The organism is Pelomonas sp. Root405 (assembly GCF_001425165.1).
GTDB lineage: Bacteria > Pseudomonadota > Gammaproteobacteria > Burkholderiales > Burkholderiaceae_C > Pelomonas.
This window is the reverse complement of record NZ_LMDU01000018.1, coordinates 168,135-213,758: the sequence shown is the minus strand read 5'-3', so window position 1 is coordinate 213,758 and position 45,624 is coordinate 168,135. Positions and strand designations below refer to the sequence as shown.

Annotated in this window: 40 protein-coding genes and 1 pseudogene (1 of these 41 cut by a window edge); 24 read left to right on the top strand and 17 right to left on the bottom strand. The window is 68.5% G+C overall.

Features of this window, described 5'->3' with window-relative positions:
- Positions 1-204, bottom strand: a pseudogene (locus ASC81_RS28055) (hypothetical protein); the annotation flags it as partial.
- 397 nt (positions 205-601) lie between these two features.
- The gene (locus tag ASC81_RS26345) at positions 602-2,788 is read right to left on the bottom strand and encodes a carboxy terminal-processing peptidase (RefSeq protein ID WP_056274485.1); all 2,187 of its coding nucleotides are present in this window, start codon (positions 2,786-2,788) and stop codon (positions 602-604) included.
- Between the two features lie 203 nt (positions 2,789-2,991).
- Between ASC81_RS26345 and ASC81_RS26340 the strand changes: the two genes are divergently transcribed.
- From ASC81_RS26340 to ASC81_RS26315, 6 genes are all read left to right on the top strand, one after another.
- Positions 2,992-3,906, top strand: coding sequence for a hypothetical protein (locus ASC81_RS26340; RefSeq protein WP_156392433.1), 915 nt, complete (start codon positions 2,992-2,994; stop codon positions 3,904-3,906).
- 66 nt (positions 3,907-3,972) lie between these two features.
- Positions 3,973-5,223, top strand: a complete 1,251-nt coding sequence (locus tag ASC81_RS26335) for a M20/M25/M40 family metallo-hydrolase (RefSeq protein WP_056274480.1) — start codon at positions 3,973-3,975, stop codon at positions 5,221-5,223.
- A 350-nt stretch (positions 5,224-5,573) separates the two neighbouring features.
- Positions 5,574-7,418 carry a thiamine pyrophosphate-binding protein gene (locus tag ASC81_RS26330; RefSeq protein ID WP_235533801.1) on the top strand — a complete coding sequence of 615 codons (1,845 nt, stop codon included), beginning with the start codon at positions 5,574-5,576 and terminating at the stop codon, positions 7,416-7,418.
- Between the two features lie 5 nt (positions 7,419-7,423).
- A complete protein-coding gene (locus ASC81_RS26325) occupies positions 7,424-8,188 on the top strand; it encodes an SDR family oxidoreductase (protein ID WP_056274504.1) in 765 nt (254 codons plus the stop codon).
- A complete protein-coding gene (locus ASC81_RS26320) occupies positions 8,188-8,976 on the top strand; it encodes a hypothetical protein (RefSeq protein WP_056274478.1) in 789 nt (262 codons plus the stop codon). Before ASC81_RS26325 ends, ASC81_RS26320 begins: the two co-directional genes overlap by 1 nt.
- Positions 8,973-9,782, top strand: a complete 810-nt coding sequence (locus ASC81_RS26315) for a hypothetical protein (RefSeq protein ID WP_056274475.1) — start codon at positions 8,973-8,975, stop codon at positions 9,780-9,782. The genes ASC81_RS26320 and ASC81_RS26315 overlap by 4 nt, the downstream gene beginning before the upstream one ends.
- Here the strand turns inward: ASC81_RS26315 and ASC81_RS26310 are convergent.
- Positions 9,779-11,887, bottom strand: coding sequence for a TonB-dependent siderophore receptor (locus ASC81_RS26310; RefSeq protein ID WP_056274471.1), 2,109 nt, complete (start codon positions 11,885-11,887; stop codon positions 9,779-9,781). The genes ASC81_RS26315 and ASC81_RS26310 overlap by 4 nt on opposite strands.
- Positions 11,888-12,219: 332 nt before the next feature.
- Here ASC81_RS26310 and ASC81_RS26305 point away from each other — a divergent pair, with 332 nt between their 5' ends.
- Positions 12,220-13,203 (top strand): ABC transporter substrate binding protein, encoded by a 984-nt coding sequence (locus ASC81_RS26305; protein WP_235533799.1) that lies wholly within the window; start codon positions 12,220-12,222, stop codon positions 13,201-13,203.
- 10 nt (positions 13,204-13,213) lie between these two features.
- Positions 13,214-14,878 carry an ATP-binding protein gene (locus ASC81_RS26300; protein ID WP_056274467.1) on the top strand — a complete coding sequence of 555 codons (1,665 nt, stop codon included), beginning with the start codon at positions 13,214-13,216 and terminating at the stop codon, positions 14,876-14,878.
- A 45-nt stretch (positions 14,879-14,923) separates the two neighbouring features.
- Here ASC81_RS26300 and ASC81_RS26295 read toward each other — a convergent pair whose 3' ends face one another.
- Together ASC81_RS26295 and ASC81_RS26290 are read right to left on the bottom strand one after the other, a co-directional pair.
- Positions 14,924-16,177, bottom strand: a complete 1,254-nt coding sequence (locus ASC81_RS26295; RefSeq protein ID WP_056274463.1) for a HAMP domain-containing sensor histidine kinase — start codon at positions 16,175-16,177, stop codon at positions 14,924-14,926.
- Positions 16,167-16,832 (bottom strand): response regulator, encoded by a 666-nt coding sequence (locus ASC81_RS26290; protein WP_056274460.1) that lies wholly within the window; start codon positions 16,830-16,832, stop codon positions 16,167-16,169. Before ASC81_RS26290 ends, ASC81_RS26295 begins: the two co-directional genes overlap by 11 nt.
- 98 nt (positions 16,833-16,930) lie before the next feature.
- Between ASC81_RS26290 and ASC81_RS26285 the strand changes: the two genes are divergently transcribed.
- Both ASC81_RS26285 and ASC81_RS26790 read left to right on the top strand, forming a co-directional pair.
- Complete coding sequence (locus ASC81_RS26285) at positions 16,931-18,574, top strand: phosphoethanolamine transferase (RefSeq protein ID WP_056274457.1); 1,644 nt, start codon at positions 16,931-16,933, stop codon at positions 18,572-18,574.
- Entirely contained in the window at positions 18,571-19,311 is a 741-nt protein-coding gene (locus tag ASC81_RS26790) for a phosphatase PAP2 family protein (RefSeq protein ID WP_082536844.1), read from the top strand. The genes ASC81_RS26285 and ASC81_RS26790 overlap by 4 nt, the downstream gene beginning before the upstream one ends.
- On the opposite strand, the gene ASC81_RS26280 is transcribed toward ASC81_RS26790, so the two are convergent.
- The 4 genes from ASC81_RS26280 to acnA all read right to left on the bottom strand — a co-directional run bounded on the left by ASC81_RS26280 (position 19,196) and on the right by acnA (position 25,332).
- Positions 19,196-21,598, bottom strand: a complete 2,403-nt coding sequence (locus ASC81_RS26280; protein WP_056274455.1) for an excinuclease ABC subunit UvrA — start codon at positions 21,596-21,598, stop codon at positions 19,196-19,198. The two genes, ASC81_RS26790 and ASC81_RS26280, sit on opposite strands and share 116 nt — an antisense overlap.
- Positions 21,599-21,730: 132 nt before the next feature.
- Entirely contained in the window at positions 21,731-22,141 is a 411-nt protein-coding gene (locus ASC81_RS26275; protein ID WP_056274452.1) for a VOC family protein, read from the bottom strand.
- A 39-nt stretch (positions 22,142-22,180) separates the two neighbouring features.
- Entirely contained in the window at positions 22,181-22,621 is a 441-nt protein-coding gene (locus ASC81_RS26270; protein ID WP_056274448.1) for a helix-turn-helix transcriptional regulator, read from the bottom strand.
- On the bottom strand, positions 22,618-25,332 hold the full coding sequence (gene acnA, locus ASC81_RS26265) for an aconitate hydratase AcnA (protein WP_056274445.1): 2,715 nt from the start codon (positions 25,330-25,332) through the stop codon (positions 22,618-22,620). Before acnA ends, ASC81_RS26270 begins: the two co-directional genes overlap by 4 nt.
- Before the next feature lie 76 nt (positions 25,333-25,408).
- On the opposite strand from acnA, the gene ASC81_RS26260 reads away from it, so the two are divergent.
- The 12 genes from ASC81_RS26260 (at position 25,409) to dut (ending at position 37,190) form a co-directional block, all read left to right on the top strand.
- Entirely contained in the window at positions 25,409-26,758 is a 1,350-nt protein-coding gene (locus ASC81_RS26260) for an MATE family efflux transporter (RefSeq protein ID WP_056274442.1), read from the top strand.
- An 88-nt stretch (positions 26,759-26,846) separates the two neighbouring features.
- On the top strand, positions 26,847-27,824 hold the full coding sequence (locus tag ASC81_RS26255; protein ID WP_056274440.1) for a BMP family protein: 978 nt from the start codon (positions 26,847-26,849) through the stop codon (positions 27,822-27,824).
- Between the two features lie 5 nt (positions 27,825-27,829).
- Positions 27,830-29,362: an ABC transporter ATP-binding protein gene (locus tag ASC81_RS26250; protein ID WP_056274438.1), complete on the top strand. Its 1,533-nt coding sequence runs from the start codon at positions 27,830-27,832 to the stop codon at positions 29,360-29,362.
- Positions 29,359-30,462, top strand: a complete 1,104-nt coding sequence (locus ASC81_RS26245; RefSeq protein WP_056274435.1) for an ABC transporter permease — start codon at positions 29,359-29,361, stop codon at positions 30,460-30,462. The genes ASC81_RS26250 and ASC81_RS26245 overlap by 4 nt, the downstream gene beginning before the upstream one ends.
- The gene (locus ASC81_RS26240; protein WP_056274432.1) at positions 30,462-31,427 is read left to right on the top strand and encodes an ABC transporter permease; all 966 of its coding nucleotides are present in this window, start codon (positions 30,462-30,464) and stop codon (positions 31,425-31,427) included. The genes ASC81_RS26245 and ASC81_RS26240 overlap by 1 nt, the downstream gene beginning before the upstream one ends.
- Positions 31,427-31,843, top strand: a complete 417-nt coding sequence (gene cdd, locus ASC81_RS26235; RefSeq protein ID WP_082536842.1) for a cytidine deaminase — start codon at positions 31,427-31,429, stop codon at positions 31,841-31,843. Before ASC81_RS26240 ends, cdd begins: the two co-directional genes overlap by 1 nt.
- An 8-nt stretch (positions 31,844-31,851) precedes the next feature.
- Complete coding sequence (locus ASC81_RS26230) at positions 31,852-32,688, top strand: purine-nucleoside phosphorylase (RefSeq protein WP_056274429.1); 837 nt, start codon at positions 31,852-31,854, stop codon at positions 32,686-32,688.
- A complete protein-coding gene (gene deoC, locus ASC81_RS26225; protein WP_056274425.1) occupies positions 32,685-33,449 on the top strand; it encodes a deoxyribose-phosphate aldolase in 765 nt (254 codons plus the stop codon). Before ASC81_RS26230 ends, deoC begins: the two co-directional genes overlap by 4 nt.
- Before the next feature lie 84 nt (positions 33,450-33,533).
- Entirely contained in the window at positions 33,534-34,844 is a 1,311-nt protein-coding gene (gene deoA / locus ASC81_RS26220; RefSeq protein WP_056274422.1) for a thymidine phosphorylase, read from the top strand.
- Entirely contained in the window at positions 34,844-35,539 is a 696-nt protein-coding gene (gene trmB / locus ASC81_RS26215) for a tRNA (guanosine(46)-N7)-methyltransferase TrmB (RefSeq protein ID WP_056274419.1), read from the top strand. Before deoA ends, trmB begins: the two co-directional genes overlap by 1 nt.
- Complete coding sequence (gene coaBC, locus ASC81_RS26210) at positions 35,539-36,741, top strand: bifunctional phosphopantothenoylcysteine decarboxylase/phosphopantothenate--cysteine ligase CoaBC (RefSeq protein ID WP_056274416.1); 1,203 nt, start codon at positions 35,539-35,541, stop codon at positions 36,739-36,741. Before trmB ends, coaBC begins: the two co-directional genes overlap by 1 nt.
- Positions 36,741-37,190, top strand: a complete 450-nt coding sequence (dut, locus tag ASC81_RS26205) for a dUTP diphosphatase (RefSeq protein ID WP_056274413.1) — start codon at positions 36,741-36,743, stop codon at positions 37,188-37,190. The genes coaBC and dut overlap by 1 nt, the downstream gene beginning before the upstream one ends.
- A 32-nt stretch (positions 37,191-37,222) precedes the next feature.
- Here the strand turns inward: dut and ASC81_RS26200 are convergent, their stop codons facing one another.
- Positions 37,223-37,744, bottom strand: a complete 522-nt coding sequence (locus ASC81_RS26200; protein ID WP_056274410.1) for a peptidylprolyl isomerase — start codon at positions 37,742-37,744, stop codon at positions 37,223-37,225.
- 40 nt (positions 37,745-37,784) lie between these two features.
- Between ASC81_RS26200 and ASC81_RS26195 the strand changes: the two genes are divergently transcribed.
- Complete coding sequence (locus ASC81_RS26195; RefSeq protein ID WP_056274500.1) at positions 37,785-38,900, top strand: cupin domain-containing protein; 1,116 nt, start codon at positions 37,785-37,787, stop codon at positions 38,898-38,900.
- A complete protein-coding gene (locus ASC81_RS26190; RefSeq protein WP_056274407.1) occupies positions 38,897-39,391 on the top strand; it encodes a hypothetical protein in 495 nt (164 codons plus the stop codon). Before ASC81_RS26195 ends, ASC81_RS26190 begins: the two co-directional genes overlap by 4 nt.
- 495 nt (positions 39,392-39,886) lie before the next feature.
- Here ASC81_RS26190 and ASC81_RS26185 read toward each other — a convergent pair whose 3' ends face one another.
- From ASC81_RS26185 to ASC81_RS26160, 7 genes are all read right to left on the bottom strand, one after another.
- Positions 39,887-40,666 (bottom strand): MBL fold metallo-hydrolase, encoded by a 780-nt coding sequence (locus tag ASC81_RS26185; RefSeq protein ID WP_056274405.1) that lies wholly within the window; start codon positions 40,664-40,666, stop codon positions 39,887-39,889.
- 17 nt (positions 40,667-40,683) lie between these two features.
- Complete coding sequence (bamC, locus tag ASC81_RS26180) at positions 40,684-41,862, bottom strand: outer membrane protein assembly factor BamC (RefSeq protein WP_056274402.1); 1,179 nt, start codon at positions 41,860-41,862, stop codon at positions 40,684-40,686.
- A 72-nt stretch (positions 41,863-41,934) separates the two neighbouring features.
- Positions 41,935-42,816: a 4-hydroxy-tetrahydrodipicolinate synthase gene (gene dapA, locus ASC81_RS26175; protein WP_056274399.1), complete on the bottom strand. Its 882-nt coding sequence runs from the start codon at positions 42,814-42,816 to the stop codon at positions 41,935-41,937.
- Between the two features lie 30 nt (positions 42,817-42,846).
- Positions 42,847-43,353 carry a bifunctional 2-polyprenyl-6-hydroxyphenol methylase/3-demethylubiquinol 3-O-methyltransferase UbiG gene (locus ASC81_RS26170; RefSeq protein ID WP_056274395.1) on the bottom strand — a complete coding sequence of 169 codons (507 nt, stop codon included), beginning with the start codon at positions 43,351-43,353 and terminating at the stop codon, positions 42,847-42,849.
- Positions 43,350-43,475 (bottom strand): hypothetical protein, encoded by a 126-nt coding sequence (locus ASC81_RS28125; protein ID WP_255354463.1) that lies wholly within the window; start codon positions 43,473-43,475, stop codon positions 43,350-43,352. The genes ASC81_RS26170 and ASC81_RS28125 overlap by 4 nt, the downstream gene beginning before the upstream one ends.
- Positions 43,472-44,686, bottom strand: coding sequence for an MFS transporter (locus tag ASC81_RS26165; protein WP_056274392.1), 1,215 nt, complete (start codon positions 44,684-44,686; stop codon positions 43,472-43,474). The genes ASC81_RS28125 and ASC81_RS26165 overlap by 4 nt, the downstream gene beginning before the upstream one ends.
- 13 nt (positions 44,687-44,699) lie before the next feature.
- Positions 44,700-45,624, bottom strand: partial view of an amidohydrolase family protein gene (locus ASC81_RS26160; RefSeq protein ID WP_156392431.1) — the 3' portion only. Its footprint extends 449 nt past the window's final position; the window shows 925 of its 1,374 coding nt (coding positions 450-1,374); its start codon lies off the right edge, out of view — the gene reads right to left on this strand; it ends in the stop codon at positions 44,700-44,702.

Sequence of the window (45,624 nt, the reverse complement as noted above, 5' to 3'; positions counted from 1 at the left end):
GAAACCACCGCGTTCTAAATCTACCCACCAACCCCAGTCCTCGTTATTGAACGACGGCACGTTGATGCCGGCGCCGGGTAAATGGGACTGGAGGTACAGGCAGAGGGCTTTGCCGTACATACGCTCGTTCGTAAGCTCTTGGTCCTCGCCCGACAGGATGGGAAACTTCTTCGTTTCGATAAGCAGGCAACTTTTCGGTATCACTGCTTGCCCTCCTCTATGGCCCAACTGTTAGTTAGTCCAGCACGCCATGCCGGGAAAGCGGCGTTCACTGGCACGACTTTGCCAGCCGCTCGAACCCGCCGCAACGGTGGAATTTCCGGGCCAGCNTTAGTTAGTCCAGCACGCCATGCCGGGAAAGCGGCGTTCACTGGCACGACTTTGCCAGCCGCTCGAACCCGCCGCAACGGTGGAATTTCCGGGCCAGCGCTGGCAAACGAGGCCTCCCGGGCTGCCATGCTCGTGGCCGCATAGCAGCCGTTCATGGATGACGGCTCCGGCCGAGACTTGACCTTCGGGGCGTCAGTCTGACGGGCAGCAGTCGCTGCGAAGCGCACGTCGACTTGTGAGCCCGCCGGATCACTCCCCTGCCCGCCCAGCGCTATTGCTCCGATGAACCCGGGAGTAGCAGGGCCTTGATCACCGTGGGGCGCGTCGACGAGGCGCTCGCCGCCACGTGCGACTTGCCGGCCTTCAACGCGACGCTGTCGGACACGATGTTGACGGCCTCATTCAGGATGGCGTCGTTGGCATCGTCGCGGGCTTTCTGGGCGGCGAGGTTGCGGGCGAGCTGGCGCTCGTTGAATTGCAGGCCGTCGTCCGCCAGGGTGCCGCCCGCGCCCGACGCGGCGCTCGCGGCGGCGCCCCCCAGCAGGGCGACCAGGCGCTTTTCCTGCGCGGCGCGCTCCTTGCGCCGCACGTCCTCGTTGAGCGAAATCACATTGTTCTTGCGCTGCGCCCGTGCCTTGGCCAGGTCCTCCACCAGGTCCTGGTAGTCGCGGTCTCGCTGCACGCGGCTCTCGTGCCAGGCCTTCAGGCGGGGCAGATGGGGTTTCAGGTCGCCGACGGGTTGGTGGTCGACCGCCGGGATGCGCGTCCCGGGCAGGGCGTTGCCGAAGCTCGACTCGCCGAACGGGCTGTCGTCGCCCACCGCGGGGACGCGGATGTCCGGCGTCACGCCATGCAGTTGCGTCGTCCCGCCATTCACGCGGAAGAACTGCGCGATGGTCAACTTCAGGTCGCCGAATGTCGGCTTGGCATTCCTGGCGATCTGGTCGAGCCGGGCGACCGTCTGGACCGTGCCTTTGCCGAAGCTGGGCTCGCCGATGACCAGGCCGCGGCCGTAGTCCTGGACCGCGGCCGCGAAGATCTCCGATGCCGATGCCGAGCCCCGGTTGATCAGCACCGCCAGCGGCCCCTGCCAGGCCACCGCGGTATCGGTATTGGTGGCGACAGAGACCTCGCCCTTGGCATTGCGGGTCTGCACCACGGGCACCTTGCCGAGAAACAGGCCCGTCAGCTCCACCGCCTCGCGCAGCGAGCCGCCGCCGTTGTTGCGCAGGTCGATCAGCACGCCTTCGACCTGCTGGGCCTTCAGGTCCTGCAACAGCCGGGCCACGTCGCGCGCGGCGCTGCGGTAGTCCTTGGTGCCGTTCTGCATGGCCGCGACGTCCTCGTAGAACGAGGGCAGGGTGATGACGCCGACCCGGCGCTTGCCGTCGCCGGTCGTCACCGAGTACACCTTGGCCTTGGCCGCGCTGTCCTGCATCTTGATGGTGTCGCGGACCAGGGCGATGGTCTTGACCGGCGCGTCGGGCCCGCCGTCCGCCGGCAGGATGTCAAGCCGCACCGTCGACGCCGCCTTGCCGCGGATCAGCGCCACCACGTCGTCCAGGCGCCAGCCGACCACATCCTCCATCGGGCCTGACGGTCCTTGGCCGACGCCGACGATGCGGTCGCCCACCTGGAGCTGGCCCGACACCATGGCCGGCCCGCCTGCCACCAGTTCGCGAATGGTGATGTGGCCGTCGTTTTCAGTCAGGACGGCGCCGATGCCCACCAGCGACAGGCGCATCGCGATGTCGAAGTTCTCGGCGGCGCGCGGCCCGAGGTAGTTGGTGTGCGGCTCGATCGCCGTGGTGTAGGCGTTCATGAACGCCTGGAAGGCATCCGCGCTGTTGATCTTGGCCAGCCGTTTGGCGTTGTTGTCGTAGCGCTTGTCCAGCAGCTTGCGGATGGCCGCGTCGTCCCGGCCGGCGAGCCTGAGGCGCAGCCAGTCGTTCTTGACGCGCTTGCGCCAGAGCTCCTGCGCCTCGGCCTCGCTCGCCGGCCAGGGCTGGTCCTTGCGGTCGATCATCAGCGTCTCGTTGCGCTCAAAGTCGAAGCCCTTGGCCAGAAGGCTGCGCGCGAAAGCCATGCGCTCGGCGGCGCGGCGTTCGTAGAGGTTGAAGATCGCGAACGGTGTGCGCAGGTCTTCGTTCAGGATGGCGTCGTCGAGCCGGGTGCGGTCAGCCGCCAGGCGGTCGATGTCGGACCGCAGGAAGTACAGCTTCTCGGGGTCGAGCAGCTTCAGGTACTGATCGAACACCTGGCTCGACAGCGCGTCGTCCAGCGGCATGGCCTTGTAGTGGTAGCGCGACAGCAGGTCCGCCGCCAGGCGGGCCGCCTTGGCGTCCTGCGCGCCGGGCTCGAGCAGCGGCGGATAAGCCAGCGCCGTATCAGCGGTGGCAAGCGGCATTGCGGCCGCAACGGCCAGCATCAACCCCAACAGCTTGTGTCTCACTCTCATTCCTTCACACGGTCCCGCACGCGGATTTGCACGTTTGGATGGTGCCATGTCTGGCGTGAATGCCCTGGGGCAGGTCCGGCGGGACCTCACGCGGCGGGCAATTGATGGCAATGGGAGCCGCGCGCCGTGGCCACCTGGGCCCGCAACCGCTGCAAAGCGGCAGCCCCGCTAGCATCGCCCGCAAACTCCCGGGAAGCGTTGCCATGCTGAAGGTCCGAGTCGCCCGCACCCTGTCTGTCGAGACCAACGCCGCGTTGGGCCACCTCAGCGCCGCCAGCGGCTTGGTTCAGCTGGGCCAGCGACTGTTTGTCGTTGCCGACGACGAGCACACGCTGGCCGCGTTTGATCTCGGGGGCGAGCACTCCGGCCGGCTGCACCGGCTCTTCGACGGCGAGCTGCCCGACGAGCCCAAGGCCCGCAAGGCCGCCAAGCCCGACCTGGAGGCGCTGGCGCACTTGCCGCCCTCGCCCCACTGCCCGCACGGCGCGCTGCTGGCCCTCGGTTCCGGGTCCCGGCCGCAACGCCAACGCGCTGCGCTGCTGGCGTTCAACGAGGCGGGTGACATCGACGGCGCCGTTCGCGTGATCGACCTCTCGCCGTTGTACGAGCCGCTGCAGGCCCGGCACGCGCAGCTGAACATCGAAGGCGCCTTCGTCGCTGCCGGCCGCTTCTGCCTGCTGCAGCGGGGCAACCAGGCCAGCCCGGTCAACGGGCTCATCGGTTACGACTGGCTGGCGATCCAGGCGTGGCTGGACGGCGCAGGGCGGGCGCCCGAGCCGGTGGCGAGCACGCCGATTGATCTGGGGGCCATCGAGGGCGTGCCGCTGTGCTTCACCGACGGCGCGGCGCTGCTGGACGGCAGCTGGGTGTTCTGCGCGGCGGCGGAGGCGACCGATGACAACTACGCGGACGGTCCCTGCCGGGGATCTGCCGTCGGTGTCGTGGCGGCCGACGGGCGCTTGCTTGGCGTATGGCCGCTGTCCCTGCGCTGCAAGGCCGAGGGCATCGCGGTGACCGAGGCGAACGGCGTGCTGCAGCTGCTGCTTGTGACGGACCCCGATGACCGCGACGAGCCCGCCTTGCTGCTGTCGGCGAGCCTGGCCGATCCGCGCGGTTGACCACGGTCGTCGAGCGCCGCCGCAGCGGGCCTAGGATGAGCCACACCCGACTCCCACTTGCTCACGATGCGCTCCAAACACGCTCTTGCTGCCGCCTTGCTGGCCACCACCTGCCTGAACGCCATGGCCCAGCTGGCGCCCGTCGACACGGCCGACCCTGTGGCGCCCCTCGTCAACCAGCTGGAACTCGACAAGTACAAGGCCACCATCAAGGGCCTGACGCAGTTCGGCGACCGGCGCCAGGGCACGGCGCGCAACCGGGCGGCGCTGGACTGGATCGAGGCGCAGCTGCAGAGCTATGGCTGCACGGCCACCGAGCGCCTGCGCTACGAATTTACTGAGCCGGCCAAGCGTGGTCCCGTGCAGCTGCAGCCGGTGCGTGCAGCCGGCCCGGCGGCGCAGGGCGGTGGCACGCTGTTTGGCAAGCGAGCGCCCATCGGCGTGAACAACGACCCGATGGCCCAACCGGACGAGAAGCTGCGGGCACTGAACTCGGAGCTGACGCCGCTGGGCACCGGCCCGCGTGAGAGCGTCTATTGCACCAAGGTCGGCGCAACCCGCCCCGACGAGATGGTCATCGTGTCGGCCCACATGGACGGCCTCGGTTTCGGCGAGGCGGCCAATGACGATGGCTCGGGCACGGCGCTGGTGATGGAGCTGGCGCGCGTCTTCAATGCGCCGGGCGTGACTACGGAGCGGTCCATCCGCTTCATCCTCTGGAACAACGAAGAGAGCGGCTTGAACGGTGCCCATGCCTATGTGGCCCAGCGCAAAGATTTGCAGGGCATCGAATCGCCCAAGGGCTCGGGTCGCTACCCCGAGCCCAGGTGGCTGGCCGTCATCCAGCACGACATGCTGCTGTTCGACCATGGCATGCCCATCCCGAAGCTCGACGCTGCAGGCAAGCCGGTGCTCGACGCGCGCGGCCAGCCGGTCTACACCGCGCCTTCGGCCCAGCGCGCCGAGGCGGACGTGAATGTGGAGTTCCAGGTCAACTCCAAGCAGGCGGATGCGTCCGCCAAGCTGGCCTGGGCCATGCGCGCGGCCAACGAGACCTATGCGACAGACTACCCTGTGGCCGTCGGCAACCGCATGACCAACACCGACTCGGTGCCCTTCATGGACCATGCGCCCGCCGTCTCGGTGCGCGAGAACGAGCGCGGCATGCAGATCGGCGCGGGCTGGAACCCCCATTGGCACCAGCCGACCGATCTGTACGACACGTACTCGGACAAGGACTTCCTGCTCGGCCTGAACGCGGCGCAGACCACACTCGCCGCTGTCGCGCGGCTGACCGGCGCAAGAGGCAAGCCCTAGGCAAGCCCTGACCCCGCGCCGTGCGGTACTAGTTCACGACTGGGCCCTGGCCGGCCCGTGTTTTCCCGCATTCGCGGGGATGTGGGTAAGTTTCACCTCGATACAGTTGCGTCCACTGCGCGGTGCTAACGGCTTCATGCGCAGACTAAAGATGACGCGGGGCTAGTCAGGTCCACCGCGCACACGCAGGGGGAGCAAGGCCGTTGGGACATTGCGTCCATTGGCCGTTCAAGGGTCCGCCTCGGTGGACTCATCCAGTTCCAGATGCCGTGCGGACCCGCCAGGTGCCTTTGCGCAAGCAATGGTTCCGCAGCCCGCTGCGGTGTCCTATTGCCTGCCGCTGCCGCACCGTGGAATCAAACACTGCTCTTGCCCCTTTCTATGCCGCCGCGCCCGACTCGGCGCACCAGCCCGCTGCCCGTGACGCCGCCGACATGCTGGTCGAGGCGCTTGAGGCCCTCGGCGTCGAGTACGTCTTCGGCGTGCCCGGCGGCGCCATCGAGCCGCTGTACAACGCGCTGGCCCGCAGCGGCCGGCGCGGCGGCCCGCAGGCCGTCGTCGCCCGCAACGAGCAGGGTGCCGCCTACATGGCTGACGGCTATGCCCGCGAGACCGGCAAGATCGGTGTGTGCATCGCCACCTCCGGGCCGGGCGCCACCAACCTGATCACCGGCGTGGCCTGCGCCTATGACAACAACGTGCCGATGCTGGTCATCACCGGCCAGCCCCCGATCAAGAACTTCGGCAAGGGCGCGCTGCAGGAGTCGAGCTGCACGGGCATCAACACGATGGCGATGTTCCGCCCGTGCACGCGCTACAACTCGCTGGTCTCGCATGCCGAGCAGCTGCCCATCAAGCTGTTCAACGCGCTGATGCATGCGCAGCGCGCGCCGAGCGGGCCGAGCCACCTGTCCATCCCGGTGGACATCCTGCGCCAGCCGCTGCCGCACGACCTGGAGACGCCCGACTTCTCCGGCCTGCTGCGCCGCGCACCGGCGCTGGTGGACCTGCCCGCCGTGCGCCAGCTGGCGCGCCTACTGTTCTCGGCTCGTGCGCCGGTCTGGCTGATCGGCGACGGCTGCGGCGAGGCCGCCAACGAGCTGATGCAGCTGGTGCAGCTGACCGACGGCCATTTCATCGCCACGCCGGACGGCAAGGGCTTCATCAACCCGCGCCACCCGCGCTTTCGCGGCGTGTTCGGCTTTGGCGGCCACGCCAGCGCGGCCGAGCTGCTGTCCAGCGAGCCCGACCTGGTCGTCGCGCTGGGCACGGGCTTCGGCGAGTTCAACAGCGGTGGCTGGTCCACCCACCTGCTGAACAGCCGCCTCGTGCATGTGGACGACAGCGACGAGAACCTGATGCGCTCGCCGACGGCGCGGCTGCATGTGCGCGGCCATATCAAGTCGGTGTGCGAGCAGCTGATCACCTTGCTGGCGCCGTCCAACAACGGGCAGGACGCCACCGTGCTGCCCTTCCTGCATCCACAGAAAGCACGCCAGGCCTACGAGGCCATGGTGGACAGCCCGACCGCCATCCACAGCGACAGCACGCCGGTCAAGCCGCAGCGCCTGCTGGCCACGCTTTCCGAGCGCTGCCCGCCGCAGACCCGCTTTGTCGCCGACGCCGGCAACAGCGCCGCCTGGGCTGTGCACTACCTCGCGCCGCATGACCAACGCAGCGGCCGCCTGCCCGGCGGGCCCTACCTGCCGGCGGGCCAGGAACGGCGCACGCGCCCGTCCAGCTGGCTGCGCGTGACGATGGACTTCGCGCCCATGGGCTGGGCCATCGGCTCGGCCGTGGGCATCGCGATGGCCAACCGCCGCTGCCCGGTCGTCTGCCTGACGGGCGACGGCAGCTATCTGATGAACGGCCAGGAGATCACCGTGGCCGCCGAGCTGGGCCTGCCGGTGCTCTATGTCGTGCTGAACGACGGCGCGCTGGGCATGGTCAAGCACGGCCAGCGCCTGGCGGGTGCGGAGCCCATCGGCTTCCAGCTGCCCAAGGTGGACTTCGCCATGATGGCCGCCGCCATGGGCATCCCGGGCCATGTGGTGCGCTCGCCGGCCGACCTCGACGCGCTGGACTTCAACGCCATCCTGTCGCGCGGCGGGCCGACGCTGCTGGATGTGCGCATCGACGGCGAGGAAGTGCCGCCGATGAATCTTCGAATGAAAACCCTTGGGACTGCGAAATGAGCGACATGACGAATACCGGATCACTGCTGGGCAAGACGGCCCTCATCACCGGTGGCAACAGCGGCATCGGCCTGGCCACGGCCAGGCTCTTCATGGCGCAGGGCGCCAGCGTGATGATCACCGGCCGCGATGAAGCGACGCTGGCTGCGGCGCGCGACAGCCTGGGCCACGACCTGCTGGCCGAGCGCAGCGACGCCGGCAAGCTGGACGACATCGACCGCCTGATGGCGCAGGTGAAGGCCAGGTTCGGCCACCTCGACCTGCTGGTGCTGAACGCCACCGGCGGCTCGCCGATGCCCATCGAGTTCATGAGCGAAGACCAGTTCGACGCGATGAACAACGTCGCCTTCAAGGGTGTGTTCTTCACCATCCAGCGCGCGCTGCCGCTGCTGCGCCCGGGGGCGTCCATCGTCGTGACGACGTCCATCGCCAACCAGGTCGGCGCGCCGGGCTTCTCGGCCTACGCGGCCTGCAAGGCGGCGGCGCGTTCGCTGGTGCGCAGCGCCAGCCTGGAGCTGGCGCCGCGCGGCATCCGCGTCAATGCGGTCAGCCCCGGCCCCATCGACACGCCCGGCTTCGGCCGTTGGGACAACGTGCCCCGCGAAGCCGTGGACGCCGCGCGCGCCGACCTGACGCAGCGCTCGCCCAGCCAGCGTTTCGGCACGGCCGAGGAAGTCGCCAACGCGGTGCTGTATCTGGCCTCGCCGGCTTCGTCCTATGTCGTCGGCGCCGAGCTGGTGGTGGACGGCGGCTTCAGCCAGTTGATGTGATGGCGCAGGTGCGCACGCGCATCTGGCGCGAAGAGGCGGAGCCCGCCGACCGCTTTGCCACGCGCACCGCGCACTGCCGCGGCTACGACGTGTACGGCGACATGCTGGGTCGCGCCCGCTGGGTCGACATGCTGTGGCTGTTGTTCCGCGAGGACGCGCCGACCGAGGCGCAGGCGCGCCTGCTGGAGGCGCTGGCGGTGGCGCTGGCCAACGCGGGCCCGCGTGATGCGGCCGTGCACGCGGCCATGTGCTCGGGGCTGGGCCGCTCGCCGGCCGCAGCGGCCTTGATGGCCGCGCTGGCCGTGGGCGCCGGCCGGCATGGCGGGGCGCAGGAGGTGGCTGCGGCGATGACGCTGTGGACCGACGCGCCGCTGGACGTTGCATCGCTGGCGACGCATTGGGTGTCGTCCGCGGCGCCCACGTCGGCCATCTGGCCCGACGCCGAGCACCCGCCGGGCTTCGAGCCCAACGGCGTCGTCACGGCCGGCATCGTTCGTGATGCCTTGCAGCGGCTGGCCGACATAGCCGACACCCCGCGCCTGCGCTGGCTGGCGGCGCATCACGCGGCCGTCGGGGCGGCCGTGGGCCTGCCGCTGGCGATGTCGGGTGTCGCTGCCGCAGCGTTGGCCGACCTCGGCTTCAGCCCGGAGCAGGGCGAGATGCTGCACCTGCTGCTGCGCCTACCGGGTGCGGCGGCGCATGCGCTGGAGCAGCGCGCCGGCAGCTACAAGGACTTCCCGTTCTTCGCGTTGGACCTGCAGGACGACCCGCTGAAGGAAGCGGCATGAACGAACAGAAGACCTCGCCGCTTGAAGAGCACGCCGGCCGCCTGCGCACCCGCATGGGTGGCGCCTTCGTGGGCCAGCGCGCCGTGTTCCGCGGCCATGACCTGCATGCCGATTTGGGCGACATGGACTGGCTGGCGCTGTATGTCTTCGGCATCACTGGCCAGCGCTATACGCCGGCGCAGCTGAAGGTGCTGCATGCGATCTGGGTCCACACCAGCTACCCGGACGCCCGCATCTGGAACAACCGCGTGGCCGCGCTGGCCGGCAGCGCCCGCAGCTCGGGCACGCTGGCCGTGGCGGCGGCGCTGGCGGTGTCCGAGGCCGAGATCTACGGCCGTGGCATCGACATCCGTGCCGCCAGCTTCATCCAGCGCGCGCAGCAGGTGATCGCGTCGGGGTCAGGCCTTGACGACTGCGTGCGCGAGGAATTGCAGCGCCACCGCGCCATCGCCGGCTACGGCCGGCCCATCGCGGCGGGCGACGAGCGCATTGGCCCGATGCTGCGTCTGGTGGAGCGGGAAGGGCTGGCCGGTGGCGCCCACGTGCAGGCGGCACTGGCCGTCGAGAAGCACCTGCAGGAAGGCCGCTGGCGGCTGCGCATGAACTACGCCGCGCTGACCGCCGCGCTGACGTCGGACATGGGCTTCACGCCGCGCCAGCATTACCAGTACGGCTTCCCGGCCTTCCTGGCCGGCATGCAGCCCTGCTACATCGAGGCGAGCGAGAAGCCCGCCGGCACGCTTTTGCCGCTGGCCTGCGACAACGTGACGTATGAGGGCGCCGCGCCCCGAGCCTGGGGCGCCTAGAAGCGGTAGACCAGCTGCACGTCGACCGCACGGCCCGCCATCGGCAGGTCGTACGGCACGCCGGTGCTCGCCAGGCTGGGCTCGCGCACGTCGGCGTTGAACAGGTTGCGTGCCGAGACAGCCAGGTCCCAGCCGGACTGGCGCAGCGCCGTGCGCAACGTCAGGTCGGCACTGGTGTAGTCGGGCACCGGCGGCCGGGCATCGCCTGCGGCGCGCATGCGGCCTGCCACGCGCTTGACCTGGCCGCTCAACGCCCAGCCCTTGTCGAAGTGCCAGTCGGCACGCACATAGGCCATCTGGTGCGGCGCGTAGCCGGCGTCGTGGTTGGTGCTTTCGTCGATGGCGCGCTGGTAGGCGTAGTGGCCCGCCAGGCGCAGGTTGCGCGCCACGTCCACCACCAGCTCCAGCTCAAAGCCGTGGCCGCGCTGCGTGCCCTGGTTCATGTACTCCGACGTGCCGCCGCCGACGCTTGCCGCGCGGATGATGTCCGTCATCGTGTAGCGGAAGGCGCTGGCCTGCAGCTGTGCTGCCTCGCCCAGCTGCCAGCTGACGGACGCCTCGGCCGTGCTGATTCGCTCCGGCTTCAGCAGCGGGTTGCCGCGGATGACGGGGTTGTTGATGCTGTATTCCTCCGAGAACGACGGTGCGCGGAACGCGCGGCCGATCAGCAGCTTGGCGGTCAGGTCCAGGCTGGCGTCCCACACCAGCGCCAGGCGCGGGTTGGTGGTGGCGCCGAAGTCGCTGTAGTGGTCGCGCCTCACGCCGGCGGTGAGCGTCCAGTCGGGCGCGACGCTCCATTCGTCCTGCACATAGGCATAGCTGACGCGGCGCCGCTGCGGCGTCGCGAAGGACTTGTCGACCGGGAACTCCTCCAGCTGCCCGCCCGGCAGCGGCATCGGCAGCCCCTTGGCGGGTCCGGAGTCGATGATGGTGAAGTTCTTGAACTCCTGCGTGCGGTACATGTCCAGGTCGTCATGGCCCACGCCGAGCCGCAGTTGGTGGCCGGCCCAGCCGGTGTAGGCCACCACGGCGGCCACCCGGCTCTGCCGTTCCCAGGTGTTGGGCGCACCGAACATGCCCTGCGGAAAGCTGCCGCCAAATGAGCCGGGCGGGAAGACCTGCAGGGGTTTCGTGAACTGGTTGCTGAACTGGAAGTAGCTGCCGCTGAGGTTGAGCAGCAGCTGGGGCGCCAGTTCCAGGTCCGACAGCGACACGCTGGCGTTCCAGCGCTGGTTGCGGCCCTTGCCGACCGGGTCGAGCGCGCCGCCGGCACCGGCGCCGGTGCCGACGTCGTCGCGCAGCGTGTAGCCGGCGCGCAGGCGCAGCTTGCCGTAGTTGCCCTCGACATGCGCGTCCACCGCGTCGTGCCCGGTGTTCACCGGCCCCGGCGCCAGGCTGGCCCGGGTGCCGAACAGGCCGTCCAGGCCGGTCTGTGCGTCGGCCTGCACCAGCTCCTTGAAGCCGTCGGTGCGGCCCGCGCGCAGATAGGCGGCCACGGCCAGCGCGCCGATCTCGCCGCCGTACTGCACCCAGGCGTCGCGGCTGGCGAACGAGCCGGCGCGCAGCCCCAGCTCCAGGCCGGCGGTGTCGGCCGGCCCCTTGGTGACGATGTTGATGACGCCGGCATAGGCGTCCGCGCCGTACAGCGCCGAGCCCGGACCGCGAATGACCTCGATGCGCGCGATGTTGGCCACCGGCATGCCGGCCCAGATCGTGCCCCGGTTGCCGATGAACATCGTCGTCATCGGCACGCCGTTGTAGAGCACCAGCGTCTGCGCGTTGAACTCGCTGTAGATGCCGCGGACGATGTAGAGCGGGTTGTAGCCCTGGTTGTTGCGGCCCACATGGATGCCGGGCACGGTGGCCAGCACCTGGTCCAGGTCGGTCGCGCCCATCATGGCGATGTCCTGCGCCGTGATGACGGTGGCCACCGCCGGCGCGCGGCGCAGCGACTGCGCGGCGCCGGTGGCGATGCTGACGGTGGTCTTGTCGCCGTAGACCTGCGCCAGTTCCTCTTCCTCGCTGGCCGGCTGCGCGAAGGCGGCCGGTGCCCCCGCCGCAAACCAGAGACCGCCCAGAATCACCAAGCCAAAGAAAGGTCGCATTGCTGGCTTCTCCGAGGTGAAAGGTGTGGGCGCGTATTGTGCTGTCGCCGCCGTGGTGCGCGCAGGAGCAGGCGCCATGGGCGTGTGGTGCGCGTCGTGAACTGTGCACGCGCGACAAGTCGTGTGCCGGCAGCGCCCAAACGTGGTACGCGGCCTGAACTTGAAGCGAGCACTGCGCCCGGGGGATGCGGACGGTGGGCATCGTGCACGACTTGGCGGTCTATTTGGGAGGCGTCACCGTGCGCGCCGTGTACCGTCGCCAGCCTCTGGCCTTTGCATAATGCCGCCCACCCGTCCCGGCCCCGATCGCCCTTCCACGTTGCACCCTTCACTTGACTGAGCCCGGTTGCCCCGCCCAAGCCACGCGCCGCGCTGCATTGCGACAGGCCCTGGGCGCTGCCGTGGCGCTCGCCGCTGGCGCCGCGCCGGCGGCGGAGCTGGGCCGCTCGCTGGTGGTCGTCTACCCGGAGCTGGGCGAGCCCTTCCGGCAGATCTTCACCGCCATCATCGGCGGCATCGAAGACAAGCTGGGCGGTGCGGTGACCAGCCTGGCCGTCGCCAACAACGCCAATCCGGCGCAGATTGCCGAGGACATGCGCCGGCGCGAGGCCAAGGTGCTGATCGGTCTGGGCCGCGGCGGCATGCGCATCGCGGCGGCGCTGGCCGATGAGCTGGCGGTGCTGGTCGGCTGCGTCGTGTCGGTGCAGGAATCCGAGGCGCGCGGCTTCCCCATTCACACGCTGGCGCCCGACCCGGCCCTGCTGCTGGCACGGCTGAAACGCCTCAAGCCCGGCACACGGCGGGTGCATCTGGTCTATGACCCGAAGCTCAATGCCTGGCTCGTGAAGCTGGCGCGTGATGCCGCCCGTGCCGAAGGGCTGGAGTTGCTGGCGCAGGAGGCCGCCGACCAAGCCGGGGCGCTGCGCGCCTACACCCAGTTGCTGGCCGCGGCCGACCCCGCGCGCGACGCACTGTGGCTGCCGCAGGACCTCACTTCGGTGGACGACGGCACCGTGCTGCCCCTCGTGCTCAAGGAGGGCTGGAACCGCAACATCGCCGTGTTCTCCAGCCATCTCGCCCATGTGAAGCGCGGTGCCCTGTTCTCCCTCTATCCCGACAACCACGAGTTGGGCCGCACGCTGGCCACGTCGGCCCAGCGCCTGGCCGCGGGCTCGCGTGCCGGCGGGGCAGGCACGGCCGGGGTACTCCCGCTGCGCCAGGCGCGGGCCGCCATCAACATCCGCACAGCCGCGCATCTGGGCATCGATGTCGCGGCAGTGCAGTCCGGGTTCGACCTGGTCTACCCCACCAGTTAAGGGTCAAAGCGTGACGCCACCTCTTCCACTGGACTCCCAGCCGCCCGCCCTGCTGCGGGACGAGGGCGCCGTGCCGCCGGGCCGACAACGCCCCTGGCCGCTGAACGTGTATGCGCGCTGGTTGCGTGAAGTTCCCTTCCGCCGCCATCTCAGCGTGGCTGTTGCCTTGGGCGCGCTTTGCCTGGCCCTGCTGGTGGCAGCGGTCAACGCCTGGCAGGGCGGTCGAGAGGTGCGGGCCATGCTAATGGACCAGGGCGGGCGCGTGGCGGCCAACCTGGCGTCCAACAGTTCGCTGGCCCTGCTGTACGCGGCCGCGGACAACGCCGAGGAAGCCGTGCGCGCGTCGCTGGCCTTTCCCGACGTCATGGCCATCGAGATCCGTGACACCACCGGGCGCCTGCTGCTGTCGCTCGGCGCCGAGCGCGACCGCCTGCCCCTGGCAGGCGCGGCGGTTGTGGCGCCAGACCCGGCATCCAGTGCGCCCTGGCTGGCCCAGGAGACCGAGGACAGCTGGGCCTTCGCTGCGCCGGTCTGGACGCGCCCCGAGGCCTCACCCTTCGACGCGACGCTGCGGCCGGCGCAGCTGCTCGGGCATGTGCGCGTCATCCAGAGCAAGGCGACGCTGCACCGCACCCAGACCTCGCTGTTCATCGCCAATTTCGGCGTGGCGCTGTTGTTCGCGACGCTGTTCCTGTTCGCAGTGCGCTTCCTGGCGTTGCGGCTGACGCGCCCGCTGGTCGCGCTGTCCGACGCGATGGAGCGGGTCGAGCGCGGCGAGGTCGACGTGCGCGCGCCCGCCGGCGGCCCGCGCGACATTGCCGCCATGGCCCACAGCTTCAACCGCATGCTGGCCGTGCTGCAGGACCGCGAAACCGAACTCGGCGCCCACCGTGACCACTTGGAAGACCTGGTGCGCGAGCGCACCCTGGAGCTCAGCCATGCCAAGGAGCGCGCCGAGATCGCCAACCGCGCCAAGAGCCAGTTCCTGGCGCGCATGAGCCACGAGCTCCGCACGCCGCTGAACGCCGTCATGGGTTATGCGCAGATCCTGAAGCTGGACGCCGATCTCAGCGCCAAGCAGCGCAACGGCCTGGACATCATCCACAGCAGCGGCCAGCACCTGTTGACGCTGATCGTCGACATCCTGGACCTGTCGCGCATCGAGGCCGGCAAGGCCGAGCTGCGCATCGCGCCCGTCGAGCTGGTACCGCGGCTGCAGGCCGTCATCGACATCGTGCGCGTGATGGCCGAGGACAAGCACATCACGCTGGACCTGCAGCTCGACCCGCAGTTGCCGGCCGTCGTGCTGGCCGACGAGAAACGGCTCAACCAGATCCTGCTCAACCTGCTGGGCAATGCGGTCAAGTTCACCCACGTGGGCGGCGTGACGCTGCATGCGCGCACGCTGCCCTCAACCGGCGAGGAGCCGGGTCATGTCAGGCTGTGCTTCGAGGTGCAGGACACCGGCGTCGGCATCGCCGAGGACCAGATCGCGCGCCTGTTCGAGCCCTTCGAGCAGGCCGGCAATGCCGAGCAGCGCGTTGGCGGCACCGGCCTGGGGCTGGCCATCAGCCGGCAACTGGTGCGCATGATGGGCGGCGAGATCCGCCTTGAAAGCCGGCTGGCCCAGGGCAGCCGTTTCTGGTTCGAGATCAGCGTGCCGGTGCAGGCCTGACAAGCCGGCGCGGCGAGGCCGGCCGCGTCGACGATGGACGCGGGCTCAGGCCTGCAGATGGAGTTCGACGGCGAAGCCCCGCTCCACGCCGGGGAGTTCGATCCGTCCGCCGTGGGCGCGCGCCACCAGCAGGGCCAGCCGCAGGCCCAGGCCCGATGAATGCTGGTTGGGCTGCAGTTTTGCGCGCAGCGCGTCAAGCCGTTCGGGCGTGACGCCGTGGCCGTTGTCGACGAGCCGGAGCCCGCCGGGTATGGCGCTCAGCGTCAGCCGCGTTGCACCGTGGCGCTGGGCGTTGTCCACCAGATTCAGCAGCGCGGCCGCCAGCAGTTCCGGGTCGGCATCGAGCGGGCAGGGCGGTCCATCGTCCAACTCCAGCTCTCCAAGCTGCAGGCCGGTCAGCAAGGTCCGCACCTCCAGCGGCTTGCGTTGCAACTCGGGTTCGGCACGGAACAGCCGCAGCAGCGCCAGCACCAGGTGCTGCAAGCGCTGGCTGGCCTGGCGCACCCGCTGCAGCCGCAGTTGATCCGGCTGCTCGCGCAGCGCGACCGCGAGTTGCGCCTCGATGCCGGCCAGCGGCGTGCGCAACAGATGCGCCGCCTGGGCGCTGAACTCGCGCTCGAAATCCAGGCGCTCGCCGAGCCGCAGCGAGATGCTGGCCAGTGCTTCATGGACAGGCAGCAGTTCGCCACGCTCCGCACTGCCCAGTTGGGCCGGAAGGCGGCGCGGGTCTGCTCGGCCGGCATCGAAGTCCGCCAACCGCTCGCCCAGGCGCAGCAGCGGCCGCAGCTCCTGCTGGGCGCGCCAGGCCAGCAGCGGCAGGCAAAGCAGCGTCATCGCAAGCCCCGCCAGCAAGGCGTAGCTGCTGACCTCGCGGCGCGCCTCGTGACGCTCTGCGCGCGTCTGCGCGACAACCAGCAAGCCCTGTTCGCCGCGCAATGCCAGGCCGTACAGGCGCCAATGGTGTCGATCCGAGAAGCCGCTGCCGGCACTCTGCCAGGCGCCAGGCTCCGCACCCGGGCTGGCCCGCACCAGGCGGCCCGCGCTGTCGTACCAGGCCCAGGCAAAGCGCAGTTCGCCCTCCGGGTCGGGCGGCGTGGGCGCCAGCGCGGCGCCTGGCTCGATCAGCAATGGGGCGAGCAGTGCCGCACTGGCCTGCAGCCCGTCGTCCAGCAGCTCATCCACTTCGGCATCGACGGTCAGCACCGCCGCCGCGCTCATCGCGAGCGCGATCACCAAGCTGCCGACGGCGGTCACCCATAGCAGGCGCCGGGCAATGGTCGGCAGCGGTTCAGCGCTCATGGCGAACCCTGTAACCCATGCCTCTCAAAGTCTCGATGCTGGTGCGGCCCAGCTTGCGGCGCAGGTTGGACACATGGACCTCCAGTGCATTGCTGGCAGCGGGCTCGCCATCAAAGCCGTGGACCAGCCGGTCCAGATCGGACTTGCTGACCCAACGCTCCGCGCGCAGGCACAGCGCCTCCAGCAGGGTCCACTCGCGCGCGGTCAGTTCAACGGCCGAGCCTTTCCACCAAACCTGGCGTTCTGCCAGGCCGACCTGGAGCTGCGCCTGCAGCCGCAGGCCCTGGGGCTCGGCCTGGAGCCGGCGCAGGCAGACGCGGATGCGCGCTGCGAGTTCCTCGGGAGCGAATGGCTTGACGAGGTAGTCGTCCGCGCCGCTGTCGAGCCCGTCGATGCGATCCGCCAGCGCGTCACGCGCCGTCAGCATCAGCGCTGGCGTGCGCGCGTTGCCACGGCGCAGCTCGGCAAGCAGTTGCCGGCCCGAGCCGTCGGGCAGTTGCCAGTCCAGCAGCCAGGCGTCGAAGGGGTCACCGCGGAGCGCGGCCCGTGCCTGCGCCACGGTGCAGCACCAATCGACGACGTGGCCTTCGGTGCACAGGAAATCGCGCAGACCTTCTCCGAGCAGGCGGTCGTCTTCAAGCAGCAGCAATCGCATGCGGGCACCGTATCACGCAGGCGCCTCGACGCGCTTGAGCAGCGTCAGCAAATGCGCCGCTTCAGTTTGGCTTCAGTCCTGGCTCTTTCAATGCCTGCATGCAAGACATCCTCCGAGCTGCCGTCGACAGCCGCTTTGCGTTGCGGCTGCGATTGGGCACCGACAGCCTGCTGGCGCTGATGTGCCTTTACTGGGCCATGACCAGCAACCGTGCCTTTCTCGTTGCAGCCAATCAGGCTTGGCGAGGCCAGCCGGGCAGTCTTGTGTTGCTGGTCGTGCTGGTTGCGCTGCTTCACTATGTGCTGCTGGCGCCGCTCATCCAGCGGCGCTGGGCGAAGCCGGCGCTGATGCTGCTGAGCCTTGTCGCAGCGGTCGGCGGCCATTTCACGCAGGCCTTCGGCACGGCGTTCGACCCGGCCATGCTCCGCAACGCGATGCGCACCGATTGGCCGGAGGCACGCGAGCTGCTCAGTGGCGGGCTGTTCGCGCATGTGCTGGTGGTCCTGGTGCCGGCCTGGTGGTTCACGCTGCAGGTGGAGCTGGTGCCTGCAGGCAAGGGCTGGCGTGCTGCCTTGCCGGCGCTGGGGCGCTGGCTGCTGGCGGCGGTAGCGGCATCGGCCTTGTTGGCCTGCGCCTACCAACCGCTGTCCGGGCTGATGCGCGAGAAGCGCGAACTGCGCTACCAGTTGATGCCGGCTGCACCCATCTGGTCTCTGCCGCGCAGCATGAAGGCGGCGCAAGCCGCACCCGGTCCGCGCGAGCCCATCGGCCTGGATGCAAAGGCCGGCCCCAGCTGGTCCGCCACGGCCCGGCCGCGGGTGCTGGTCCTGGTTGTGGGCGAGACCGTGCGCGCGGCGAACTGGGGGCTGCGGGAGCTGGAAGACGGCGGCACCCGCGACACCACGCCGTTGTTGCGGCAGGAAAGCGGCCTGCTGAACTGGCCCGCCGTCAGCACCTGCGGCAGCGACACCGAGACTTCGCTGCCCTGCATGTTCGCGCCCGTCGGGCGCCGGGACTATGACGAGTCGCGCATCCGCCGGCAGGAATCGCTGCTGCATGTGCTGGCGCGGGCCGGCGTGCAGGTGCGATGGCTGGACAACCAGAGCGGATGCAAGGGGGTTTGCGACGCGGCCACCGAGGAAGTGCTGGCCTGCGACGGCGGGCGATGCCTGGATGGCGCGTTGTTCGACCGCGTGCAGGCGGTGCTGCGCGACGCCCGTCCTAGCACCACCCAGTTGCTGGTGCTGCACATGCTCGGCAACCATGGCCCGGCCTATCACCGCCGCGTGCCGGAGCAGTTCGCGCCCTACGCCCCCGTGTGCAGCGAGGATGCATTCGGCTCCTGCGAGCGGGCTGCCATCGTCAACGCCTACGACAACGCCCTGCGCTACACCGACGTCCTGCTGGCCTCCCTCTGGCAGGGCTTGAAGGCAGCAAACGGAGGGGTCGACACCGCGATGATCTTCCTGCCCGATCACGGTGAATCCCTGGGCGAGCATGGCTTGTTCCTGCATGGCCTGCCCTATGCCATCGCCCCAAGGGAACAGCTGCAGGTTCCGATGCTGATGGGCATCTCGCCGTCCTGGGCGGCCGCGCGAGGCTGGGGCGGCGACTGCCTGGGAAGGCTGCCCGAGCAGCCGGCGTCGCATGAGCATCTGTTCCATACGGTGCTGGACCTGCTCGACGTGCGCACTGCGCTGCGAGACCCGCGCTGGAGCCTGCTCGCGGCGTGCGCGGCATGAGCGGGCGGCGGGGCGAACTTCGCATGCTGGCGGTGCTGCTGATGGTGGTTCTGGCCTGGGACGCCAGCGGTCTGGACCTTGTCGTGGCGCACCAGCTCGGCGATGCCAGGGGCTTTGCGATGCGTGATGCGTTTTGGGCCAGGACCCTGCTGCACGATGCGCTGCGCTGGCTGGAAGCCGCCGCGTGGCTGCTGCTGGGTGCCGACGCCATGCGCCGCCAGCGGCCAGCGTTCGGGCCTTCGCGCGGCCAGCGCCGCAGGGCATTGCTCGGGGGCGTCCTGACCCTGCTGCTGGTGCCCGCGCTGAAGTCGATCAGCAGCAGCAGTTGCCCGTGGAGCCTGGTGCCGTTTGGGGGTTCGGCTCCCTGGGTGTCGCACTGGAACTGGCTGCTGGCCGACGGCGGGCCGGGCCACTGCTTCCCGTCAGGTCACAGCGCCGGCGTGTTCGCGTTCTGCAGCTGGCTCTGGCTGTGGCGACCGTGGCGACACGACCTGGGCGTGCGCTGGCCGGTGGCTTGCGCGACGCTGTTCGGCTTTGGCTTGCTGGCGTCTTTTACGCAGTGGGCCCGCGGCGCTCATTTCGTGAGCCACAGCCTGTGGTCTGCCTGGCTGTGTGCGAGCCTCACTTGGGTGCTCGCGAGGGCGCCTGGCGCGATGCTGCCGATGAAGCGAGCTTTCGTTTGGCGCCGGCAACGTAGTCAGCCAGGTGCTCGCCCGTCAGCGTCGAGCGCGCCTTGACGAGATCGGCGGGCGGCCCTTCGAAGACGACGCGCCCGCCGTCATGGCCCGCACCCGGGCCGAGGTCGATGATCCAGTCCGCATGGGCCATCACTGCCTGGTGATGCTCGATGACGATGACGGACTTGCCGGCATCCACGAGCCGGTCCAGCAGGCCGAGCAGCTGCGCCACGTCGGCCAGGTGCAGGCCGGCGGTGGGCTCATCCAGCACGTAGATGTCGCCCTTCTCGGCCATCTGCGTCGCGAGCTTCAGCCGCTGGCGTTCACCGCCCGACAACGTGGTGAGCGGTTGGCCGAGGCTGAGATAGCCGAGGCCGACGTCGGACAGGCGCGCCAGGATGGCGTGTGCGGCCGGGGTCAGCTTGGCAAAGAACGCCGTGGCCTCGGCGACCGACATGGCCAGCACCTCGCTGATGTCGCGGCCACCGAGCTTGTATTCCAGCACCGCCGCCTGGAAGCGCTTGCCGCCGCAGTCCTCGCAGACGGTGGACACGGTGGCCATCGGCCCCAGGTCCGTGAAGATCAGGCCATTGCCATTGCAGGTCGGGCAGGCGCCCTCGGAGTTGGCGCTGAAGAGAGCAGGCTTCACGCCATTGGCCTTGGCGAAAGCACTGCGGATGGGGTCGAGCAGGCCGGTGTAGGTGGCCGGGTTGCTGCGCCGCGAGCCGCGGATGGCCGTTTGGTCGACGGCGACGACGCCGTCCAGCTTGGACACTGAGCCGTGGATCAGCGAGCTTTTGCCCGAGCCGGCCACGCCGGTGACGACGCACAGCACGCCGAGCGGTATGTCGACGTTGACCTTCTGCAGGTTGTGCGTGCTGGCACCGCGCACTTTCAGCGCGGCCTTGGATTTGCGGACGGTGTCTTTCAGCGCCGCGCGGTCGTCCAGGTGGCGGCCCGTCAGCGTGCCGCTCCTGCGCAGACCGGCCACACTGCCCTCATAGACCACCTTGCCGCCAGCCGCACCGGCGCCGGGCCCGAGGTCGACCACATGGTCGGCAATCGCGATGACCTCGGGCTTGTGCTCGACGACAAGCACGGTGTTGCCCTTGTCGCGCAGCCGGCCGAGCAGCTCGTTCATGCGCTGGATGTCGTGCGGATGCAGGCCGGTGGTCGGCTCGTCGAACACATAGCTGACGTCGGTCAGCGAGGAGCCAAGGTGGCGGATCATCTTCACGCGCTGGGCCTCGCCGCCGGAGAGCGTGCCGGTCGGCCGGTCCAGCGACAGATAGCCCAGGCCGATCTCGCCGAAGGCGTCGAGCAGGTGGCTCAGCGCCTTCAGCAGCGGCGCGACTTCGGCGCCCTTGAGCCCGCGCACCCAGTCGGCCAGGTCGCTGATCTGCATCGAGCAGGCGTCCGCAATGCTGTGCTTGCCGATCTTGCAGGACCGCGCCGCCTCGCTGAGCCGCGTGCCGTGGCATTCGGGGCAGGTCTGGAAGGTGATGACGCGGTCGACGAAGGCGCGGATGTGGGGCTGCAGGGCGTCGACGTCCTTGGACAGGAAGGACTTCTGGATCGAAGGGATCAGGCCGGCATAGGTCAGGTTGATGCCGTCGACCTTGATCTTGGTGGCCTCCTTGTGCAGTAGGTCATGCAGCTCGCGCTTGGTGAACTTGGCGATGGGCTTGTCAGGGTCGAAGAAGCCGCAGCCGCGGAAGATGCGGCCGTACCAGCCTTCCATGCTGTAGCCCGGAATGTTGATGGCCCCACCGTTGAGCGACTTGCTGGCGTCATAGAGCTGGTCGAGGTCGAAATCGCTGACCGAGCCCATGCCCTCGCAGCGCGGACACATGCCGCCGGTGCGAGAGAAGGTCTGCTTGACCGCCTTGCTGGCGCCGCCCTTGTCGACCGTGATGACGCCGGTGGCCTGCACCGACGGCACGTTGAAGGCGAAAGCGCTGGGCGGCCCGATCTGCGGCTTGCCGACGCGGCTGAACAGGATGCGCAGCATCGCGTTGGCGTCGGTCGCCGTGCCGACCGTGGAGCGGGCGTTGGCGCCCATGCGCTCCTGGTCCACGATGATGGCCGTGGTGATGCCCTCCAGCACGTCCACCTCGGGCCGCGCCAGCGTCGGCATGAAGCCCTGCACGAAGGCGCTGTAGGTCTCGTTGATCAGGCGCTGCGACTCCGCCGCGATGGTGCCGAAGACCAGCGAGCTCTTGCCCGAGCCCGATACGCCGGTGAACACCGTCAGGCGGCGCTTGGGGATGTCGACGCTGACATCCTTGAGGTTGTTCTCGCGCGCGCCTTGCACGCGGATTCGGTCGTGGTTGTCTGCGGTGGTCATTTCAGTTTCCTGCGGGGCGAGCGACGGGCCGCTCCCTAGCCGGCCCGCCCTGGCGATGTGCTTGCGGCTCGATGCCGCAAGCATCGCCGTCCCCTGGGGGGACCGGCCAAGGTAATCCTTGGACGAGGGGCTTCAATTTCTTTCTTGAATGCGGAGCAGATTGCCAGCGGGATCACGCACGGCGCAATCGCGCACGCCATAGGGCTGCATCGTCGGCTCCTCGACGATCTCGGCGTCCTGGGCCTGCAGCTTGGCAAAGGTCTTGTCGAGGTCGGGCGTCGCCAGGATCAGCATGCCGAAGGTGCCCTTGGCCATCATCTCGGTGATGGTGCGGCGCTCGTCCTCGGTGATGCCGGGCGTGACGGCCGGCGGGTGCAACACGATGGACGTACCCGGCTGGCCGGTGGGGCCGACGGTGATCCAGCGCAGGCCGTTGTAGCCGACGTCGTTGCGCACCTCGAAGCCCAGGGTGTCGCGGTAGAAGGCGAGCGACGCCTCGGGGTCGGATTGGGGCAGAAAACTTGAGTGAATGCTGATGTCCATGGGTCAGTTTCCGTGGGAGGTTAGGGCACGGCAGGCAGTCTAGGTTTCGCTCTCCTGGGCCGCTTCTCGATTCCTGACCGGTCGCGTGACCTGGCGTGCCACGCAGGCCGGCATGCCCTGCGTGGCCAGCGCCTGATCGCGCTTGTAGGCGCTGGGCGATTGGCCGACCAGTTCGCTGAAGCGGGTGCTGAAGGTCCCCAGCGACGAGCAGCCGACGGTGAAGCAAACATCGGTGACGCTCAGGTCACCGCGGCGCAGCAGCGCCATCGCACGCTCGATGCGGCGTGTCATCAGGTAGCTGTAGACCGACTCGCCATACGCAAGGCGGAACTGCCGGCTGAGATGGCCGCCCGACATATGGACGCCGGCGGCGAGCGCCTCGACGTCAAGCGGTTGGGCGTACTCGCGGTCGATGCGGTCGCGCACGCGGCGCAGCCGGGCGAGGTCGCGCAGCTGCACCTCGTCGGACTTCTGGGTCATGCGGCGAGCAGCTGCCTGAGCACAAAGGGCAGGATGCCGCCGTGCTTGTAGTAGTCGACCTCGATGGCGGTATCGATGCGCAGCGTCAGGATGATGGTCTGGGTCGTGCCGTCGGGGCGTGTGATCGTCATCGCGGCGTCGCCTTGAGGCTTGATGTCGCCGGCCAGCGTGATGTCCACCGTCTCCGCGCCGGTCAGGCCCAGGGACTCCCAGCTCGTGCCGGGCTTGAACTGCAGAGGCAGCACGCCCATGCCGATGAGGTTGCTGCGGTGGATGCGCTCGAAGCTGCGTGCGATGACGGCCTTGATGCCGAGCAGTTGCGTGCCCTTGGCGGCCCAGTCGCGGCTGGAGCCGGTCCCGTACTCCTCGCCGGCAAAGATGACGGTGGGCCTGCCTTCGGCGATGTAGGCCATCGCGGCGTCGTAGATGGTCGTCTGCTGGCCGTCCTTCAGCGTGTAGCCGCCTTCCTCGCGCGAGCCGTCGGGCCGGGCGGGCAGCATCAGGTTCTTGACACGCACGTTGGCGAAGGTGCCGCGCATCATCACGTCGTGGTTGCCGCGGCGGGCGCCGTAGGAGTTGAAATCGGCTTTCTGCACGCCATTGGCGGTCAGGAACTTGCCGGCCGGGGTCGTCTCCCTGAAGGAGCCGGCCGGGCTGATGTGGTCGGTGGTGATGGAGTCGCCGAACAGCGCCATGATCTTGGCGCCCTGCACGCCGCTGACCAACTGCCCGGGCACCATCGTGAAACCCTCGAAGAAAGGCGGCTGGGCAATGTAGGTGCTCTTGGGCCAGGTGTAGACCTGACCCTTCACGCCCTTGATCGCGTCCCACAGCTTGCCGGGCTCGCTGGCCACCTTGTCGTAGTTGGCCTTGAAGGCTTGCGGGTCCATGGCGTACTTCATCAGCGCGTAGATCTCGTCGCTGCTGGGCCAGATGTCGCCGAGGAAGACCGGGTGTCCCTGGGCGTTGTGGCCCACGGGCTGGGTCATCAGGTCGCGCGTCACGTTGCCGGCGATGGCATAGGCCACGACGAGCGGCGGGCTGGCCAGAAAGTTGGCCTTCAGGTTGGGGTGGATGCGCGCTTCGAAATTGCGGTTGCCCGACAGCACGGCGGCACAGACCAGGTCGTTGTCCTGGATGAGCTTGTTGAGCTCGGGCGTCAGGTCGCCGGCATTGCCGATGCAGGTCGTGCAGCCATAGGCGGCGACGTTGAAGCCTAGCGTCTCCAGGTAGGGCAGCAGGCCGGCCTTCTCCAGGTATTCGGTGACGATGCGCGAGCCGGGCGCCAGCGACGTCTTGATGTGCGGCGCCACGCTGAGGCCGGCTTGCACGGCCTTCTTGGCCAAGAGGCCGGCGGCCAGCAGCACGCCCGGGTTGCTAGTGTTGGTGCAGGAGGTGATGGCGGCGATCAGCACGTCGCCGTTCTTGACCGGGATGCCGGATTCGGTGACGAAATTGCGGTCCAGCTTTTCCGCCGGCTGGTTGAAGCCGTTCTCGGCGATGGGCTTGCTGAACAGCTGAGCAAAGGTCGAGGCCAGGTGGGTGATTTCGATGCGGTCCTGCGGGCGCTTCGGTCCGGCCAGGCTGGGCACGACGCTGCCAAGGTCCAGCGAGACGACGGAGGTGAAGTCGATGTCGCCGGCCGTGGGCACGCCGAACAGGCCTTGGGCGCGCCAGTAGGCCTCGAACGCCTCGATCTCGGCCGGGGTGCGGCCGGTGCCCTTGAAGTAGTCGACCGTCTTCTCGTCAACGGGGAAGAAGCCCATCGTTGCGCCGTACTCGGGCGCCATGTTGGCAATCGTCGCCCGGTCGGGCAGGGCCAGCGTGCGCGTGCCCTCGCCGAAGAACTCGACGAACTTGCCGACGACCTTGTGCTTGCGCAGGATCTCGGTGACGGTCAGCACCAGATCGGTCGCCGTGACGCCTTCGCGCAGTTGGCCCGTCAGCTCGAAGCCGACGACGTCGGGCGTCAGCAGGTAGACCGGCTGGCCCAGCATGCCGGCCTCTGCCTCGATGCCGCCGACGCCCCAGCCGACGACGCCGATGCCGTTGATCATGGTCGTGTGGCTGTCGGTGCCGACGAGGGTGTCGGGGTAGTAGACGTCGTCCTTGCTTTTGTGCACGCCACGCGCGAGGTATTCCAGGTTGACCTGGTGGACGATGCCGAAGCCCGGGGGCACCACGCCGAAGGTGTCGAAGGCCTGCATGCCCCACTTCATGAATTCGTAGCGCTCACGGTTGCGCTCGAACTCCAGCTTCATGTTCAGGTCCAGGGCTTTCTTGTTGCCGTAGTGGTCGATCATGACGCTGTGGTCGACGACCAGGTCCACCGGTACCAGCGGTTCGATGGCCTTCGGGTTCTTGCCCATCGCAGCCGCCACGTTGCGCATCGCGGCCAGGTCGGCCAGCAGCGGCACGCCAGTGAAGTCCTGCAGCACGACGCGGGCGACGACGAAGGGGATCTCGTCGACGCGGGCCGCGTTGGGCTTCCAGTTGGCGAGTTGCTCGACATGCTCGGCCGTCACCTTCTTGCCGTCGCAGTTGCGCAGCACGCTCTCCAGCACGATGCGCAGCGACACCGGCATGCGCGCCACGTTGGGGTGCGTTTCGGCCAGCCTGGGCAGCGAGAAGAACTGCCCGGGTGTGCCGGACGCTGTCTTGAACTCGGCTCGGGTGTTGGCAAACGCGTGGGCGGCGGCGGGTTTCGGCATGGTTACTCCTTTACGATTCCCGGCCATTCTGGCGAGTTGCCGTGACTTGTGTGAATCCCGCCGTTAGGACCCTGCCATGACGGCCCCTTTTGCTCGCCCCCGCCTGTTCGCGCTGACCTGGCCGATGCTGCTGGAGCTGCTGCTGGGCATCGGCATTGGCGTCATCGGCACCGGGCTGGCTGCACGCCTGTCCGACAACAGCGGCGCCGCGTTCGGGCTGGCCAACCAGGTGTTTGCGGCCCTCTTCGTGCTGTTCCGCGTCATCGGTGCGGGCGTCAGCGTGGCGGTCACGCAGGCGCTGGGCGCCGGCCGGCGCGACCAGGCCGATGCAGTGGCCCGTGCCGTCGTCGGCGCGAGCACCTGGCTGGGGCTGGGTGGGGCCGTGGCGGCATTGATCGCCGCCGGCCCGCTGCTGGCGCTGGTGAATGCGCCGCCCGAGGTGGCCCCGCTCGCGCAGATGCTGCTTCAGGCACTGGCGCCGGCACTGATGCTGGATGCCTGGAACGCCAACATGTCCAGCGTCATGCGCTCGCACCTGCGCAGCCGCGAGGCCCTGTTCGTCGTCGTGGTCATCCAGGTCATCACCTTGGTCGTGGCCCTGCTGACCATGCCGAGCCTGGGCCTGGTGGGCTATGCGCTGGCTTGCGCCGTTGGTCGCGGCGTCGGTCTGGTCATGCACATCCTGCTGTGGCGCACCCGCCTGGACCTGCGCCTGCGCGCGTCGGACTGGTGGCGGCTGGTGCGTGCGCCGCTGGCGACGGTGCTGCACATCGGCATCCCCGGCGCCGCCGAAAACATCTCCTGGCGGCTGGCCTTCATGACCAGCCTCGCCGCCGTGGCGCAACTTGGTGCCCACTCGCTCGCAACGCACGCCTACACGATGCAGTTCCTGCACGTGATCCTGATGTTCAGCTTGGCCATCAGCTTTGCGGTCGAGATCATGGTCGGCCACATGATCGGCGCGGGCCGGCTGCATGCGGCCAACCGGCTGGTGCGGCGGTCGCTGGCGCTGGGTATCGTCCTGGCGCTGGTCGTTTCATGCGGCTTTGCACTGGCCGGGCCCTGGCTGCTGACCCGCTTCACGGCTGACCCCGCCATCATTGCGCTGGGCTGCACGCTGCTGTGGTGGACGGTCCTGGTCGAGCCGGGGCGCAGCTTCAACCTCGTTGTCATCAACGCGCTGCGCGCAGCCGGGGACGCGCGCTATCCGGTCATGGTGGGCACGGCGTCCATGGCCATCGTGCTGGCCGGCGGCAGCTGGTTCCTTGGCGTCCACCTCGGTTGGGGCCTGGTTGGCGTGTGGATTGCTTATGCCGCTGATGAATGGATTCGCGGCCTGTTGATGTGGCGGCGTTGGGCGACACTCGGCTGGCTGCCCCACGCCCGTGCGGCTCACCGGCGCCTGCGCCACAGCCGGGTCCACTGAGTCGCGGGGAATCCGTATTTTCCTACCCAGTAAAACTTGAGGGATGTTTTCTACAATGCGCCCCTTTCGCCTTGCCCGAGTCCACCCCATGACGTCTTCTCTGCCCCGTCTTGCCGCTTTGACCCTGGTGGTCGCGTCGGCCATGGCCCAGGCCCAGCAGCCCGCGGTGATCTTCGACATGGGCGGCAAGTTCGACAAATCCTTCAACCAGGCCGGCTACCAGGGCGCCGAGCAGTGGAAGAAGGAAACTGGCAAGACGTACCTCGAATTCGAGATCAGCAACGACACCCAACGTGTGCAGGCCATCCGCCGCATGGCTGAGCGCGGCGCCAGCCCCATCATCAGCATCGGTTTCGCCCAGGCTTCGGCATTGCAGCAGGTGGCCAAGGACTTCCCCAAGACCCAGTTCGCCATCATTGACGCCAAGGTCGACCTGCCCAATGTGCAGTCGCTGCTGTTCAAGGAGCACGAGGGCAGCTATGTCGTTGGCGCCATGGCCGCCATGGTCAGCAAGACCGGCAAGGTCGGCTTCGTCGGCGGCATGGACATCCCGCTGATCCGCAAGTTCCAGTGCGGCTACGAGCAGGGCGCCAAGAAGACCAACCCGAAGATCGAGGTGTTCTCGAACATGACGGGCACCACCTCGACCGCCTGGAACGACCCGACCCGCGGTGGCGAACTCGCCAAGGCTCAGTTCGCCAAGGGCTCGGACGTCGTCTTTGCCGCGGCCGGTGGCACGGGCGTGGGTGTCTACCAGGCTGCCAAGGACGCCGGCAAGCTCGCCATCGGCGTCGACAGCAACCAGAACCACATCCAGCCCGGCACCATGCTGACCTCGATGGTCAAGCGCGTGGATGTGGCGGTTTACAACGTGCTCAAAGGCTGGAAGCCCGGCGTCAGCGTGCTGGGGTTGAAGGAAGGCGGCGTGGATTACGCCGCCGACGAGCACAACGCCAAGCTGCTGAACCCGACGCTGAAGGCCAAGGTCGACGCCGTCAAGGCGGACATCATTGCGGGCAAGGTGAAGGTGGCCGACTACATGGCCGACAACGCCTGCAAGTACTGAGCGGTATGGCCGCGGCCGTCCGCCTCAAGGGCGTTTCCAAGCGCTTCGGCGCCGTGCAAGCCAACCGCGAGGTGTCGTTCGACATCGCCGCGGGCAGCGTGCATGGCCTCGTCGGCGAGAACGGCGCGGGCAAGAGCACGCTGATGGCCATCCTGTATGGCTACTACCACGCCGACGCCGGCCATATCGAGGTCGACGGCAAGCAGGTTCACATCGCCAATTCCCAGCAGGCGATTGCGCTGGGTATCGGCATGGTCCACCAGCACTTCATGCTGGTCGACACGCTGACCTGCCTGGAAAACATCATGTTGGGCGCCGAGGGTGGCTTCTTCCTGGCGCCGTCCAAGGCCAAGGTGCGTGCCAAGCTGCAGGCGCTGATGCAGGAGACCGGCCTGAGCGTGCAACTCGACGCCGTCGTGGCCGACCTGCCCGTGGGTGAGCTGCAGCGCCTGGAGATCCTGAAGGCGCTGTACCGCGGCGCCCGGATCCTGATCCTGGACGAGCCGACGGCGGTGCTGACGCCCCAGGAGACCGACCAGCTCTTCGTCACGCTGCGCCGGCTCAAGGAGCGCGGCACGACGCTGATCCTCATCACGCACAAGCTGCGCGAAGTCATGAGCCTGTGCAGCGCCGTCACGGTCATGCGCGCGGGCCAGGTGGTCGAGACGCGGTCGATCTCCGAATGGAGCGAAGAGTCGCTCGCTGAATCAATGGTCGGCCGCAAGGTCACGCTGGGCCGGCCCGAGGGGTTGGAAGTGCACGCCGGCGAGGTGCGCCTGCAAGCGTCCGGCCTGAGCCTGAAGCACGCCAACGGCGTGCCGGCGCTCAAGGACGTGAGCCTGACGCTGAAGGCCGGCGAGATCGTCGGCGTGGCCGGCGTGTCGGGGAATGGCCAGAGCGAGCTGCTCGAAGTGCTGTCCGGGCTGCGCGCGCCTGAAGGTGGCCGCATGGAGCTGGGCGGTGCGTCGTTCGCGCCCGAGGCCTGGCTGGACACGGCCCGCGCACGTCCGCTGCGCCTGGCCCATGTGCCCGAGGACCGGCATGCGGTGGGCCTCGTCATGAGCTTCCCCGCGTGGGAATCTGCCGTGCTGGGCTACCAGAACCTGCCCAAGTACCGCAAGCGCGCGGCGATGAACCATGCGGCCATGCGCGACGCGACCCGCGCGATGCAGGAGCGCTTCGACGTGCGCCCGCGTGACGAGAACCTGGGCTCGTCCAAATTCTCCGGCGGCAACCAGCAGAAGCTCATCCTGGCGCGCGAGATCGGTGAGCAGCCGACCGTGCTGCTGGTCGGCCAGCCGACCCGCGGCGTCGACATCGGTGCGATCGAATTCATCCACGGCCAACTGCGCGCGCTGCGCGATGCCGGCTGCGCGGTGCTGCTGGTCAGCAGCGAGCTGGACGAAATCCTGGCACTGGCGGACCGCGTCGTCGTCATGAACTGCGGGCGCATTACCGGCGAGCTGGCCATCGAGGACTGCGACGAGAAGCGTCTTGGCCTGCTGATGGCCGCACAAGAAGAACGAGCCGCGGCATGAGCCAACCACTGCAACTTCCCCGCTGGATCGACATCGGCCTGCTGCCGCTGTGGAACCTGGCCGTCGCGTTGCTGGTGGCGGGCCTGGTCGTCACGGTCATCGGCCACAGTCCCTGGCAGGCGCTGACGGTGTTGTTGAACGGGGCGCTGGGCAGCGTGCGCGGCCTGGGCTATTCGCTCTATTACGCAACGACTTTCATCTTCACCGGCCTGGCGGTCGCGGTCGCCATCCACGCCGGCCTGTTCAACATCGGCGGCGAGGGCCAGGCCACGCTGGGCGGCGTCGGTGTCGCGCTGGTCGCGCTGACGCTGGGCGCCTCGCTGCCGGCCGTTGTGCTGCTGCCGCTGCTGGTGGTCGCGGCTGCTTTCTTCGGCATGCTGTGGGCGGCGCTGCCGGCCTATCTGCAGGCCTGGCGTGGCAGCCACATCGTCATCACGACGATCATGTTCAATTTCCTCGGCGCGGCGCTGAACGCCTACCTGCTGGTGAACTGGCTGCGCCCGGCGGGCAGCATGTCGGTCGAGTCCGCGGAATTCAGCGAGGCCGCGCGCATGCCGGCCCTGCACCAGATGGCCGCCGCCTTCGGCTACGAGCTGCCGTCGTCGCCGCTCAACCTCAGCCTCGTCATCGCGCTGATCGCCTGTGTCGCGGTCGGCTGGTTCCTGTGGAAGAGCGCCGCCGGCTATGCCGTGCGCTCGGTAGGCAGCGCGCCGCGCGCGGCCCACTACGCCGGCATCCGGCCGCGCGCCCAGGTCATGGTCGCGATGGCGATTTCCGGCGCCTTGGCCGGCATGGTGGGCATCAACGAAATCTCTGGTGTGCAAGGCAAGCTCACGCTGGACTTCGTGGCCGGCGCCGGCTTCACCGGCATCGCCGTGTCGCTGATGGGCCGCAATCACCCGGTCGGCATCGTGCTGGCCTCGCTGCTGTTCGGCGTGCTCTACCAGGGCGGCGTCGAGGTGAGCTTCGAGCTGCCGGGCTTCAGCCGCGAGATGGTGGTCACGGCCCAGGGCCTGATCGTGCTGTTCTCCGGCGCCATGGCCACCGTCAGCGCACCGTTGTTCGCGCGCCTCTATGCCGCCGTGAAGGGAGGCCGCTGATGGATGAAGTCCTGATCGCCTCGGTGCTGGCGTCGACCTTGCGCGTCAGCGCGCCGCTGCTGCTGTGCGCGATGGCCGGTGTGCTGTCCGAGCGCGCCGGCGTCGTCGACCTGGGCCTGGAAGGCAAGATGCTGTTCGCCGCCTTCGCCGCCGCGGCGACGGCCTCGGTCACGCATTCCACCGCCTTCGGTCTGATGGCCGCCATCGCGGTGGCTTGCTCGGCGTCGCTGGTGCACGGCTTTGCCTGCGTGAGCAACCGCGGCGACCAGGTCGTCTCGGGCGTGGCGCTGAACATGATCGCGGCGGGCCTGACCGTCGTGCTCGGCATCGCCTGGTTCCAGCAGGGCGGGCAGACACCGCCCATCGAGGCCGACGTGCGCCTGACAGCGATTGCCAAGGGCTTTGCCGAGCCGCAGCCGGGCAACTGGTTCGCGTCGGTCTTCGGCCATGGGCTGCTGAGCCATAACGTGCTGGTCTACGTCGCCTTCCTGATGGTCGCGGCCGTCTGGTTCTTCCTGGAGCGCACCCGCCCGGGCCTGCGCCTGCGCGCGGTGGGCGAAAACCCGGCGATGGTGGAGGCTGCCGGCATGTCCGTGCAAAGCCTGCGCTACCAGGCGCTGCTGATGAACGGCGTGCTCTGCGGCCTGGCCGGCGCCTACCTGACGCTGGCGCAGAACGCCTCCTTCTCTCCCAACATGACGGCCGGCCGCGGCTTCATCGCGCTGGCCGCGATGATCTTCGGCAAATGGAAGCCGCTGCCGACCATGGCCGCCTGCCTGCTGTTCGGCTTCCTGGACGCCGTCGCCATCCGCATGCAGGGCGTGCAGTTGCCGGGCATCGGTGAAGTACCCGTGCAGCTGATCCAGGCTTTGCCGTACATCTTGACGGTGGTCCTGCTGGCTGGCTTCATCGGGTCTGCCATCGCCCCGAAGGCTCTGGGCAAGCCGTATGTGAAGGAACGCTGATGGAACTGACCCAAGACCTGCTGGACCGCCTGCTCGCCGAATCGCTGCGCGCCCGCGAGTTTTCGCATTCGCCCTATTCCAAATACAAGGTCGGCGTGGCGCTGCTGGATGAGCAGGGCCGCATCCATCTCGGCGCCAACATGGAGAACGCGTCCTACCCGCAGGGCTGGTGCGCCGAGCCTTCGGCGCTGACGGCCATGATCATGGCCGGCGGCAAGCAGGCGAAAGCAGTGTTGGTGACCGGCCCCGGCCCCGACGTCATCACGCCCTGCGGCGGCTGCCGCCAGAAGCTGCGGGAGTTTTCCGTGCCCGAAGAGCTCGTCATCATTGCCGGCGATCCTGGCGGCATCCGCCAACGCTGGACCCTGGCCGAATTGCTGCCCCACAGCTTCGGGCCCAGTCATTTGAATTTCTGAGGTTCCTCATGATCGATAACAACAAGCTCGACGTCGCGATCACCGCGAGCGTCGAGAAGCTGCAATCCCTGTTCGGCACCGCCCCTGAAGTCGCCGTCGTCCTCGGCTCCGGCTGGGCCGGCGCGGTCAGCCATGTGCAGGCCGCCAAGAACCTGCCCTACACCGAGCTGCCGGCCTTCCCGCAGCCCAAGGTCGAGGGGCACGTCAACGAGATCGTCGTCGGCAACATCGGCGGGCAGCGCGTCATCTTCCTGCGTGGCCGCGCCCACACCTATGAGAGCGGCGATTGCACCGGCATGGCCGGCGCACTGCGCACCCTCAAGCGCTGGGGCGTCAAGCTGCTGTTGCAGACGAATGCCTCGGGCTCACTGCGCGGCCACATGCCACCCGGCAGCCTGATGCTGATTGCCGACCACATCAACGCGCCGCAGCGCAGCCCGCTGGTGGGCGAGCAGGGCAGCCATCGCTTTGTCGACATGAGCGCGGCGTATGACCCCGAGCTGCGCAAGCACGCGCTGGCCCTGGCCAAGCGCGAGAACCTGATGCTGGGCGAAGGCACCTACTGCTGGGCCCTGGGCCCGCAGTTCGAGACGCCGGCCGAGATCCGGATGTTTGCCGCCTGGGGCGCCGACGCCGTCGGCATGAGCACCGTGCCCGAGACCATCCTGGCCCGCCACGCCGGCCTCAAGGTGATGGGTGTGGCGCTGATGACCAACATGGCCGCCGGTCTGTCCGCCGAGGCGCTGACGCATGACCTGACCCTGAAGCAGGCGCAGATTTCCGGCGAGCGCGCGTCGGCCTTCCTGGCGGCGCTGGTCGCGAGCTTTGCGGACCTGACGCTATGACGACGGATCTGAAGGCCGCCGCGCGAACGGCGCTGGCCTGCCTGGATCTGACCAGCCTGAACGACGCCGACACCGCCGAGGACATTGCCGCGCTGTGCCGCCGCGCGCAGACCGTTCACGGCCCGGTGGCCGCCGTCTGCGTGTGGCCGCGCTTCGTCGCCCAGGCGCGCGCGGCATTGCCGGCGTCGATCAAAGTGGCCGCCGTCGCCAACTTCCCCGACGGCGCCATCGATCTGGCCGCTGCACTTGCCGATGTGGCCGAGATCGCGCAGGCCGGCGGTAACGAGGTCGACATCGTGCTGCCCTGGCGCGCGCTGCTGGCCGGCAACAGCAACGACGTGGGCGACTTCCTTTCTGAAATCCGCTTCGCCAGCCGCCCGCTGACGCTCAAGGTCATCATCGAATCGGGTGAGCTGCAGACGCCGGAGCGCATCGCCCAGGCCACGCGCCTGGCGCTGGCGGCAGGTGCCGATTTCGTCAAAACCAGCACCGGCAAGACCCAGGTCGGCGCCACGCCGGCCGCGGCTGCGGTGATGCTGAAAGAGATCGCCGCGAGTGGCCTGTCCGCCGCCGGCTTCAAGGCCTCGGGTGGCGTGCGCTCGGTGGCAGATGCCGCCGGCTACATCGCCCAAACCGAAGCCGCCCTCGGCGCCGCTGCCTTGAACCCGCAACGTCTGCGCTTTGGCGCAAGCGGCCTGCTGACCGATATTGAAGCTGTGCTGGCCGGTGCCGAATCGGCCGCCGTGACCTCCGCCTACTGATGAAACGATCGCCCCCACGCTCGCGTCGCTCGCTGCCCCCCGAGGGGGTGCGTCAGTGGCTTCGGGCGGCCGGGCACCACTGACATGCTTGCTCAAGAAATCATCCGCGCCAAGCGCGACGGCCAGGCGCTCAACGAAGCGCAGATCAACCACTTCGTCCGCGGCCTGGTCGACAACTCCTGGAGCGAAGGCCAGGTGGCCGCCCTCGGCATGGCCGTCTTCCTCAAGGGCATGGGCCGTGACGAAGCCGTGCTGCTGACCCGCGCGATGATGAATTCGGGCCGCGTCATGCGCTGGCCCGACATGCCCGGCCCGGTGCTCGACAAGCACAGCAGCGGTGGCGTCGGCGACAAGGTCAGCCTGATGCTGGCGCCCATGGTGGCGGCCTGCGGCGGCTATGTGCCGATGATCGCTGGCCGGGGCCTGGGTCACACCGGCGGCACGGTCGACAAGCTGGAGGCCATTGCCGGCTACACGACCACGCCCGACCCGGTGCGCTTCGACCAGATCGTGCGCACGCTGGGCTGCGCCATCATCGGCCAGACAGCCGACCTGGCCCCCGCCGACAAGCGCTTCTACGCGACGCGCGACGTGACAGCCACGGTCGAGAGCGTGCCGCTGATCACCGCCAGCATCCTGTCCAAGAAGCTCGCCGCCGGCCTTGAAGGCTTGGCGATGGACATCAAGTGCGGCAACGGCGCCTTCGCGTCCACGCCCGAATTCGCGCGTGAACTGGCCGAGAGCATCGTCGCGGTGGCGGGCGGCGCGGGCTTGAAGACCCGCGCGCTGATCACCGACATGAACCAGATCCTGGGCACCGACGTCGGCAACTCGCTGGAAGTCATCGAGACCATCCGCTACCTGAAGGGCGAGCACCGCGAGCCGCGCCTGCATGAGGTGACGCTGGCGCTGTGCGCCGAGATGCTGGTGCTCGGTGGCTTGGCGGCGAGTACCGCCGCGGCGCGCGTGAAGCTGCAAGCCGCGCTGGACTCCGGCGCCGCTGCTGAGAAGTTCGCCAAGATGGTCGTCGCCCTGGGTGGCCCGGCCGACCTGATGGAGCGGCCCGAAGCCTATCTGACCGCGGCGCCCGTCGTGAAGCCGGTGCCTGCGCCGCGCGCCGGCGTTATCACCACCATGTCCACCCGCGACCTCGGTGTTGCCATCGTCGAGCTGGGCGGTGGCCGCCGCAAGGCGGGAAACGCCATCGACATGCGCGTCGGCTTCTCTGAAGTGAAGCCACTCGGCACCCGCGTCGCCGCAGCCGAGCCGCTGGCCTTGATCCACGCGGCCGATGAAGCCGCCGCCGACCGCGCCGTCGCGTCCTATCTGGCTGCCTGCACGCTGGGCGACGTCGACATCGCCGCCGCGCCCATGGTCATGGCCGAGGTCGGCTGATGGACGAGAACGATCAGCCGCCGCGCCGAGCCATCAAAAGCTTCGTCACCCGCGCCGGCCGCATGGGCACGGGTCAGATCAAGGCGCTGGCGGAATTGGGCCCGAAGTTCGTGCTGCCTTACAAGCCCGAGCGCGTCGACGCCGAGACGGTGTTCGGCCGCAAGGCCCCGCTGGTGCTGGAGATCGGCTTCGGCATGGGCGGCGCCACTGCCGAGATCGCCGCCACGCTGCCTGACCACGACTTCATTGGCTGCGAGGTCCACGAGCCCGGTGTCGGCGCGCTGCTCAAGCTCATCGACGAGAAGCAACTCAAGAACATCCGCATCGTGCAGCACGACGCGGTGGAAGTGCTGCGCGACATGATCGGCCCCGACCTGCTGGCCGGCGTGCACATCTACTTCCCCGACCCATGGCACAAGAAGCGCCATCACAAGCGCCGGCTGATCCAGCCCGACTTCGTCGCCAGGCTGGTGCAGCACATCAGGCCGGGCGGCTACCTGCATCTGGCGACTGATTGGCAGCCCTATGCCGAGCAGATGCTGGAAGTGCTATCCGCCGAGCCGACGCTCCAGAACACGGCGGCCGCTGCAACAGGTTACGCTGACAAGCCGGCCTACCGTCCCCTGACCAAGTTCGAGAATCGCGGCATCAAGCTCGGGCATGGCGTGTGGGACCTGGTGTTCAGGAAGCGTTGATGACATCACCCCTCCACGGCAAGCACATCCTCCTCGCCATGACCGGCGGTATCGCCGGCTACAAGATTGCCGAGCTGACGCGGCTGTTCGTGAAGGGCGGCGCAACCGTGCAGGTCATGATGACCGAGGCCGCCGAGCAGTTCATCACCGCGGTGACGATGCAGGCGCTGTCCGGCCGGCCTGTCTACACCAGCCAGTGGGACGCCCGGCCCGACAACCACATGGCGCACATCAACCTGAGCCGCGAGGCGGATTTGATGCTGGTGGCGCCCGCCAGCGCCGACGCGATTGCCGCGCTGGCGCAGGGCAGAGCCGACGACCTCGTCAGCCTGACCGCGCTGGCCCGCCGCATCCATGAATGCCCGCTGCTGGTCGTGCCCGCGATGAACCGCGAGATGTGGGCCCACCCTGCCACGCAGCGCAACGTCGCGCAGATCCAGGCCGATGGCGCTGTCCTCATCGGGCCAGGGAACGGCGACCAAGCCTGCGGCGAGATCGGTGATGGCCGCATGCTGGAGGCGCAGGAGATCTTCGACGACGTCGAGGCCTTCCTTGCGCCCAAGATGCTGCGCGGCAAGAAGCTGCTCATCACTGCAGGCCCGACCTTCGAGCCCATCGACCCGGTGCGCGGCATCACCAACCACAGCAGCGGCAAGATGGGCTTCGCCATCGCCCGGGCTGCGGCCGAGGCCGGTGCCGACGTCACGCTGGTGGCCGGCCCCGTGCACCTGGCTACGCCGCGTGGCGTGCAGCGCATCGACGTGCAAAGCGCGCGCCAGATGTTCGACGCCGTACTGCCGCTCGCGGCCCACCAGCACGCCTTCATCGCGACGGCTGCCGTCGCCGACTGGCGGCCTGCCGAAACCCACGAGCACAAGCTCAAGAAGGCCGAAGGCGGCGCCACAGCGCCGACCATCGCAATGACCGAGAACCCCGACATCCTCGCTGCCGTCGCCGGGCTGCCCAAGCCGCCCTACTGCGTCGGCTTCGCCGCTGAAAGCGAGAAGCTGGCCGAGCATGCCGATGCCAAGCGCCGCCGCAAGGGCATCCCGCTGATCGTCGCTAACCTCGGCCCGGCCACCTTCGGCCGCGACGACAACGCGCTGCTGCTCATTGACGCGCAGGGGCAGCGCGAACTCCCCCGGGCAGACAAGCTCAGCCTCGCGCGCGAGCTGATCGCAGAACTTTCCAAACGACTCTGATGACCCAGATAGACCTGCAAGTGCTCGACGCCCGCATGGCCGAGCAGATCCCCGCCTACGCCACGCCCGGCAGCGCCGGCCTGGACCTGCGCGCCTGCCTGGATGAGGCTGTCCAGCTGGCACCGGGCCAGACGACGCTGATCCCGACGGGCCTGGCCATCCACATCGCCGACCCCGGCCTGGCGGCCATCATCCTGCCGCGCTCGGGCCTGGGTCACAAACACGGCATCGTGCTGGGCAATCTGGTAGGCCTGATCGACAGCGACTACCAGGGCCAGCTGATGGTCAGCTGCTGGAACCGCGGCCAGGCCGAATTCACCATCCAGCCCTTCGAGCGCATCGCGCAGCTCGTCATCGTGCCGGTCGTGCAGGCGCAGTTCCGGCGCGTCGACAGCTTCGATGCATCCGCCCGCGGCGCAGGCGGCTTTGGCTCGACAGGCAAGGCCTGAAGACAAGAAGGCGCCCGAGAGGCGCCTTCGGCTCAGTGGATCGGTTCGTCCGGCGGGGCGCCGGTCTGCACCATGAAGATGGGCTCGCCGACCGAGCCGGCCTGAACCTCCTCTTCCGTCGCCGCGCGCACGTCGAGCAGCGTCAGGTGCATGCGCAGGCCGATGCCAGCCAACGGGTGGTTGCCGTCGAGCACGACATGCGCCGGGTAGACCTCGGTCACGGTGTAGACCACCTGATCGGGCATGCCTTCGGTGACGGCGCCTTCCGGCAAGCCCTCGATCTGCAAGCCCGGCTCCACGCCTTCGGGGAAGAGACTGCGCGCCTCGAAGCAGACGAGGTTGGAGTCATAGTCGCCAAAGGCTTCTTCGGGCTGCAGCGCGAGGTCGGTCTCGAAGCCGACCTCCTGCCCCTCCAGCGCGGCCTCGACCTTGGCAAACAGGTCTTCCCCGCCGAGCAGGAATTCCATCGGTTCGGCCAACTCGTCGATGAGCTGGCCCTGAGCATCTTCTAGTCTCCAACGCAGGGAGACGACACAGGGGCGGGTCGCTTGCATGGGCGAGATTTTCGCACGCGGCCCTCGGCACAATGACCGCATGCAGATAGACCTCCCCACCCCGATGCTTTCCGGCCTGAGCCCCGCCCAGTTCATGCGCAAGCACTGGCAGAAGAAGCCGCTGGTCGTGCGCCAGGCCTTTGCCAATGTCCAGCCGCCCGCTTCGCTGAAGGAACTGGCGGCGCTGGCCGCCCGTGACGACGTCGAGTCCCGCCTGGTCACCGCTTTCGATGGCGAGTGGAAACTCAAGCAGGGGCCTATCGCGCGCCTGCCGGCCATGAGCAAGCCGGGCTGGACATTGTTAGTGCAAGGTCTCGATCAACACCTGCCCGAAGCTCGCGCGCTGCTGGATCAGTTCCGCTTCGTGCCCGATGCGCGGCTGGACGACCTGATGCTGTCCGTCGCCAGCGATGGCGGCGGCGTGGGCCCGCATTTCGACTCCTACGACGTCTTCCTGATCCAGCTCGCCGGCCGGCGCCGGTGGCGCATCGGCGCGCAGCGTGATGCCGTGCTGCATGACGATGTGCCGCTGAAAATCATCGCGAACTTCAAACCCGAGCAGGAGTTCGTGCTGGAACCTGGCGACATGCTCTACCTGCCGCCCGGCTGGGCGCACGACGGCGTCGCCGTCGGCGGGGGATGCATCACCGGCTCGGTGGGTTTTCGTGCGCCGACGGCCGAGGGCTTGGCCGCCGAGCTGCTGCCGCGCCTGATGGACGAGATCGATGAAGGCGGCAAGCTCTACGCCGACCCGCGCCAGGAGGCTGTCAACGAGCCGGGCTGCGTGCCAGCGGCGCTGCTGGACTTTGCACGCCGCGCCGTCGAGGCAGCGCTGCAGCGGCCGCAGGCGCTCGAGCGTGCCCTGGGCGAGACGCTGACGGAACCCAAGCCGACCGTCTGGTTCGAGCCCGGTGAGCCGCTGCCGCCGGGGCAGGGTGCCGTGCTCGACCGCCGCAGTCGCATGCTCTACGACGCGGCCCACGTGTTCCTCAACGGTGAGAGTTTTCGCGCCGGCGGCCGTGACGCGGCGCTGATGCGTTGTCTGGCCGACCAGCGCCTGTTGAGCGCGACCGAAGTGGCACGTTTATCGCCGGATGCGCGCGAACTGCTCGATCAGTGGACCGAGGACGGCTGGGTGCAGCCGATGACACCATGAAGGCTCAGAGCTTTGCCGGCCGCGCGGACTTCCAGCGTCTGCTGATCGAAACCCTGGCATGGACGGCCGAACAGGGCTGTCGCGAACTGCATGCGTGGGATGCCAGCTTCGTCGACTGGCCGCTTTCGGATGCGCAAGCCCTTGCCGCGCTGGCGACCTGGGCCCGGTCGGGCCGGCAGCTGCATCTGCTGGCATTGCAGTACGACGACGTCTTGCGGCGTCACCCGCGCTTTGTTCGCTGGCGGCGTGATTACGCGCATTGCGTGACCGCGCGCGCCGTTGATCCGGAAGTCCGCGTGGATGCGGCCCCCGAGAGCCTGCTGCTCGCTGCTGGCGCCGAGTCGACACTGACACTGCGTCTCTTTGATCGCCACCTTTGGCGAGGCGAAATCAGCGTGGACGCGGCCCAGCGGTTGCGTGCGCTGGAATGGTTTGATGCCCTGGCGCAACGCTCCAGCGATTCATTTGCGCCTACAACTTTGGGACTATGAGCGTCTGTGACATATGCACCCCTATAATTACCGGCTAGGCGAGGGAAGCGCTCGAGGTTTTCCGCGTCTTGTCTGTCGGGGGTCGCCCGTTGGTGCATGAAAAAACACCGGCGCTCGACCCCAAAGTTATGGTGTGCACCGTCGTTTAAACGTTTGAGGACAAGTATGAATAAGTCGATCCTGTTGGCTTCCCTGCTGGCTGCCGTTGCTCTGAGCGCTTGCAGCAAGAAGGAAGAACCCAAGGTTGAGGCCCCGGCTGCGGTCGTGACCCCGGCCCCGGCTCCTGAGGCTGCCTCGGCCGCCGCTAGCGCCGTTGCCGACGCTGCTTCGTCGGTTGCCGACGCTGCTGCGTCCGCTGCTTCGAAGTAATCGCTTCGTCCCCAAGAAAGAGCCGTCGCTGCGCAAGCAGCGACGGCTCTTTTCTTTGCTTTTAGTCGATGCCGCCAATTTGGGGCGACTATGTGCGCCTCCAGCCAAACTGCTGTGGGCTGCGGGTCAATTCAACGTCAACCAGTCCAGGCCATGCTTAGGGTGCGCGACGTGAATATCGGAGCCAGACGCGCCGACCACTTCGGCAAGTGCTGCGCAGGCGAGATTGGGTGTGTTGTTGTGCTCGCTGAGGTGAGCCGCAGCAATGAAACCCAGCTGCGCGTGCATGCAACGAGCCAGCAGGTCAGCAGCGGCAGCGTTTGACAGGTGTCCATGGCTGCCCAGGATGCGTTTCTTCAATGCAGGGTGATACGGCCCGGCGCGCAGCATGCTCTCGTCGTGATTGCATTCCAGCAGTAGCGCCCGGCAGCCCGCCAGTGCCGCCGCGACACCGGCTGGTGCGCAACCCAGGTCGGTGACGATGCCCAGCCGGAGCGCGCCATCGTCAAGCCGCAGTTGCAGCGGCTCGTTGGCGTCGTGCGGCACCGAAAAGGGCTGCAGTTCCATGTCGCCCAGGGCCATGGCCTGACCGCTCTTCACGATGTGCAGCAGGGCAGGGTCGAACTCGGCATTGCCCACGGCCTGCCAAGTGCCGCGGCTTGTGATCAGCGGGATGCGATAGCGCGTTGCGAAGCCCAGCGCGCAGCCAATGTGGTCGCCATGCTCATGGGTGATGAAGATGGCGTCGACGTCCGCGGGCGTGCAGCCGGCGCGAGCCAGTCGTTTGACGAGTTCCCGAACGCTGAATCCGGCATCGACGAGCAGCCGGGTGCTCGTGATGCCCTGGCTCGCTTCGACCAGCGTCGCGTTGCCACCGCTGCCGCTGCCGAGGCTGCAAAAGCGCATCACGGCAGGCGGTGACCTTACTTCAGGTCATCCATCAGCAGGCTGAGGATGCGCTTGGCGTTGTCGTCCGCAATGGCCTGGCCACGGTCGTCCAGGATGCGCACCGTGCTCTTGACGCCGTCGGCCTTGACCGAGACGCGGTAGCGCACCGGCGATGCCGACTTGGCGCCGAGCAGGCGCTGGAAGAAGTTGGGCTCTTCCTTGCCGGCTTGCTCCGGGTCGGCGTAGCGCAGGTAGAACAGCCCGGCGGCGCGGTCGCGGTCTTCGATGGTGAAGCCGTGACGGTCCAGCGACAGGCCGACACGGCGCCAGGCGCGGTCGAAGCCGTCGTTGACGCTGAGGCTGTCGGGCACTTCGGACAGCGCGCGGCGCGGGCGCGCAGCCTCGCCACCGACGGCCAGCGGCGACGGCTTGGCCGCAGGCGCGGCGGCCGGCGCTTCGGCGACGACGGCCTTGGCTGCGGTTTCCTGGCCGCCTAGCTTGAGCATCAGGCGTGAAAGCATCTCGGCTTCCAGCGTCGGGTCGCTCGGGCGGTTTTGCCAGGAGGTCGAATCACGGCTTTGGGAGGTGTAGACCTCCTGCATGCCGCGGTGGCTGATGAAAATGTCCGTGCCGGTGGCGCTGCGCTCGATGCGGGTGCGGTACATGTCCCGCTCGCCGGTCGAGTACAGGCCGTCGAACACCTTGCCGATGGTCGAGCGGATGATGTCCTGCGGCAGCTTGGCCCGGTTTTCGGCCCAGTTGGTTTCCATGATGCCGACTTCGGGCTGGTCCTTGGTGAGGTCCAGGCCGCGCTCCTGCCAGAAGGCGCGCAGCTGCGGCCACACCTGCTCGGGGGCAGCTGTGGTGTGAAGCCAGCGCTCGTTGCCGCTGCGCTCCAGGCGCACGTCACCGGCGGTGTTCGGCGCGACGCTGTTGGCCGCCATCGTCTGGCCAGGCGCCGTGGGCGCGGCGGGGCGCGCGGCGGACAGCGCCGAGGCGGTGATGGAGCCGCCCTGCACCTGGGCGCGGTTGTCCTTGGCGAGCTGGGTCAGGTCGGGCGGGATGTCTAGGCCCTGGGTCTGGCGCGAGGCGGCGCGATAGTCGACCTTGTCCGTCGAGAAGAGGCCGTCGATGGTGCTGCAGCCCGCGAGCGACAGGACAAAGGCCGTGCAGGCCAGGCGGGTCGCCGTGGGGCGGAGCGAGGAAACAGACATCACGCTGGAAATCTCCGGGGAACAAAGACGCCGGGCATGGCCGGCGCGCAGCCGCGCATTAGACCAGAGCCTTCAGAGCAATCCGGCTTCGACCATGGCCTGGCTGACCAGGGCCTGGCCAGCCGCCGTCAGCGGCGTGATGGGCAGGCGCAGCGCGGCGCCGCAGCGGCCCAGTCGGGACAGCGCCCACTTGGCCGGGCCGGGGCTGGGCTCGCAGAACAGCTGCTTGTGCAGGTTCAACAGATTGAGGTGGATCTTGCGGGCCTCGACGGCATTGCCTTGCAGCGCCAGGCGGCACATTTCGGCCATCGCGCCGGGCGCGACGTTGGCCGTCACGCTGACATTGCCATGGCCGCCCAGCAGCATCAACGCCACCGCGGTACCGTCGTCGCCCGAGTAGATGTGGAAGCCCGCTGGGGCGTGCTTGATCAGGAAGGCGCCACGCTCGATGTTGCCGGTGGCCTCCTTGATGCCGAAGACGCCGGGCAGGCCGGCGCAGCGCAACGCGGTCTCGGGTGCCATATCGGCCACCGTCCGGCCCGGCACGTTGTAGAGCATCATGGGGATGTCCACGGCCTCGGCAATCGCCTTGAAGTGCTGGTAGATGCCTTCCTGCGAGGGCTTGTTGTAGTAAGGCACGACGGACAGCGTGCAGTCCGCGCCGACTTCCTTGGCGTAGCGGCTGAGTTCGATGGCCTCAGCGGTGGAATTGGCGCCGGTGCCCGCCAGGACGGGGACGCGGCCCTTGGCATGCTCGACCGCGACACGGATGATTTCCCGGTTCTCTTCCATGCTGACCGTCGGCGACTCGCCGGTCGTGCCGACGACGCCGACGCAGGCCGTGCCCTCCTCGACATGCCAGTCGATCAGGCGGCGCAGCGCCGGGTAGTCGATGCTGCCGTCCTCGTTCATGGGCGTGACGAGGGCGACGATGCTGCCGAGGATGGGCTTCATGGTGGGAATGTCTTAAGGAATCCGGCGATTTTAGGCTGCCGGCGGCGGTCGAATGGCGGCAACGCGCTGGACGAAGCGCGGGTTGACGCTGTCGTCGAACAGATCTTCGTAAGCCACGATGCGCCAGTCTGCGCAGACGCGCAGCAACTCGCCGCGCTGCAGCAGGAAATCGGGGCGCGACGGCCGGCCGATGGTCTGCTGGCCATCGGCAAAGGTTTCCCAAACCAGCCAGCCGCCGGGCTTGACGGCCGACTTGATGCTGTCCAACAGCGGGCGCCACAGGTAGTTGCAGACGACAACCAGGTCAAAGGTTCGTTCCGGCAGCGGCCAGGGGCCGCTCTCGATGTCGGCGTCGACGATCTCGGCCAGATCGCGCAGCGGGGCGGTGGCCCCGGTGTCACGGTCGACGCCGGTGACGCGCCAGCCGGCCTCAGCCAGCCAGCGCAGATTGCGACCCGAGCCACAGGCCACATCCAGCGCCGTGCCCGCCGGTCGGGGCGCAAAGCGCTGCAGCCAGGGCGAGAGCGCTCCCGTCATCCGAAGCAGGACCAGACCTGCTCGCTGAGCTGGATCATGACCGCCGGGTGGCGGTAGGCCAGCACGGTGGCCACCAAGGCGGCGACGACCAGCGCCGGCAGGATCCATCGGCGCGGCTTCATGCCGGCTGCACCCGCGCGATGGGCGTTTCGCGCACCGGCAGATTGGCCAGCATGGCCATGATGCCCAGCGCGATGGACAGCCACCAGACGATGTCGTAGTTGCCGGTGGCGTCATATAGCTTGCCGCCCAGCCAGACGCCCAGGAAGCTGCCCACCTGATGGCTCAGGAAGACGAAGCCGCCCAGCATGGACAGGTGCTGGGCGCCGAAGATCTGCGCAACTACAGCATTGGTCGGCGGGACCGTGGACAGCCACAGGAAGCCGATGACGGCGGCGAAGACGTAGACGCTCAGCGGCGTCAGCGGCACCGAGATGAAGATGACGATGGCCACCGCGCGCAGGCCGTAGATGGCCGACAGCAGATAGCGCTTGGGGAAGCGCTGGCCCAGCATGCCCGCCGTGTAGGTGCCGAAGATGTTGAACAAGCCGATCAACATCAGTGCACCGGTCGACACGCCGATCCCCAGGCCGTGGTCCTTCAGATAGCTCGGCAGGTGCACGCCGATGAAGACGACCTGGAAGCCGCAGACGAAATAGCCCAGCATCAAGAGCTGGAAACTGCGGTAGCCGAAGGCCTCTCGCAGGGCCTGGCCGATGCTCTGGTGCACGCCGCCGAAGGCAGCCACATTGCGTTCGCGCACACCCAGCGCCAGCGGCACGATCAACAGCGCCGCGCCGGCCAGCAGCCACAAGGCGCCTTGCCAGCCGAGATGGCTGATCAGCCAGGTCTCGACGGGGATCATGACGAACTGGCCGAACGAGCCGGCAGCCGCCGCGACGCCGAAGGCCCAGGAACGCTTCTCGGGCGACACGGTGCGGCCCAGCACGCCGTAAATGACCGCATACGTCGAACCGGATTGGGCGACGCCGATCAGCACGCCGGCGCCGAGCGTGAAGCTCAGCGGGTGGCTGGTCACGGCCATCAGCACCAGGCCGAGTGCATAGGCTAGGCCGCCGCCGATCAGCACCTTCCAGGCACCGAAGCGGTCGGCCAGCATGCCCGCAATCGGGCCGGCGATGCCCCAGGCCAGGTTTTGGATGGCCATCGCGAAGGAGAAGGTCTCGCGTGTCCAGCCACGTTCCGTGATGACGGGTTGGAGCCAGAAGCCGAAGCCGTGCCGGATGCCCATCGACAGGGTGACGATGAGGGCGCCGCAAAGCAGCACCTGCTGGACGGACAGGCCTGTCGAAGCGGGGCGGGGATTGTTCATCGGCCGACTTTAATCAGCGCCGCTTCGGTTTGCTGGCTGGCTTGCTTTGGGCCTTGGCCTTGCCGGTCTTCTTCTTTTTCGCCGCGGCCTTCTTCTTCGGCGGGTCGGCCGTGGACGTGCTGGCCTGCGAGCTGGACGCTGCCACCTCCGCCAGGCGGGTCAGCAGCCGTCCCTGCTTGACGCGCAGCAGCGGCATGTCGACATGGGCCAGATCGGCCAGCGGGTCGCCGCCCAGCAGCAGGAAGCTCGCCTCGCAGCCCGGCTCGAAACAGCCGAGCTTGCGATCGGGAAAGAGGGCGCGTGGCGTGTCCCGGGTGGCCAGGCGCAGCAGCGTGGCGCGGTCCATGCCCAACTCGCTCAGCGCATGCAACTCGGCACGGGCGGTGCCGATGAACACATCGGACCCCAGCAACAGCGGCACGCCGGCTGCCTGCAGCCGGGCCAGGTTGGCGCGCTGAACCTCGCGCATGGCCGCCAGCGATTCCGCGTCGAGCTTGAAGAGGGCGGTGGCCGCCGTCGTCGTGATGACGGCTGTGCGCTGGCGCGCGGCCTGGGAGGCGGCGCTGTCGCTGATGACGAAGCGCTCGGGCGCCTGGTCCAGCGTGTTGGCATAGCCGGGCAGGTGGGCGATGGCGTCGACGCCGGCGGCCAGCGCCGCATCGAAGTCGGCGGCAGTTTCCACATGGGCAACGACGCGGCGGCCGTCGGCCTGGGCCAGCCGTGTCAACGCGCTGGCCGTGTCGGGGCGCAGTCCCAGGCGGCCGAAGCTCTCGGGCCGGCCGCGCAGCTCGGGCCGCTCGCTGTGCGCCAGCACGATGCGCAGCCAGCGGCCACCACGCGCCTGGATCGCTGGCCACTGCGCGTGGGCCTGCTCGGGGCTGTCGACCAGCACGATCTGCTTTTGCGCCGCGGCCGCCTCGGCCGTGGGCTCGGGCAGC

Excerpts from the sequence above, each read along its gene's own strand:
- ASC81_RS26345 (WP_056274485.1), bottom strand. The coding sequence starts at position 2,788 with ATGAGAGTGAGACACAAGCTGTTGGGGTTGATGCTGGCCGTTGCGGCC.
- ASC81_RS26340 (WP_156392433.1), top strand. The coding sequence starts at position 2,992 with ATGCTGAAGGTCCGAGTCGCCCGCACCCTGTCTGTCGAGACCAACGCC.
- ASC81_RS26335 (WP_056274480.1), top strand. The coding sequence starts at position 3,973 with ATGCGCTCCAAACACGCTCTTGCTGCCGCCTTGCTGGCCACCACCTGC.
- ASC81_RS26325 (WP_056274504.1), top strand. The coding sequence starts at position 7,424 with ATGACGAATACCGGATCACTGCTGGGCAAGACGGCCCTCATCACCGGT.
- ASC81_RS26320 (WP_056274478.1), top strand. The coding sequence starts at position 8,188 with ATGGCGCAGGTGCGCACGCGCATCTGGCGCGAAGAGGCGGAGCCCGCC.
- ASC81_RS26315 (WP_056274475.1), top strand. The coding sequence starts at position 8,973 with ATGAACGAACAGAAGACCTCGCCGCTTGAAGAGCACGCCGGCCGCCTG.
- ASC81_RS26310 (WP_056274471.1), bottom strand. The coding sequence starts at position 11,887 with ATGCGACCTTTCTTTGGCTTGGTGATTCTGGGCGGTCTCTGGTTTGCG.
- ASC81_RS26295 (WP_056274463.1), bottom strand. The coding sequence starts at position 16,177 with ATGAGCGCTGAACCGCTGCCGACCATTGCCCGGCGCCTGCTATGGGTG.
- ASC81_RS26290 (WP_056274460.1), bottom strand. The coding sequence starts at position 16,832 with ATGCGATTGCTGCTGCTTGAAGACGACCGCCTGCTCGGAGAAGGTCTG.
- ASC81_RS26285 (WP_056274457.1), top strand. The coding sequence starts at position 16,931 with ATGCAAGACATCCTCCGAGCTGCCGTCGACAGCCGCTTTGCGTTGCGG.
- ASC81_RS26790 (WP_082536844.1), top strand. The coding sequence starts at position 18,571 with ATGAGCGGGCGGCGGGGCGAACTTCGCATGCTGGCGGTGCTGCTGATG.
- ASC81_RS26280 (WP_056274455.1), bottom strand. The coding sequence starts at position 21,598 with ATGACCACCGCAGACAACCACGACCGAATCCGCGTGCAAGGCGCGCGC.
- ASC81_RS26275 (WP_056274452.1), bottom strand. The coding sequence starts at position 22,141 with ATGGACATCAGCATTCACTCAAGTTTTCTGCCCCAATCCGACCCCGAG.
- ASC81_RS26270 (WP_056274448.1), bottom strand. The coding sequence starts at position 22,621 with ATGACCCAGAAGTCCGACGAGGTGCAGCTGCGCGACCTCGCCCGGCTG.
- acnA (WP_056274445.1), bottom strand. The coding sequence starts at position 25,332 with ATGCCGAAACCCGCCGCCGCCCACGCGTTTGCCAACACCCGAGCCGAG.
- ASC81_RS26260 (WP_056274442.1), top strand. The coding sequence starts at position 25,409 with ATGACGGCCCCTTTTGCTCGCCCCCGCCTGTTCGCGCTGACCTGGCCG.
- ASC81_RS26255 (WP_056274440.1), top strand. The coding sequence starts at position 26,847 with ATGACGTCTTCTCTGCCCCGTCTTGCCGCTTTGACCCTGGTGGTCGCG.
- ASC81_RS26250 (WP_056274438.1), top strand. The coding sequence starts at position 27,830 with ATGGCCGCGGCCGTCCGCCTCAAGGGCGTTTCCAAGCGCTTCGGCGCC.
- ASC81_RS26245 (WP_056274435.1), top strand. The coding sequence starts at position 29,359 with ATGAGCCAACCACTGCAACTTCCCCGCTGGATCGACATCGGCCTGCTG.
- ASC81_RS26240 (WP_056274432.1), top strand. The coding sequence starts at position 30,462 with ATGGATGAAGTCCTGATCGCCTCGGTGCTGGCGTCGACCTTGCGCGTC.
- cdd (WP_082536842.1), top strand. The coding sequence starts at position 31,427 with ATGGAACTGACCCAAGACCTGCTGGACCGCCTGCTCGCCGAATCGCTG.
- ASC81_RS26230 (WP_056274429.1), top strand. The coding sequence starts at position 31,852 with ATGATCGATAACAACAAGCTCGACGTCGCGATCACCGCGAGCGTCGAG.
- deoC (WP_056274425.1), top strand. The coding sequence starts at position 32,685 with ATGACGACGGATCTGAAGGCCGCCGCGCGAACGGCGCTGGCCTGCCTG.
- deoA (WP_056274422.1), top strand. The coding sequence starts at position 33,534 with ATGCTTGCTCAAGAAATCATCCGCGCCAAGCGCGACGGCCAGGCGCTC.
- trmB (WP_056274419.1), top strand. The coding sequence starts at position 34,844 with ATGGACGAGAACGATCAGCCGCCGCGCCGAGCCATCAAAAGCTTCGTC.
- coaBC (WP_056274416.1), top strand. The coding sequence starts at position 35,539 with ATGACATCACCCCTCCACGGCAAGCACATCCTCCTCGCCATGACCGGC.
- dut (WP_056274413.1), top strand. The coding sequence starts at position 36,741 with ATGACCCAGATAGACCTGCAAGTGCTCGACGCCCGCATGGCCGAGCAG.
- ASC81_RS26200 (WP_056274410.1), bottom strand. The coding sequence starts at position 37,744 with ATGCAAGCGACCCGCCCCTGTGTCGTCTCCCTGCGTTGGAGACTAGAA.
- ASC81_RS26195 (WP_056274500.1), top strand. The coding sequence starts at position 37,785 with ATGCAGATAGACCTCCCCACCCCGATGCTTTCCGGCCTGAGCCCCGCC.
- ASC81_RS26190 (WP_056274407.1), top strand. The coding sequence starts at position 38,897 with ATGAAGGCTCAGAGCTTTGCCGGCCGCGCGGACTTCCAGCGTCTGCTG.
- ASC81_RS26185 (WP_056274405.1), bottom strand. The coding sequence starts at position 40,666 with ATGCGCTTTTGCAGCCTCGGCAGCGGCAGCGGTGGCAACGCGACGCTG.
- bamC (WP_056274402.1), bottom strand. The coding sequence starts at position 41,862 with ATGTCTGTTTCCTCGCTCCGCCCCACGGCGACCCGCCTGGCCTGCACG.
- dapA (WP_056274399.1), bottom strand. The coding sequence starts at position 42,816 with ATGAAGCCCATCCTCGGCAGCATCGTCGCCCTCGTCACGCCCATGAAC.
- ASC81_RS26170 (WP_056274395.1), bottom strand. The coding sequence starts at position 43,353 with ATGACGGGAGCGCTCTCGCCCTGGCTGCAGCGCTTTGCGCCCCGACCG.
- ASC81_RS28125 (WP_255354463.1), bottom strand. The coding sequence starts at position 43,475 with ATGAAGCCGCGCCGATGGATCCTGCCGGCGCTGGTCGTCGCCGCCTTG.
- ASC81_RS26165 (WP_056274392.1), bottom strand. The coding sequence starts at position 44,686 with ATGAACAATCCCCGCCCCGCTTCGACAGGCCTGTCCGTCCAGCAGGTG.